At 70.4% G+C, this 56,207-nt stretch carries 48 protein-coding genes, 1 other RNA gene and 3 pseudogenes (2 of these 52 running past the window's edge); 26 read left to right on the top strand and 26 right to left on the bottom strand.

Annotation, left to right across the window (positions count from 1 at the left end):
- Positions 1-645: the 5' portion of a 3-dehydroquinate synthase gene (aroB, locus tag EZH22_RS26930; RefSeq protein WP_203196792.1), read on the bottom strand. It extends 1,062 nt beyond the left edge of the window; 645 of the gene's 1,707 nt are visible here — the first part of the coding sequence; it begins with the start codon at positions 643-645; the stop codon falls past the left edge of the window.
- Positions 646-977: 332 nt separating this feature from the next.
- Here aroB and EZH22_RS26925 point away from each other — a divergent pair, with 332 nt between their 5' ends.
- The 6 genes from EZH22_RS26925 (at position 978) to EZH22_RS26900 (ending at position 5,214) form a co-directional block, all read left to right on the top strand.
- Positions 978-1,121, top strand: coding sequence for a histidine kinase (locus EZH22_RS26925; protein ID WP_203193420.1), 144 nt, complete (start codon positions 978-980; stop codon positions 1,119-1,121).
- Positions 1,118-2,110 carry a site-specific tyrosine recombinase XerD gene (locus EZH22_RS26920; protein ID WP_203193419.1) on the top strand — a complete coding sequence of 331 codons (993 nt, stop codon included), beginning with the start codon at positions 1,118-1,120 and terminating at the stop codon, positions 2,108-2,110. Before EZH22_RS26925 ends, EZH22_RS26920 begins: the two co-directional genes overlap by 4 nt.
- A 114-nt stretch (positions 2,111-2,224) precedes the next feature.
- Positions 2,225-2,601, top strand: a transfer-messenger RNA (tmRNA) gene (ssrA, locus tag EZH22_RS26915).
- Between the two features lie 153 nt (positions 2,602-2,754).
- Positions 2,755-3,402, top strand: a complete 648-nt coding sequence (locus tag EZH22_RS26910) for an SspB family protein (RefSeq protein ID WP_203193418.1) — start codon at positions 2,755-2,757, stop codon at positions 3,400-3,402.
- A gap of 25 nt (positions 3,403-3,427) precedes the next feature.
- Positions 3,428-4,690 carry a flavin monoamine oxidase family protein gene (locus tag EZH22_RS26905; RefSeq protein ID WP_231711169.1) on the top strand — a complete coding sequence of 421 codons (1,263 nt, stop codon included), beginning with the start codon at positions 3,428-3,430 and terminating at the stop codon, positions 4,688-4,690.
- Positions 4,687-5,214, top strand: coding sequence for a dihydrofolate reductase (locus tag EZH22_RS26900; RefSeq protein ID WP_203196790.1), 528 nt, complete (start codon positions 4,687-4,689; stop codon positions 5,212-5,214). The genes EZH22_RS26905 and EZH22_RS26900 overlap by 4 nt, the downstream gene beginning before the upstream one ends.
- Before the next feature lie 3,648 nt (positions 5,215-8,862).
- On the opposite strand, the pseudogene EZH22_RS33170 reads toward EZH22_RS26900, so the two are convergent.
- A pseudogene (locus EZH22_RS33170) lies at positions 8,863-9,096 on the bottom strand (hypothetical protein); the annotation flags it as partial.
- Between the two features lie 164 nt (positions 9,097-9,260).
- On the bottom strand, positions 9,261-10,673 hold the full coding sequence (locus EZH22_RS26885) for an FAD-linked oxidase C-terminal domain-containing protein (protein WP_203193417.1): 1,413 nt from the start codon (positions 10,671-10,673) through the stop codon (positions 9,261-9,263).
- A 214-nt stretch (positions 10,674-10,887) separates the two neighbouring features.
- Here EZH22_RS26885 and EZH22_RS26880 point away from each other — a divergent pair, with 214 nt between their 5' ends.
- Together EZH22_RS26880 and EZH22_RS26875 are read left to right on the top strand one after the other, a co-directional pair.
- Positions 10,888-11,397 carry a thioesterase family protein gene (locus EZH22_RS26880; protein WP_203193416.1) on the top strand — a complete coding sequence of 170 codons (510 nt, stop codon included), beginning with the start codon at positions 10,888-10,890 and terminating at the stop codon, positions 11,395-11,397.
- A 162-nt stretch (positions 11,398-11,559) separates the two neighbouring features.
- Complete coding sequence (locus EZH22_RS26875; RefSeq protein WP_203193415.1) at positions 11,560-11,736, top strand: hypothetical protein; 177 nt, start codon at positions 11,560-11,562, stop codon at positions 11,734-11,736.
- Positions 11,737-11,837: 101 nt separating this feature from the next.
- On the opposite strand, the gene EZH22_RS26870 is transcribed toward EZH22_RS26875, so the two are convergent.
- The 3 genes from EZH22_RS26870 to acs all read right to left on the bottom strand — a co-directional run bounded on the left by EZH22_RS26870 (position 11,838) and on the right by acs (position 16,496).
- Positions 11,838-12,761: a 50S ribosomal protein L11 methyltransferase gene (locus tag EZH22_RS26870; RefSeq protein ID WP_203196789.1), complete on the bottom strand. Its 924-nt coding sequence runs from the start codon at positions 12,759-12,761 to the stop codon at positions 11,838-11,840.
- 64 nt (positions 12,762-12,825) lie between these two features.
- Entirely contained in the window at positions 12,826-14,079 is a 1,254-nt protein-coding gene (locus EZH22_RS26865) for a GGDEF domain-containing protein (protein WP_203193414.1), read from the bottom strand.
- Positions 14,080-14,540: 461 nt separating this feature from the next.
- Positions 14,541-16,496, bottom strand: a complete 1,956-nt coding sequence (gene acs / locus EZH22_RS26860; protein ID WP_203193413.1) for an acetate--CoA ligase — start codon at positions 16,494-16,496, stop codon at positions 14,541-14,543.
- Between the two features lie 254 nt (positions 16,497-16,750).
- Here acs and EZH22_RS26855 point away from each other — a divergent pair, with 254 nt between their 5' ends.
- Positions 16,751-17,122, top strand: coding sequence for a DUF423 domain-containing protein (locus tag EZH22_RS26855; protein ID WP_203193412.1), 372 nt, complete (start codon positions 16,751-16,753; stop codon positions 17,120-17,122).
- Positions 17,123-17,260: 138 nt separating this feature from the next.
- Here EZH22_RS26855 and EZH22_RS26850 read toward each other — a convergent pair whose 3' ends face one another.
- The 3 genes from EZH22_RS26850 to EZH22_RS26840 all read right to left on the bottom strand — a co-directional run bounded on the left by EZH22_RS26850 (position 17,261) and on the right by EZH22_RS26840 (position 18,869).
- Positions 17,261-17,731, bottom strand: a complete 471-nt coding sequence (locus EZH22_RS26850) for a pyridoxamine 5'-phosphate oxidase family protein (RefSeq protein ID WP_203193411.1) — start codon at positions 17,729-17,731, stop codon at positions 17,261-17,263.
- A gap of 74 nt (positions 17,732-17,805) precedes the next feature.
- Complete coding sequence (locus tag EZH22_RS26845) at positions 17,806-18,489, bottom strand: class I SAM-dependent methyltransferase (protein WP_203193410.1); 684 nt, start codon at positions 18,487-18,489, stop codon at positions 17,806-17,808.
- Positions 18,456-18,869, bottom strand: a complete 414-nt coding sequence (locus EZH22_RS26840) for an EVE domain-containing protein (RefSeq protein ID WP_203193409.1) — start codon at positions 18,867-18,869, stop codon at positions 18,456-18,458. The genes EZH22_RS26845 and EZH22_RS26840 overlap by 34 nt, the downstream gene beginning before the upstream one ends.
- 195 nt (positions 18,870-19,064) lie before the next feature.
- Here EZH22_RS26840 and EZH22_RS26835 point away from each other — a divergent pair, with 195 nt between their 5' ends.
- Together EZH22_RS26835 and EZH22_RS26830 are read left to right on the top strand one after the other, a co-directional pair.
- Complete coding sequence (locus EZH22_RS26835; RefSeq protein WP_203193408.1) at positions 19,065-19,364, top strand: antibiotic biosynthesis monooxygenase family protein; 300 nt, start codon at positions 19,065-19,067, stop codon at positions 19,362-19,364.
- 279 nt (positions 19,365-19,643) lie between these two features.
- Positions 19,644-20,396 (top strand): YkgJ family cysteine cluster protein, encoded by a 753-nt coding sequence (locus EZH22_RS26830; protein ID WP_203193407.1) that lies wholly within the window; start codon positions 19,644-19,646, stop codon positions 20,394-20,396.
- 13 nt (positions 20,397-20,409) lie between these two features.
- On the opposite strand, the gene EZH22_RS26825 is transcribed toward EZH22_RS26830, so the two are convergent.
- Positions 20,410-21,363: an NAD(P)H-dependent glycerol-3-phosphate dehydrogenase gene (locus EZH22_RS26825; protein WP_203196788.1), complete on the bottom strand. Its 954-nt coding sequence runs from the start codon at positions 21,361-21,363 to the stop codon at positions 20,410-20,412.
- 36 nt (positions 21,364-21,399) lie between these two features.
- Entirely contained in the window at positions 21,400-22,470 is a 1,071-nt protein-coding gene (tsaD, locus tag EZH22_RS26820; protein ID WP_203193406.1) for a tRNA (adenosine(37)-N6)-threonylcarbamoyltransferase complex transferase subunit TsaD, read from the bottom strand.
- A 98-nt stretch (positions 22,471-22,568) separates the two neighbouring features.
- Between tsaD and hemC the strand changes: the two genes are divergently transcribed.
- The 5 genes and pseudogenes from hemC to lepA all read left to right on the top strand — a co-directional run bounded on the left by hemC (position 22,569) and on the right by lepA (position 29,585).
- Positions 22,569-23,522 carry a hydroxymethylbilane synthase gene (hemC, locus tag EZH22_RS26815; protein WP_203193405.1) on the top strand — a complete coding sequence of 318 codons (954 nt, stop codon included), beginning with the start codon at positions 22,569-22,571 and terminating at the stop codon, positions 23,520-23,522.
- A 111-nt stretch (positions 23,523-23,633) separates the two neighbouring features.
- Positions 23,634-24,332: a uroporphyrinogen-III synthase gene (locus tag EZH22_RS26810; RefSeq protein ID WP_203193404.1), complete on the top strand. Its 699-nt coding sequence runs from the start codon at positions 23,634-23,636 to the stop codon at positions 24,330-24,332.
- 110 nt (positions 24,333-24,442) lie between these two features.
- Entirely contained in the window at positions 24,443-25,879 is a 1,437-nt protein-coding gene (locus EZH22_RS26805) for a COG4223 family protein (RefSeq protein WP_203193403.1), read from the top strand.
- Complete coding sequence (locus tag EZH22_RS26800; protein ID WP_203193402.1) at positions 25,876-27,609, top strand: heme biosynthesis protein HemY; 1,734 nt, start codon at positions 25,876-25,878, stop codon at positions 27,607-27,609. Before EZH22_RS26805 ends, EZH22_RS26800 begins: the two co-directional genes overlap by 4 nt.
- Positions 27,610-27,780: 171 nt before the next feature.
- A pseudogene (gene lepA / locus EZH22_RS26795) lies at positions 27,781-29,585 on the top strand (translation elongation factor 4).
- 12 nt (positions 29,586-29,597) lie between these two features.
- On the opposite strand, the gene EZH22_RS26790 reads toward lepA, so the two are convergent.
- Entirely contained in the window at positions 29,598-30,863 is a 1,266-nt protein-coding gene (locus tag EZH22_RS26790) for a PepSY-associated TM helix domain-containing protein (RefSeq protein ID WP_203193401.1), read from the bottom strand.
- Between the two features lie 488 nt (positions 30,864-31,351).
- Between EZH22_RS26790 and glsA the strand changes: the two genes are divergently transcribed.
- A complete protein-coding gene (gene glsA / locus EZH22_RS26785; protein WP_203193400.1) occupies positions 31,352-32,338 on the top strand; it encodes a glutaminase A in 987 nt (328 codons plus the stop codon).
- 199 nt (positions 32,339-32,537) lie between these two features.
- On the opposite strand, the gene EZH22_RS26780 is transcribed toward glsA, so the two are convergent.
- On the bottom strand, positions 32,538-32,948 hold the full coding sequence (locus EZH22_RS26780; protein WP_231711168.1) for a hypothetical protein: 411 nt from the start codon (positions 32,946-32,948) through the stop codon (positions 32,538-32,540).
- Between the two features lie 405 nt (positions 32,949-33,353).
- On the opposite strand from EZH22_RS26780, the gene groES reads away from it, so the two are divergent.
- Together groES and groL are read left to right on the top strand one after the other, a co-directional pair.
- Positions 33,354-33,644 carry a co-chaperone GroES gene (gene groES, locus EZH22_RS26775; RefSeq protein ID WP_203193399.1) on the top strand — a complete coding sequence of 97 codons (291 nt, stop codon included), beginning with the start codon at positions 33,354-33,356 and terminating at the stop codon, positions 33,642-33,644.
- Between the two features lie 65 nt (positions 33,645-33,709).
- Entirely contained in the window at positions 33,710-35,359 is a 1,650-nt protein-coding gene (gene groL, locus EZH22_RS26770; protein WP_203193398.1) for a chaperonin GroEL, read from the top strand.
- A gap of 177 nt (positions 35,360-35,536) precedes the next feature.
- Here groL and EZH22_RS26765 read toward each other — a convergent pair whose 3' ends face one another.
- From EZH22_RS26765 to EZH22_RS26750, 4 genes are all read right to left on the bottom strand, one after another.
- Positions 35,537-37,039 (bottom strand): protein adenylyltransferase SelO, encoded by a 1,503-nt coding sequence (locus EZH22_RS26765; RefSeq protein ID WP_203193397.1) that lies wholly within the window; start codon positions 37,037-37,039, stop codon positions 35,537-35,539.
- 160 nt (positions 37,040-37,199) lie between these two features.
- Positions 37,200-37,943 carry a bifunctional 2-polyprenyl-6-hydroxyphenol methylase/3-demethylubiquinol 3-O-methyltransferase UbiG gene (ubiG, locus tag EZH22_RS26760; protein ID WP_408647650.1) on the bottom strand — a complete coding sequence of 248 codons (744 nt, stop codon included), beginning with the start codon at positions 37,941-37,943 and terminating at the stop codon, positions 37,200-37,202.
- 59 nt (positions 37,944-38,002) lie between these two features.
- Positions 38,003-38,554, bottom strand: coding sequence for a 16S rRNA (guanine(966)-N(2))-methyltransferase RsmD (gene rsmD, locus EZH22_RS26755; protein ID WP_203193396.1), 552 nt, complete (start codon positions 38,552-38,554; stop codon positions 38,003-38,005).
- A gap of 18 nt (positions 38,555-38,572) precedes the next feature.
- Positions 38,573-40,603, bottom strand: a complete 2,031-nt coding sequence (locus EZH22_RS26750) for a pseudouridine synthase (RefSeq protein WP_203193395.1) — start codon at positions 40,601-40,603, stop codon at positions 38,573-38,575.
- Positions 40,604-40,660: 57 nt separating this feature from the next.
- Between EZH22_RS26750 and EZH22_RS26745 the strand changes: the two genes are divergently transcribed.
- Positions 40,661-41,104 carry a nucleoside deaminase gene (locus EZH22_RS26745; protein ID WP_203193394.1) on the top strand — a complete coding sequence of 148 codons (444 nt, stop codon included), beginning with the start codon at positions 40,661-40,663 and terminating at the stop codon, positions 41,102-41,104.
- A gap of 12 nt (positions 41,105-41,116) precedes the next feature.
- Here EZH22_RS26745 and EZH22_RS26740 read toward each other — a convergent pair whose 3' ends face one another.
- The 7 genes and pseudogenes from EZH22_RS26740 to EZH22_RS26710 all read right to left on the bottom strand — a co-directional run bounded on the left by EZH22_RS26740 (position 41,117) and on the right by EZH22_RS26710 (position 46,528).
- The gene (locus EZH22_RS26740; RefSeq protein ID WP_203193393.1) at positions 41,117-41,479 is read right to left on the bottom strand and encodes a hypothetical protein; all 363 of its coding nucleotides are present in this window, start codon (positions 41,477-41,479) and stop codon (positions 41,117-41,119) included.
- Positions 41,480-41,560: 81 nt separating this feature from the next.
- Complete coding sequence (locus EZH22_RS26735) at positions 41,561-41,974, bottom strand: hypothetical protein (RefSeq protein WP_231711167.1); 414 nt, start codon at positions 41,972-41,974, stop codon at positions 41,561-41,563.
- A gap of 291 nt (positions 41,975-42,265) precedes the next feature.
- Positions 42,266-43,171 (bottom strand): alpha/beta fold hydrolase, encoded by a 906-nt coding sequence (locus EZH22_RS26730; RefSeq protein WP_203193392.1) that lies wholly within the window; start codon positions 43,169-43,171, stop codon positions 42,266-42,268.
- 71 nt (positions 43,172-43,242) lie between these two features.
- Positions 43,243-44,162 (bottom strand): annotated as a pseudogene (gene mepA, locus EZH22_RS26725) (penicillin-insensitive murein endopeptidase).
- On the bottom strand, positions 44,162-45,166 hold the full coding sequence (locus EZH22_RS26720; RefSeq protein WP_203193391.1) for a L,D-transpeptidase: 1,005 nt from the start codon (positions 45,164-45,166) through the stop codon (positions 44,162-44,164). Before EZH22_RS26720 ends, mepA begins: the two are co-directional and overlap by 1 nt.
- Before the next feature lie 136 nt (positions 45,167-45,302).
- A complete protein-coding gene (sfsA, locus tag EZH22_RS26715) occupies positions 45,303-46,016 on the bottom strand; it encodes a DNA/RNA nuclease SfsA (RefSeq protein WP_203193390.1) in 714 nt (237 codons plus the stop codon).
- Complete coding sequence (locus tag EZH22_RS26710) at positions 46,016-46,528, bottom strand: PaaI family thioesterase (RefSeq protein WP_203193389.1); 513 nt, start codon at positions 46,526-46,528, stop codon at positions 46,016-46,018. Before EZH22_RS26710 ends, sfsA begins: the two co-directional genes overlap by 1 nt.
- 162 nt (positions 46,529-46,690) lie before the next feature.
- Here EZH22_RS26710 and EZH22_RS26705 point away from each other — a divergent pair, with 162 nt between their 5' ends.
- The 5 genes from EZH22_RS26705 (at position 46,691) to EZH22_RS26690 (ending at position 53,056) form a co-directional block, all read left to right on the top strand.
- The gene (locus EZH22_RS26705; RefSeq protein ID WP_203193388.1) at positions 46,691-47,578 is read left to right on the top strand and encodes an ImuA family protein; all 888 of its coding nucleotides are present in this window, start codon (positions 46,691-46,693) and stop codon (positions 47,576-47,578) included.
- A complete protein-coding gene (locus EZH22_RS26700; protein ID WP_408647649.1) occupies positions 47,472-48,962 on the top strand; it encodes a Y-family DNA polymerase in 1,491 nt (496 codons plus the stop codon). The genes EZH22_RS26705 and EZH22_RS26700 overlap by 107 nt, the downstream gene beginning before the upstream one ends.
- A complete protein-coding gene (locus tag EZH22_RS33010) occupies positions 48,890-49,153 on the top strand; it encodes a DUF6504 family protein (protein WP_408647648.1) in 264 nt (87 codons plus the stop codon). The genes EZH22_RS26700 and EZH22_RS33010 overlap by 73 nt, the downstream gene beginning before the upstream one ends.
- A gap of 8 nt (positions 49,154-49,161) precedes the next feature.
- The gene (locus EZH22_RS26695; RefSeq protein ID WP_203193387.1) at positions 49,162-52,593 is read left to right on the top strand and encodes an error-prone DNA polymerase; all 3,432 of its coding nucleotides are present in this window, start codon (positions 49,162-49,164) and stop codon (positions 52,591-52,593) included.
- A 133-nt stretch (positions 52,594-52,726) separates the two neighbouring features.
- Positions 52,727-53,056, top strand: coding sequence for an SMR family transporter (locus tag EZH22_RS26690; RefSeq protein ID WP_203193386.1), 330 nt, complete (start codon positions 52,727-52,729; stop codon positions 53,054-53,056).
- 77 nt (positions 53,057-53,133) lie between these two features.
- On the opposite strand, the gene EZH22_RS26685 is transcribed toward EZH22_RS26690, so the two are convergent.
- The gene (locus tag EZH22_RS26685; protein ID WP_203193385.1) at positions 53,134-53,760 is read right to left on the bottom strand and encodes a GNAT family N-acetyltransferase; all 627 of its coding nucleotides are present in this window, start codon (positions 53,758-53,760) and stop codon (positions 53,134-53,136) included.
- 249 nt (positions 53,761-54,009) lie between these two features.
- Complete coding sequence (locus tag EZH22_RS26680; RefSeq protein ID WP_203193384.1) at positions 54,010-55,266, bottom strand: glycerate kinase type-2 family protein; 1,257 nt, start codon at positions 55,264-55,266, stop codon at positions 54,010-54,012.
- A 191-nt stretch (positions 55,267-55,457) separates the two neighbouring features.
- Between EZH22_RS26680 and EZH22_RS26675 the strand changes: the two genes are divergently transcribed.
- Positions 55,458-56,207, top strand: partial view of a methyltransferase domain-containing protein gene (locus EZH22_RS26675; RefSeq protein ID WP_203196785.1) — the 5' portion only. The gene runs 150 nt beyond the window's last position; 750 of the gene's 900 nt are visible here — the first part of the coding sequence; the start codon lies at positions 55,458-55,460; its stop codon lies off the right edge, out of view.

The following is a 56,207-nucleotide window of genomic DNA, read 5'->3' as shown; positions in this document are numbered from 1 at the left end:
GGGGCGCCCCGCCACGTCCACGTGCACGGTGCTGCGCGTGACGTCGCCGACGGGGAGGGGAGCGGGCTCGGCCGGCATGGGGGGTCTTGCCTCGGGATATTGCTGGAGATGGCGGTGGACGGCGCCGATCACCTCCTCCACCACGGTCTCGTGCACCACGTCGCGGGAATCGACGATCACGTCGGCGAGGGCGTAGGTGTCGCCGCGCTGGCGCAGCAGGGCGGCGAGCTTCTGTGCCGGGTCGCCCTGGGCGAGGAGGGGGCGGTCGGTGCGCTTCTTCACGCGCCGGAGCAGCGTGTTGAGGTCGGCGCGCAGCCAGACGGAGACGCCCAGCGCGGCGATGCCGGCGCGGGTCTCCGCATTCATGAAGGCGCCGCCGCCGGTGGCCAGCACCGAGGGGCCGGCCTGCAGCAGGCGGCTGACCACGCGCTTCTCGCCCTCCCGGAACTCGGTCTCGCCGCGCCGGGCGAAGATTTCCGGGATGCTCATGCAGGCGGCGCGCTCGATCTCCTCGTCGGCATCGACGAAATCGAGGCCGAGGCGCTTGGCCAGCCGCCGGCCCACCGAGGACTTGCCGGCCCCCGGCATGCCGACCAGCACGATGGAGCGCCGGCCGAGCCGCCGCACCAGCTCCGAAGGGCTCATGCCGTCCGCGCGCCTGGGCGGCGGCACGCCGGCTTCGTCCGCATCGGCCTCTTTGCGAGGCTGGGGGATCTTTTGAGTCTGCACCCGCGCCTTCCTTGAACCCGCGTCCGTCCCGTCGCGCCTGTCCCGGCCTCGGTCTTCCGCCCACCGCGATCGTGCGCCCACTACATCGTGCGCCACTGCCGGGCGGGCGCGCCCGCATCGGGGGCTCGTGCGGCTCTAGCACTGGCAAGGCGAGCCGGCAATGCGGTTGAATACGGGCCGAAGCCATGGCACCAGTCGCCGCGAAGGAGCGCCCGAGGCGATTCGCCTTGGGACGGAAGGAGGCCCGGGTGCCGACGCTCATCCGCTTGCTGGCCATTCTCGGCATCCTGTTCGGCCTTGCATATGCGGGCGTCTGGGCGCTCGCCACCAAGGTGGAGCCGCAGGAGCGCGAGCTGAGCTTCACCGTTCCGCAGGAGCGGATCGGCAAATGAACGCGCCGGGCGCACCGAACGCGTCCGGCCCACCGAGCGCGTCCGGCCCACCGAGCGCGTCCGGCCCGCTCGCGCTGTTCCTGGACATGCAGGCGGTGGAACGGGGCGCCGGCCGCAACACCCTCGACGCCTATCGCCGCGACCTGACCGATTTCGCCGGCTTCCTCGCCGACCGGGGCGGCCGGCTGATCGATGCGGACACGGCGGCCATCCGCGCCTTCCTGGCGGAGCTGTCCAAGCGCGGGCTGAAATCCACCACGGTCGCCCGCCGGCTGTCCGCCGTGCGCCAGTTCTACCGCTTCCTGTTCGCCGAGGGCCACCGGCCCGACGACCCCGCCGCCGTGCTGGAGGGGCCGAAGCGTGGGCGGCCGCTGCCCAAGGTGCTGTCCGTGGAGGACGTCACCCGCCTGATCGAGACGGCCCATCGCCTTGCGGGGGAGGCCGCCGGAGCGGAGGCGCCGTCCCGCGGGGAGGTGTTGCGCCGCCACCGGGTGGCGGTGATCGTGGAACTGCTCTACGCGACCGGGCTGCGCGTGTCCGAGCTGGTCGGCCTGCCGGCGGGTGCGGCCCGTGCGCGGGGCGACACCATTCTCGTCACCGGCAAGGGGCGCAAGGAGCGCCTCGTGCCCCTGTCCGAGCCGGCCAAGGCGGCCATGGCCGCCTTCCTCGATGCGCGGCGCGCGGCCGGGCTCGACGCCTCGCGCTGGCTCTTTCCCTCTTCCGGCGAGAGCGGCCACGTGACCCGCCAGCAGGCGGCGCGGGACCTGAAGGACCTTGCCGCCGCCGCCGGCATCGATTCGAAGGCCCTGTCGCCGCATGTGCTGCGCCATGCCTTCGCAAGCCATCTTCTCGCCTTCGGCGCGGACCTGCGGGTGGTGCAGACCCTGCTCGGCCATGCGGACGTGAGCACCACGCAGATCTACACCCATATCCTCGACGAGCGCCTGAAGAGCATGGTGCGCGACCTGCATCCGCTGGCGGACGAATAAGCCGGGCTTCCGGCGCCGCGCGCCTGCGCGGGCCGATGGTCGTGGCCGCGGCGCCATGACCGCGGATGGAAACCGCGGATGGAACCGGGGATGAGTGGACTTTGTCGCCAACGGCCCCTTTCATCGGGACGGCGGCACGCTTATATTCCTTGAGCCGGCGCAAGCCGGATATGGCGATAAATGGTTGTCGTAATAAGCCTTTCGGACCCGGGGGCGGTACCCGGCGCCTCCACCTGAGTCCATCGCGCGTGTTGTTTCCGGACGGCGCGGGTTGGGCTTCGGCGGGGGCGAAATAGGATCGACGAGGGTGTAAAGGGCATTCTTTCGCTCGGCATTGTTCCGCCGTTATCGGGCTAAACTTATAGTTGCCAACGACAACTATGCTCCGGTTGCTCAGGCCGCGTGAGCGGTTTGACGATCGAAATCAAAGTCCTACCGGGTAGCACTGGATAGGCGGGGTTCGGAGGCACCTGGCAACAGAAGCCTCCACTTCCCCTTCGCCCGGCCTGAAGTGGGGAGGATCCGCGCTTCTTCGTCCTGCCGTCCGGATACGGTGTTTGCCGTATGGCCCCCCGGAAGGTGCCCGGAGCGAAGGTGTCCGAGCGATCAGGGGTCCGTGGCCGGACTGGAAATGCTGCGCCCTCATGTCGGTCGATCACATCCGCTACGATCTTCTCGCCCAGGAGGCGCTGCGCTCGGTCGTGCGCCGCGTTCTGATGGACGTCGCCCGAGGCGGCCTGCCCGGCGAGCACCACTTCTACATCTCCTTCGACACGCATGCGCCCGGCGTGCGGATCTCCCCGCGGATGCTTGAGAAGTATCCGGAGGAGATGACCATCGTTCTCCAGCACCAGTTCTGGGACCTCATCGTCTCCGACGCCTCGTTCGAGGTGGGCCTGTCCTTCGGCGGCATTCCGGAGCGTCTGGTGGTGCCGTTCTCGGCGCTCAAGGGCTTCTTCGACCCGTCGGTGAAGTTCGGCCTCCAGTTCGAGCTCGCGGCGCAGGACGGTGAGGCGAGCGAGCTGGACGAGCTGCCCGCCGAGCCGCCGCGCTCGGCCAATGCGCCCGCTGCGCTCAAGCCCGCGCGCGGGGCGGCGTCCGAGCCGGCTCTCGCCAGCGCCCAGACGAGCGTGCCCGGCGCGGCCAAGCCTGGCGCCGTCAAGCCCACCACAGCCAAGCCCGCCCTCGCCAAGGCGACGGAGGCCGAGACGTCCGCGCCCGACGACGCGGCCGATCGTCCGGCGAGCGGCGCGCAGGTGGTGCAGCTGGACGTCTTCCGCAACAAGAAATAGGGCCCGTGCCCGCGGGATCCCGTCCGTGACAGCCGAGACCGACGTGGCGGTGATCGGGGCCGGTGCCGCCGGCCTCGCCGCCGGTGCCCGCCTGCGGGATGCTGGCGCCGACTTCCGCATCCTCGAGGCCGCGTCCGCGGTCGGTGGACGTGCAGCGACGGACACCACCACCCTCGGCGTGCCGTTCGACCTCGGCTGCCACTGGCTGCACGACGCCCGCGAAAACCCCTTCACCGCTTTCGCCGAGCGCCTCGGCTTCCGCCTGGGCCGCGCCAATCCGCCGCCGCGCCGGATGCTGCATCTGGGCGACCGCTTCGCCAGCCCCGAGGAGAAGGCGGATGCGGATGCCGAGGTGGACGCGGCGTTCGACGCCATCTACGCGGCGGGACATGCGGGGCGCGACATCCCCGCCCGCGTCGCCATGGGCCGCGGCGGGCGCTACGATGCGCTGGCGCGCCACTGGCTGGAGCTCATGTCGGCGGCGGGGCCGGATGCCATCTCCAGCGTGGATTTCGCCGCCTATCGCGACACGGACGACAACTGGCCGGTGCTCGACGGTTACGGCGCCCTGGTGCGGGCGGTGGCGGGCGATCTCGACGTGACGCTGGATTGCCCGGTCGCCCGCATCGACCATTCGGGGGCGATGATCCGCCTCGAAACCGCGCGGGGCACCTTGGCCTGCCGCAAGGTCGTGGTCACGGTCTCCACCGCCGTCGTCGCGTCGGGACGGCTCTCGTTCGCGCCGGCGCTGCCGGAGGACCTCGCCGAAGCGTTCGCGGCCCTGCCCCTGGGCTTTGCCGAAAAGGTGGCGATCCTGTTCTCCGCAGACATGTTCGGCGTGCCCGAGCGCACCGCCCTGGATGCCATCGACCTTGCCGATTGCGCCCGCGCCGGCGCCTCCGCCGTGCTGCGGCCGAGCGGTGCGCCGGCGGCCCTCGTCCACGTGGCGGGGCCGGAGGCCCGGGCTCTGGCGCAGGAGGGAGAGCGGGCGCTCGTCGACTTTGCGTTGCGCGTGCTCTCGTCCGCCTTCGGAGCGGGGCTGAAGGACAAGGTGCTGCGCACGCGCGTCACGCACTGGGCCGACATGCCCTATATCGGCGGCGCCTATTCCTGCGCCCTGCCGGGCCTGGCGTCCCTGCGGGCGCGGCTGCATGCGGGGCTGGACGCGCGCATCTTCTTCGCCGGGGAGGCGCTGGGCCGGGAAGCGTTCTCCACCTGCCACGGTGCCCACCGTTCCGGTATCGAAGCGGCCGAGGCCGCCCTTGCCGCTTTGGAGACTGCGCGATGACCGGCTCCCGCCACCCCCTCAGCCTCGTCGTCGCCGTGTCCCAGAACGGCGTCATCGGGGCCGGCGGGGGCTTGCCCTGGCGGCTGCCGTCCGATCTCAAGCGGTTCCGCGCCATCACCTGGGGCAAGCCGCTGCTGATGGGCCGGAGGACCTTCGATTCCATCGGCCGTCCGCTGCCGGGGCGCACTTCGGTCGTGGTGAGCGCCGATCCGGCCTTCGTGCCGCCCGAGGGCGTGCTGAAGGGCGAAAGCCTCGCCGAAGCGCTGCGCCTCGCCGACGCCGCCGCCGATGAAATGGGCGCGGACGAGATCATGGTGATCGGCGGCGAGCGGGTGTTCCGCGAGACGCTGCCGCTGGCCCGCACCGTCCATCTCACCGAGGTGCACGCCGCGCCCGAGGGCGACGTGCACTTTCCCGCCTTCGACCGCGCGCAATGGCGCGAGGCGGTGCGTGAGGGACCCCTGCGCGGCGAGAAGGACGAGGCGTCCTTCAGCTACGTGACGCTGGTGCGCGCCCCCGCCTGAGCGGCGGCCTCCCTCACTGTCCGCCGACGAGGCCGGGGGGCGGGGCAGGTCGCCGAAGCCACGGGTCGGCGGCAGGGTGGTTTCCGAAGGCGTGGGGATGAAGATCCGCGGCGGCGGCACGTCCGCCGGCACGCGCTCGGTGCGGTGGGGGGTGGTCGGCGATGTCGGCCGCGCGGCGGGCGCCCGGCGGACCGCGTCCGATTGCGCCGGTGCGGGCGTCGCGGGCCGGCTGTCCTGACCCCGGCTGTCCTGACCCCGGCTGTCCTGACTTCGGCTGTCCTGGCGCGGCGCATCGGTCCGCCCTGTCGGGCTCGCGCCCGCCCCGGTCCCGGCACCGGCGGAACCGGGTGCGGCGGGAGCGCCGAACCCCTGTCCGCGCGTTTCCCCGCCCTGCGGCGCCGCAGGGGGCGTCGCCGGAGCCGCCGGCTTGGGCGCGGCGGGCGCCGGAGGCGTCGCCGCCACGGCTGGAGCCGGCGGCGGGATCTGCGGTTGCGCCTGAGGAGGCGGGGGAGCGGCGACGGGCGGTGGCGCCGGCCGCGGCGGCTCCGGTGGTGTGGCCGGCGCGGTGGCGGATGGCTGCGCCGGCGGCGTCACCACCGGAGTGGCGGCTGGCGGTGCGGCGGGCGCCGTGGGAGCTGCGGGACGGGCCTGCTGGCGCTCTTCGAGGCGGCGGGTCTCCCGATCGATGGCCCGCAGGGCCACCACGCTGGTGAGGGCGGGCGCGTTGACGCGGCGCTCGGGATTCGCCAGCGGCCCGCGCCAGACGACGCTGCCGCCGGGCACGCCGCCGCCGACTTCCGGACCCTCCAGTTCGACACCGGCGTCCATGGTCAGGCGTGTCAGGTCGAGGGTCCCCGAAAGCCCTACGCGCACATTGCCGGTGGTGGTGGCGCGCGCCGGCGACAAACGGGCGACACCATTGACGACGCCCAGTGTCGATTCGACAGTGGCGAGGCGCAGCGGCCCCTTCAGCAGGGCGCGGTCGAGCATCTGCGCCGTACGCCGCTCATCCGGCGGCGGCGCCAGTGCCTGCGTTTCCGCCAGCACGGCGTCGAGGGCGGCGGGGCTCGCCCCCTCGATCGCGAGCTCGCGCACCGAGAGCGTGCCCTGGCCGGACAGGGTCTGCATCACGCCGAGCACCGTGCGGCCGGAGCCGCCGAGATCGAGCATGAGATTGACCTTGCCACGCGGCGGCGTGCGGGCGGCGGCGGGGGACAGCAGGGCGTCGGCCTCTACCTGCTCCAGGACGATGCGGCCGTCCGCGGCGATGACCTCGCCCTGCCGGCGCAGGCGGAGCGCCGCGGCCGCGCGGCCACCGCCGATGCTGCCGGAAATGTCACGCACATCAAGGTCGGTGCCGTCGCTGGTGATGACGAGGCGCGCGTTGCCGAGGGCATAGGGCCCGAGCACGGCGAGGCGCCCGGCGGAGAGATCGAGCGACAAAGCGAGGTTGGCGACCGCCGGCGGGCCGAGCCGGCCGCTGCTCCAGAAGGCGCTTGCGGCGGTCGGGGACTCCGCGCCGGCCCGGGCTCCGAACATGGCGAGGCTGCGCGGCAGCGAGAGGGTGTCGAGGGCGAGCTTGCCGGACAGGCGTGGCACCGGTCCCGGCTCGATGTCCAGGGTGCCGGTAAGCGGGGCGGCGGCGAGCGATCCGGCGAGGTTGTCGAGCCGCCATGTGGCGCCGTTGCGCGTGAGCAGGAAAGCCAGCGCCGTCGGCACCGCACCATCCACCGCCGCGGCCGCCTGTGGCAGGATACGGCCGAGGTCCGGGCCGTCGAGGCGCATGGCGAGGCTCGGCACGAGACTGCCGCCGGAGATCCGGGCGCTGCCCTCGCCCTGGGCGATCATGTCGGCCATGACGAGGCGGCCGCGCACGTTGGCCTCGCCCTGGGCCAGGGGCTCGATGGACAATTCCACACGCGCCGGCCCGACGCGGGGGTTGATGATGTCGACGCCGAAGGCCGCGAACGCGCGCGCCGCGTCGGTCGCATCCGCCTTCAGGGCGACGCGCAGGGGCACCCCCGCATTGCTGCGGGCGAAGGAGATGTCGCCGGAGATCTGGCCGAGGGTGCCGGCGACGGTCACGTCGCGGGCACCCGCCTCGCCCCAGACCACGGTGCCGGAGAGTTTGACCGGCGCGGCGATGGGCAGGAGACTGGACAGCGCCTGCGCCGTCTGGTCCCCGGCGAGGAGGCGGGCGACCGGAACCAGCCCGTCCGCCTTCGCGCCCGAAGCGCTGATGTTGAAGGTGCCCCGCGGCGTGGTGGAGAAGTTCTCCATGCGGCCGGCGCCTTCGAGCCTGAGGCCGGCGAGGTCGTCCAGGACGATGCGGTTGAGGCGCCAGCTGCCGCCGGTTGCGGCGGCATCCAGTGTCAGGGCGCGCAAGGGCAGCCCGGCGACGGAGAGGTTGCGTCCGTCGAGGCTCACCGACCCGTCGGCGCCGCCGCCGACGGAGGCCGCCGCCTGCTGGAGCGCCGCGATGAGCGGGTCGAGGTCGAACCCGTCGAGGGAAAGCTTGAGGCCGATCTTCGGCGCCTGGCCCGGTTCGAGGGCGGCGGTCGCCTGCCCACGCATCCGGCTCGCCGCGAAGGTGGCGTCGAGACCGTCCACGGCGATGCGCGCTGGCGCGGCGGTCACTCGGCCGGACAGCCGCACGGGTCCCTTCACTGCGCTGACATATTCCCGCGGCGCGGAGGGGGCCGCCCAGCGCAGGAAAGCCGCCGGATCGTCGGCCGAGAAAGTCACCGTGCCGTCGAACCCGTCGCCGGCACGGGTGGGGGTGCCGGACAGCCGGATCGATGCCTTGCCGGGCAGCTGGGCCTCGCCGTTGTCGAGCCGCCAGCCGGCGCTGGAACCGGAAATGTCCGCCCGCACGTCGCGCAGCAGCGTGCCGCCGAGCATCATCTGGTCCACGGCGAGGCCGATCTTGGAGGCGATGTCGGGGGCCGGCAGGGCGGCCACGCCGGCAAGGAAGCGCGGCAGCGCCGTGCCGGGATTGGGCGCGGATGCGGCCGCATCGCCGGTGGCGGTCGAGGCGCGCAGCGCATCGATGTCGAGGCTGCGGGCGTTCAGCACCGCATCGAGGCCGATGGCCCGCCCCAGCGAAAGGCGCGCGGATCCGGTGAGCTGGGCCGGCGTCGCCGCCCCGCCGATGGACAGGTCGAGGCTCTCCGCCAGAACCGCCTCGGGGCTCGCCTTCAGCGCCCCGGACAACTGCCAGGCCTCGCCCTCGTTGCCGTGGCGGGAGAGGGTGGCGCGCCCGTCGAAACGGGGCTTGGCCTCCTTCAGGTCGAGGGTGCCGTCGAGGTCGAGGCCGAACGGCCGGTTGCGCCCGTCGAGGACGACGCGCAGGCGCCCCGTGCCGTCGTCGCCGATCTTGCCGAGCGTCGAACGCAGGGCGAATCGGGCACCGGACGACTCCACCTCGCCATCGAGGCGGAAGGGACCCGAGAGGGTGCGTGCCTCGCCCTTAAGGTCGAGGTCGGTGAAGGTGAAGGTGTGGTCGGAGGCGCGGTCGAGCACGTCGAGGGCGCCGTCCTGGATGTCGAAGCGGGCGATGGAGAGGTCGGCGGCACGGCCGGTGCCGGTCGGCAGGGACAGGCGCCCGGCGCTGTCGAGCACGAGGCGGATCTGTGGCCGATCGAGGCTGACGCCGGTGGCCTGCACCTCGCCCCGCAGTAGCGCGCCAAGGGAGAGTTCGGCGCTCAGCTCCCGCACCGTGCCGCCGGTGGACACCACGTCGCCCAGCGTGACGTCGCGCAGGCGGATGCGCGGGGCGGGCAGGATCTCCGCGTCGATGGAGCCGCGGATGACCACGGGCAGGCCCAGCGCGCGGCCCATCTCGGTCTCGAACGTGCCGCGCCAGGCGTTCCAGTCAACCACGTACGGGGCAGCGAACGCCCCGCCGATGGCCAGGATCACCGCCGTGGCGAGACTGATGAGTATGCCCTGCACGCCCGTCTCCCCGAGACCTTCTCACCGAGGCCCGCCCCCCGAGGCCCAGCCCCTCACATGGGGACCGCTTTTCCTATGCGCAGGGATTGCGATCAGATCGCGACGATCTTCCCCGGATTCATGATGTTTTTGGGATCGAGGGCACGCTTGATGGCACGCATGGCCTCGAGCGCTTCCCCGCCGTGCTCGGCCGCCATGTACTTCATCTTGCCCTGGCCGATGCCGTGCTCGCCGGTGCAGGTGCCGCCCATGGCGAGGGCCCGCTCGATGAGGCGCGCCATATAGAGCTTCGCCTTGGCGAAATCGTCCGGATCGGCCACGTCCACCATGAGGGTGGTGTGGAAATTGCCGTCGCCCACATGCCCGACGATGGGGGCGACAAGGCCCATCTCGACGATGTCCCGCTTCGTCTCCATCACGCATTCGGCGAGGCGGGAGATGGGCACGCACACGTCGGTCGCCACCGCCTTGGCGCCGGGGCGCAGGGGCAGGGCCGACCAGTAGGCGTCATGCCGCGCCTGCCAGAGCTTCGAGCGCTCCTCGGGCTTCACCGCGAACACCGAGGGGCCGCCGCCATATTCCGCCGCCAGCGCGCCGAAGCGCTGCGCCTGCTCGTGGACATTGGCCTCGGTGCCATGAAATTCGAGGAACAGGGTGGGGGTTTCGGCAAGATCGAGCTTGGCGTAGGCGTTGGAGGCCTTCACCTGTACCTCGTCCAGAAGCTCGATGCGCGCCACCGGGATGCCGCTCTGGATGGTGGCGATCACCGTGTTGCAGGCCGCCTCCACGGTCGGGAACGGGCAGACCGCGGCGGAGATGGCCTCCGGGATGCCGTGGAGCTTGAGGGTGATCTCGGTGATGATGCCGAGCGTGCCCTCCGCCCCTACATAGAGGCGGGTGAGGTCGTAGCCGGCGGAGGATTTGCGGGCGCGCGTGGCGGTGGTGAGCACCTCGCCGGCGGGGGTCACCACCTTCAGGGACAGGACGTTGTCCTTCATGGTGCCGTAGCGCACGGCATTGGTGCCCGAGCAGCGGGTGGAGGCCATGCCACCGAGGGAGGCGTCGGCGCCGGGGTCGAGGGGAAAGAACAGGCCCTGGTCGCGCAGCTCCTCATTGAGCCGCTTGCGGGTGACGCCGGGCTCGATGACGCAGTCGAGGTCGTCCGTGTTCACCGCGAGGATGCGGTTCATGCGCGAGAGATCCACGCAGATGCCGCCGAGCGGCGCGTTCACATGGCCTTCCAGCGAGGTGCCGGCGCCCCAGGGGATGACCGGCACGTCGAGATCCGCGCAAATCCGCACGATCGCCTGCACATCTTCTGTGCATTCAGCGAAAACCACCGCATCTGCCGGCTCGTTGGGCAGGTAGGTGGTGATGTTGGCGTGTTGTTCCCGGACCGCGAGGTTGGTCACGAGCTTGTGATCAAGGAGGGATCGCAAGCTCTCGATGGCCTCGACGATTCGCTCTTGAAGCGCGGGCTCGGATTTAGCGGCTGCAACAACCATTTACGAATCCTTAACTTTGCCTTCCCCTTCAGGCCGCGTGGGAACGGGCCGGCGGGCGCGGTGCGGTATGGTTGGGCCGAAAAAGAACAGATTTACCTTGACAGTGACTTTTTTGATTCGCTCTTCGCGCCGATTTTCCAGGGTGACGGATGCCTCGTATCACGGCAGAGTGCTTTCACAAGCGGCAAATTCAGGCAGACGAGGCGAGGCGGCCATGCTGGACCGGATCGACTTTGAACCATTGTTCTTCGCTCCCTTCGTCTCCTCCTCGATGAGGGTCGAAGAAGAGTGGACCGATTATAACGGCCATCTGAACATGGCCTATTATTCACTCATCTTCGATCGGGCGATGGACGAGGCGCTGAGCCTTCTCGGCCTTGGTCCCGATTATGCCGGACGGCGCGGCGCCTCCTTCTTCACGGCGGAGTCCCATGTGCGCTACCTGAGGGAGCTGCCAGCCGATTCACCCGTGCGGGTGGCGCTCCGGCTGGTGGACTATGACGAGAAGCGCCTTCACCTGTTCCAGTCGCTGCATCATGCCACCGAAGGCTGGGTGTCCGCCACGTCGGAGCAGATGGCCCTCCACGTGAACCTCAAGACGCGTCATGTGATGCCCTTCCCCGACGATGTGCTCGAGCGCATCGCCACCATGCGCGCCTCCCATGCCGCCTTGCCGACGCCCGAGGGAATCGGCCGGCACGTGGGCATGTCGCCGCGCTTGTGACCTGCACCGGCCCGGCGGGCGGACGTGCCCCAGGGGCATTTTCCGGGGGCACTTGCGCGGAATGCAGGGCAGGCATGAGATAGCGGCGCTTCTGCTGCAGTGCGGCGCATCGTATATTGCGCTGCATCAAGGGTCCGCAGGACCATATGCAGGAGGCCTCTCATGAGCGCCGTCACTTATACCACCAAGACTTTCGCGTCCGCGCCGAAGGCTGCCGTCGCCCCGAAGAAGGGCTTTTTTGCCCGCTTGATGGAAGCCATCGTCGCTGCTCGCATGGAGCAGGCCGAGCGTGAACTTGCCCGCTACGTGCAGCTTAACGGCCGCGATCCCATCGCCTGAATTCACGATCGAAGCCGGATGCGCCCGGGCCGTCATGGGCCGGGCGGATCGGCGGCAGGTGCGCGACTGTCGCGTGACGAGTTCTCCGTCCGCAGCGGCGATCAGGATGCGACGTGACGGTGCGGCCGTTGTGCCCGCACCGCGAGGGTGAGCGTCGTCCACCCCTCGATGTTCCGCCGCGAGACCAGCCGCAGGCCCTGCGCCCGGTAGGCGGCCAGCGCCGCGGGCGCCTGCGACGTCAGCAATCCTGACAAGACGATGCGGCCGCCGGGCGCAAGCAGCGCCCGCAGCGGCCGTGCCAGCCGCTTCAGCGGCGGCAGCAGGATATTGGCGAGGATGAGGTCGTAGGGCCCGTTGTCGCGCAGCGCCCGCGCCTCGGCTCCGGCGGCATGGAGCATCAGCACGCCAGGCGCCCTGTTGGCCCGCGCATTGGCCCGCGCCGTGCGGACTGCCACCACATCGATATCGCTGCCCACCACCTTCGTGTGAAAGCGCCGCTCCGCCGCGATGGCGAGCACGCCGGTACCCGTGCCCACATCCAGCACATGCCTTGGCCGGCCGCGCCGGGCGGCATCGACGATGGCGTGCAGACAGCCCTGCGTGGTGCCGTGATGACCGGTGCCGAAGGCGAGGGCGGCCTCGATCTCGATGCCGACGCGGTTCGGCCCGACCTTTGCGCGGTCGTGGGCGCCGTGCACCACGAACGGGCCCACCGTCACCGGGACGAGCCCCTCGAGGCTGGCCGCCACCCAGTCCTTCTCCTCCACATCGCCAAAGGTGACCGTCGCGGCGATGGCGGGCCCCGCGGCCGCCTCCACCAGTTCGCGGAGCATCTCGGCATCGAAGGCGGCGCCGGCGAACACCTCCACCACCCAGTCATCCTCGGCCTGCTCGAAATTGGCCACCGCCACCTCGGCGGGATCGAAGGATTCCGAGATGAGGTCGGCGATGCGCTGGGCCGGGATCCGCGGGGCGGCGACCCGCATCACATGGGTGGCATCGTTCGGGGGCAGGCCTTCGAGCATGGGCGGCGGATCATCCGTGAGAGGCATTGGTCGTCGGCGCGGTCATGGACGCAGGCCAGGCCGGTCATACGGCCTGTATGCCGATGACCCGGTCGCGCCCGGCCGCCTTGGCCACATAAAGGCGCTTGTCGGCCGCGTCGAGCAGTTCCGTCAAGCTCTCTCCATCCCGGGGCGAGGTGGCGACCCCGATGGAGAGGGTCTGCTGCGGCACGCCGGCCGGCAGCGCCGCATCCTTGATGCGCTGCGACAGCATGGTGGCGACCTGGAGCGCGTTCGCATGGGACACGCCGGGGGCGAACACCGCGAATTCGTCGCCGCCGTAGCGCACCACGTAGTCCCCCTGGCGCAGGCCATCGGTGAGGGTCTCCGCCAGGATGCGCAGCACCTCGTCGCCGGTGGGGTGTCCGTGCTGGTCGTTCACGTCCTTGAAATCGTCCACGTCAATCAGCAGCAGGCTCACCGGGCGCCCGGTGGTCTTCGCGACGGCGAGCAGGTCGCGCCCCAGCGGTTCGAGCTGGCCACGGTGCAGCACCTTCGTAAGGGCGTCGCGGCGGGAGATGGCCTCCAGCTGCTCGTAGCGCTGGCGGTAGGTGAGCGCGTCGAAGATGTCCGAGAGGCGCCGGACCGGTCCCGTTCCCACATTCTCGAAGCGGCTGAGATAGTGGGTCAGCATCAGCGCATAGAAGCCGGCGGCGACGATCTTGCCCGCCCAACCCCCGAAGCCCGCGGTGAAAGGAACGCCCATGGCAAGGTGGAGCGCTGCGAAGAAGCCCGCCTGGTCGAAGGTGAGCACGATGGCGAACGTGGTCCATATGGTGAGGATGGGCCAGCGGCGGAGCCGGGGCGTCAGGTGCTCGTAGATCAGGATCATGGCGATGCAGTCGATGAACAGCAGCACCGTGCTCCACACCATCAGCGCGCCCAGCTGGTCCATGAACGACAGGTCCCCGGGCGTGCCCGGCGCCGGCACGACCCCATGCTGGCGCAGCAGGGCGACGAGGGCGATCAGCAGCAGGTTGCCGAGGAGGAGGCCGTAGATCGGCTGGCGTGCGACCCGCGCGTCTTCGCGGATATAGACCAGCAGCAGGAGGGCGAGCTTGCCGGAGAAAAGGACCACCGAGCCGGGAGAGAGCGAGATGCCGAACGGCATCTGCACGTAATAGGCGGCGGCGAGGTAGGTCTCCATGAAATGGAGCGTGCCCAGGGCGCAGAAGAAAACGCCGATTCCCAGCGTCTGGCGCAGCCGGAACAGCGCGAGCATGGCTCCGAAATAGACCAGCATCTCGGCGAGAAGCAGGATGATGTTGGAGGCGGCCATGGGGATTGAAATTGCCCGTGTGCCGGGTGTCCTCCGGCTGTCGGATGGTTGGATCTGACGCAATGTGCGACGCGCGCACGCTGCATCCACATGGTATCCGGGGTGCGGCGCAATTGGGACCATGTAAATGCGCCGGGGCTCGCGAACCTCGATGCGAGGAGCATGATACCTCGGTACGCGGCCGTTTGCGAGAGGATGAGGATGCGCTGCGGAGCTTTTGCGCGCGCGGTGCTCGGGTGGTTGTGACGGATGGGGACACGCCGGCGGGGGCGGTCGGGGAATGAAATAAGCCGGGGATGTCGGGGGAGGGAAGGCGCCGCGACCGTGCCAGGTGGGATCTTTGTCTCCCCCTCATCGGGTCCTGGTCGAACCGATCCGCAATCCGTTCGCGTTCCCTTGAATGGACCGGCGAGTGTGCTGCTCGGGTTGATCCAACCCGAGCGGCTTTCCGCTTCCGGCCGTCAGGCGGCGGCGTCGCGCTTGTTCTGGCGGTTGCTGATCAGATCCTCCACCACGCCGGGATCGGCGAGGGTCGAGGTGTCGCCGAGGCTCTCGAACTGGTCCTCGGCGATCTTGCGCAGGATGCGGCGCATGATCTTGCCCGAACGCGTCTTGGGCAGGCCGGGCGCGAACTGGATCAGGTCCGGGGAGGCGATGGGGCCGATCTCGCGGCGGACCCAGCCCACCAGTTCCTTGCGCAATTCCTCGGTGGGCTCCACGCCCTCCATCAGGGTGACATAGGCGTAGATGCCCTGTCCCTTGATGTCGTGCGGGAAGCCCACGACCGCCGCTTCCGACACCTTCGGATGGGCGACGAGGGCGCTCTCCACTTCGGCCGTGCCCATGCGGTGGCCCGACACGTTGATCACGTCGTCCACGCGGCCGGTGATCCAGTAGAAGCCATCCGCGTCGCGGCGGCAGCCGTCGCCGGTGAAGTACTTGCCGGGATAGGTGGAGAAATAGGTCTGTTCGAAGCGCTCGTGGTCGCCGTAGACCGTGCGCATCTGGCCGGGCCAGCTGTCGGCGATCACGAGGTTGCCCTCGCAGGGGCCCTCCAGCACCTTGCCTTCCGCGTCCACCACTTCCGGCAGCACGCCGAAGAAGGGCAGGGTCGCCGAGCCGGGCTTCAGCTTCGTGGCGCCCGGCAGCGGGGTGATGAGGATGCCGCCCGTCTCCGTCTGCCACCAGGTGTCGACGATGGGGCAGCGCTCCTCGCCCACCACGCGGTAGTACCACTCCCAGGCTTCAGGATTGATCGGCTCGCCCACCGAGCCGAGCAGGCGCAGGGAGGCGCGCGACGTCCGCTTCACCGGTTCCTCGCCCGCCTGCATCAGCGAGCGGATGGCGGTGGGCGCGGTGTAGAAGATGTTCACCTTGTGCTTGTCGACCACGTCCCAGAAGCGGGACACGGTGGGATAGTTGGGGATGCCCTCGAACATCAGGGTGGTGGCGCCGTTCGCGAGCGGGCCGTAGACGATGTAGGAATGGCCCGTCACCCAGCCCACGTCGGCCGTGCACCAGTAGATGTCGCCGGGGTGATAGTCGAAGATGTACTGGTGCGTCATGGACGCATAGACGAGATAGCCCGCGGTGGTGTGCAGCACGCCCTTCGGCTTGCCGGTGGAGCCGGAGGTGTAGAGGATGAACAGCGGATCCTCCGCATTCATCGGCTCGGCCGGGCATTCGTCCGTCACCATGGCGACGGCTTCGTCGTAGTAGACGTCGCGGCCGGGGGTCATGTCCACCTTGCCGCCGGTGCGGCGCACCACGATCACGTGGTCCACGCCGCCGTCGATCTGGTCGATGGCCGCATCCACATTGGCCTTCAGCGGCACCTTGCGGCCGCCGCGCAGGCCCTCGTCGGCGGTGATGAGGCACTTGGAGCCGCAGTCGGAGACGCGGCCGGCGAGGCTGTCCGGGGAGAAGCCGCCGAACACGATGGAATGGATGGCGCCGAGCCGCGCGCAGGCCAGCATGGCGAAGGCCGCCTCGGGGATCATCGGCAGGTAGATGGTGACGCGGTCGCCCTTCTCCACGCCGCGGTTGCGCAGCACGTTGGCAAGCTTGTTCACCTCGCCGTAGAGCTCGCGGTAGGTGATGTTGCGGCTCTCGTCCGGGCTGTCGCCTTCCCAGATGATGGCGACCTGGTCGCCGCGTTCGTCCAGATGACGGTCGACGCAGTTGTAGGCGACGTTGGTGACCCCGTCCTCGAACCACTTGATGGATACGTGGCCCGGATCGAACGAGGTGTTCTTCACCTTGGTGAAGGGATCGAACCAGTCGATGCGCTTGCCGTGCTCGCCCCAGAAGGCATCGGGGTCGTTCACGGAGGCGGCGTACATGGACTGATAGTGCGCGTCGTCCACGTATGCCTTCTGAGCCCAGGCGGACGGAACGTCATAGACCTTGTCGGACATGCTCTTGCCTCCCTCGCGCGGGCGCGTCCCCGCCATCCTTAATTCGTAGCGGAATTTCCCGCTTTGATTGGGCCGGATTATGGGGAGAGGGATGACGCTCCACAAGGCACCGTCCGGGCAGACTTTGGGCGCATAACCCTTCGTCGCGCCGCGGTGCCCGGATGCTCCCCCATGCCGCACGTCTCCGGCCTGTCGCCCGCCGTCGCGCGGCCCTATAGACGGCTCTCGATCCGCTCTGCGTTCGAGGCGCCGCCATGGACCCCTGGACCCGTATCCTGCTTTTCCTCGCCGGCCTCATGGGAGCGGCGGGCGTCGCAGTTGCCGCCGCTGCCGCCCATATGGGCGGCGGGGACAATCTCGTCACCTCCGCCCACTTCCTTCTGTTTCACGCCACGGCCCTTGCCGGCCTTCTCGCCGTGGGCCTCCAGCTCGGCCGGGGGCGGATCGCGCTCCAAGCGGGCGCGAGCGCCATCGCCCTCGGCGCAGTGTTGTTTTCAGGCGATCTGGCGATGCGCGCCTTGATGGAGGTCAAGCTCCTGGGCGGAAGCGCGCCTTTCGGCGGCACCCTGATGATGGCCGGGTGGCTCATCGTGGCCGGCGCGGCGCTGTTTGCACGGAAGGCGTGAGGCGGACGTCCGCCCTGGTCTTGCGGCCGGCGGGATGGGTGGTGCCGCCAGGGCGGGTTTTCGCGGCCGACGTGTAGGGGGAACGACGCCCTCCGGTCGAGCCGAAGGGCGAGATGGGGCGCGCCGCCGCCATCGGGCTCAGAGCTGGACCTTCTGGTTGTCTCCGAGGTTCGGCGTCCTTTCGCCGAGGATGCCGGCGGCGAGCTTGAACGCGCTCACGATATCACCGTCGCCGTCCCAGTATTCCGCCTGATCGGGCTCCACCTTCACCAGGATGGCATTGGGATCATCCGGCCCTCCGGGGAAGAAGGCCTCCATGTAGGAGGTCCATATCTCCTTCAGCTTGGCGGTGTCGCGCACCACCTCGGCCCGGCCCGAAACCGACAGGTGGAAGCGGTCGGAATGGTCGACGAAGGTAAGGCACACGTGCGGCTCGCGGGCGATCTCGTCGTCCTTGGCGCCGCGCCGGTCCGTTACGAACCAGATGGCCCTTTCCGCCTGCTGCACCACCGGCGCCATGGGCCGGGCGCGCAGGCGCGGGCCGTCGTGGTCGACGAACATGCAGTCGCGCTGCTGCGCCATCTTTTTCCAGATCTCGTGGATTTCCATTGCCGCGCCTCCTTTTGGCCTCGGCAGGGCAACGGTTGGCGCTGGCGAAGGTTCCCCCCGCGCGCCGGGCGCCCTCAGCGCGGGCGCCAGACGCAGGTGCGCTTGATCTCCATGTCCTCCAGTTCCCGCGTCACCGGCACCGCGTATTCGGCGAGGCGTTCCAGGCGGTCCCTCGGCAGGTAGGTGCGGCCCGGATCGCCCACGAGCACGCCGGCGCCGCGCGCGGCGAGGGCGAACAGCCAGGCGAAGACGCGCTCCGACAGGTCGCGCTCATAGGCGATGTCGCCGGCCAGCACGGTCTCCCAGCCGTCGTCGCGGCCGATGAGGTCGGTGTCCGCCGCGGCGACGGCGACGCCGTTCTCCGCTCCGTTGAGGGCGATGGCGGCCCGGGCGAAGGGGTCTATGTCGGCGCAGGTTACCTGCGCCGCGCCCGCCTTCATGGCGGCGATGCCCACGAGCCCGGAGCCGGAGGCGAAGTCCAGCACGCGCTTGCCCTTCACCGCGTCCGGATGGTCCAGCACATGCCGCGCCAGCGCCTGCCCGCCGGCCCAGGCGAAGGCCCAGAAGGGCGGGGGCAGGCCCATCTCGCCCAGTTCCTCCTCGGTGCGGTGCCAGATGGGCACCGCCTCGTCGGCCACGTGAAGGCGGATTTCGGGGACCAGCGGCACGGGCCGCAGCCGGGTTTCGGTGCGGATGAAGGCGATGGGATCGTGTATGGGGCGGCTCACACGCCGCCCAGCCCGCAGATGAGGTCCCATTCCGCGTCGGTGACCGGCTGCACCGAGAGGCGGGAGAACCTGATCAGCGCCATCTCCTGCAACCGCGGATCCGCCTTGATGGCGGCCAGCGTCACCGGCGTCTTGAGCGGCTTCACCGCCTTGATGTCCACCATCACGAACTTGCCGCTCTCGTCGGAGGGGTCGGGGTAGGCCTCTTTGATCACCTCCACGATGCCGACGATCTCCTTACCCTCGTTGGAATGGTAGAAGAAGCCCTTGTCGCCGGTCCTCATGGCCAGAAGCTGTTGCTTGGCGAGGTGGTTGCGCACGCCATCCCAATGGGTGCCCTTGGCACCGGCCTTCACCTGCATCTCCCAGGACCATTTGAAGGGTTCGGACTTGTAGAGCCAATGGGCCATGACAAAGCTCGCGTCGCAAAAGAACAATGTGTCCGGGTTTGCCCATTCCGGCGGAGCTTGGCAAGGAGACTCGGCGCGGCGCGCCTTTGCTGCCGGGCCTGTGCGCGATGGCCGAGGGTGTCTTGCCTGACGGGGGCGAAGCCTTAATGTCCCGGCCGGCGGCGCGGACGGGCCGCCGGAGGAGAGGAACGCACCATGGTCTATGAGATCGCCACGCTCGACATCAAGGAAGGCTCGGAAGCCGCCTTCGAGGCCGCCGTGAAGGAAGCCGCGCCGCATTTCCAGAAATCGCGTGGCTGCCGCGGCCTGTCGCTCGAGCGCTCTGTCGAGACGCCGTCACGTTATTATCTCGTGGTCACCTGGGACACGGTGGAAGACCACATGGTCCACTTCCGCAATTCTCCCGAATTCCAGGAATGGCGCCGCCTCGTCGGCCCGCATTTCGCCAGCCCGCCGTCGGTGGAGCACACGAGCGTGGTCGGCGACTTCTTCTGACCAGAAGTGCCGTCATGCCCGGCTTGTCAAGCAAGCTGGGCATGACGGCAGTCACCTGTCTGCCTTCGTGTCCCCGGCTCTCCTTCCGCTGCGCTGCATGCGTCCGCGGCACGAGGCCAGGCGCGTGCCGCGCCCTTTCCCGTGCCTACGCAGTTTCCCCATGTTGAATGCTATGTCTGTATGGACATAGCTTGTTCCATCTCAATGTGCCGGCTCACGACGTTGGTCAGCATGCCGGCGCGCCCGTTGCGGGGCGGTTGGAATATTTGGAGGCTTGCGGTGGCGGTCGCTTCACAAACCCGCGCGGAGACCGGCGAGGGTCCCGCCGCCTTCTTTCGTGCCCAGCATGCCGCCTTCGGCCTCACCCTCGATGCCCACAAGGGCGCGGCGGATTTCCTCGACCGCATCTGGATGCAGGCCTTTTCCAGCTACGAGCACAATGTGGCCGAGCAGACGAAGGACCTGCCGCCACTGGCCTGCCGCAAGGGCTGCGGCACCTGTTGCCGCATCCAGGTTGTCGCCACCGCGCCGGAGGTGCTGATGGTGGCGCGCTACGTGCGGGCCATGGCGGGCGGATTCCGCAAGGTGGGCATCGACCTGCCCGCGCGCCTCGCCGCCACCGCCGACGCCACGGCCGAGACCGCCGGCACCATGTTCCTCGGCCGCGAATGCCCGTTCCTCGCCGAGGGCATCTGCGTGATCTACCCGGTGCGCCCGCTCGCCTGCCGCGGCCATGTCTCCTTCAACGAGGAGGCCTGCGTCTCCGCGCTCGAGGACGAGGCGGACGAGGTGCCGGTCTCCGAATCACACCGCACGGTCCGCGCCCTGGTGCAGGGTGCCCTGCAATCGGCCCTGCGCGATGCGGGGCACGCTTGGTCGCTTTACGACCTGGTCGGTGCCCTGAAGATTGCCCTCGCCCGCGTCGATGCCGAGGCGGCATTCCGCGCCGGAGAGGACGTGCTGCATCCCGCCATCATCGACCATGTGAGCCGCGAGGAGATGGCGCGCACCTTTGACAAGCTGAAGGCGTAGGGCGCTGGGCGCCCTACGCCTCGGCTCTCTGCGGGCGGGCCATGAGCGCCTCTATGGCGTCGTCGATGGAGATCCGCCCGCCGAGCACCGCATCCACCGCGGCGCTCACCGGCACGTCCACGCCCTTTGCCGCGGCCATCTCCACCAGAACGCCGGCGGTGAAGGCGCCCTCCGCCAGCTTGTCCCCCGCCGCCTCACCGGCCCCCAGGGCGCGGCCGAAGGCGAAGTTGCGCGATTGCGGGCCGGACGTGGTGAGGATGAGGTCGCCGAGGCCGGAAAGCCCGGTGATGGTCTCCGCCTTCGCCCCGTACGCCCGCCCGAAGCGCATCAGCTCGGCGAAGCCGCGCGCCACCAGCGCCGCCGCCGCGCTCGCTCCGAGCCTGCGGCCGGCGACGATGCCCGCGGCGATGGCCAGCACGTTCTTCGCCGCCCCGCCGATTTCCACCCCGCGCACGTCGGTGGAGTGATAGAGCCGCAGCGTCGGGGAGCCGAGCGCCCGGGTGACGGCCACGGCCAGCGCCGCGTCGCGGGCGGCAAGGGTGACGGCGGTGGGCAGTCCCGCCGCCACGTCGGAAGCGAAGCTCGGCCCCGAGAGCACGGCCGGCGACGCCTTCGGCATCACCTCGGCGATCACCTCGCTCATGAAAGCGCGGCTGCCGCGCTCGATGCCCTTGGCACACGAGATCACCGGCAGGCCGGGACGCGCCAGCGGCGCGAGGCGCTCGAGGGCCTCGCGGCAGGCCTGCGCCGGCACCACCAGCAGCAGCGCATCGCAAGCGGCGACGGCGGCAAGGTCACCGGTGGGCGTGACCGCCGGATCAAGGGCGATGCCGGGCAGGTCCGCGCGGTTCTCCCGCAGCCGCGCCATCTCGGCCATGGCGACGCCGTCGCGGCCCCAGAGCACCACATCGCGTCCGGCGCGGGCGGCGGCGTTGGCCAGCGCCGTACCCCACGCGCCCGCGCCCATGACGCCGATGCGCCGAAAGACCGAAGACGGCACCGGTCAGGCCCGGGCGTTGGCGGATGCGGCGGCGGCCGGATCCAGCGGCCAGCGGGCGCGTGGGCTCACGTCCAGCTTGTCGCGGAGGCCGCGGGCGAGGCGTTCCGCCCCCGCCCAGGCGATCATGGCGCCGTTGTCGGTGCACAGGGCCGGCGTCGGCATGGCGTAGCGGACATTGAGCTCGGCGGCGACCTTCGCCAGTGTCTCGCGGATCATGCCGTTGGCCGCCACGCCGCCCGCCGCCACGAGGGCCGTGGGCCCGCGCCCGAGCCGGTCGCGGAAGGCGCGGGCGCCGGCGCGCACCCGGTCGGCGATCAGGTCCACCACCGCCGCCTGGAAGCCGGCGCACAGGTCGGCCACGTCGTCGTCGGTGAGCGGGGCAAGGCGGTCGGCTTCCAGCCGCACGGCGGTCTTCAGGCCGGAGAGGGAGAAGTCCGGCTCGCGCCGGCCCAGCATGGGGCGGGGGAAGGCGAAGCGCCCCGCATAGCCGAGCTTGGCCTGCGCCTCCACCTGCGGCCCGCCGGGATAGGGCAGGCTCAGCATCTTCGCCACCTTGTCGAAGGCTTCGCCCACCGCGTCGTCCAGCGTGGTGCCGAGGCGGGTGTAGCGGCCGACATCCTCCACCGCGAGCAACTGTGTGTGCCCGCCGGAGACGAGCAGCAGCAGATAGGGGAAGGCGACGCCGTCGGTGAGGCGGGCGGTGAGCGCGTGGGCCTCCAGATGGTTCACCGCCACCAGCGGCTTCTTGGCCGCGAGCGCGATGGCCTTGGCGGTGGTGAGGCCGACGATGACCCCGCCGATGAGCCCCGGGCCCGCCGCCGCTGCGACGCCCGAGAGCTCGGAATAGTCCACGTTCGCCTGCCGCATGGCCTCGGCGATCACATGATCGAGGATTTCCACATGGGCGCGCGCGGCGATCTCCGGCACCACGCCGCCATAGGGCGAGTGGATTTCCACCTGCGAGCGGATGACGTTGGAGCGGATGTCGGACGCTCCCGAAGGCGAGCGCGCCACCACGGCCGCAGAGGTCTCGTCGCAGGTGGTCTCGATGCCGAGAACCAGAAGATCGGCCAAACCCTGTCCCTCCAGAACGTCCCGCGCTGCGCCGGAACGCCGCTCTATCCCATTTCGATTCCCTCGCGCATTGTACGCGGCCCCGCGCGAGATTACGAATGAGCGACACACCGAAATCCGAACCCGCGTCCGTGAGGCCGCGCCTCACCATCGGCACGCGCGGCAGTCCGCTGGCACTGTGGCAGGCCCATGCCGTGCAGGCCGCCCTTTCGGCGGCGCTGAAGGTGCCGGCGGAGGCGATCGCCATCTCTGTCATCCGCACCTCCGGCGACCAGATCCAGGACCGCGCGCTGTCGGAGGCGGGGGGCAAGGGCCTGTTCACCAAGGAGATCGAGGAAGCGCTGCTGGACGGCCGGGTGGACCTGGCCGTGCATTCGGCGAAGGACGTGGCGACTTTCCTGCCGGAGGGCCTGCACCTTGCCGGCTATCTGCCACGGGCGGACGTGCGCGACGCCCTCATCCTGAAGGAGGGGGCGGGGCTCGATGATCTTCCCGCCGGCGCGCGCATCGGCACCGCCTCGCTCCGGCGCGAGGCGCAATTGCGGCGCCTGCGGCCGGATCTCAAGGTGGAATTGCTGCGCGGCAACGTCCACACCCGCCTCGCCAAGGTGAAGGATGGCGAGTTCGACGCCACCCTGCTGGCGCTGGCCGGCCTGACCCGCCTTGGCCTCGCCGAAGCCGCGAGCGCGCTGCTCGATCCGGCGGATTTCCTGCCGGCGGTGGGGCAGGGGGCGGTGGCGATCGAATGCCGCATCGACGATCCGGACACCAACGCGGCCATCGCCGCCATCGCCTGCCGGGATACCGGCATCGCCCTCGATGCCGAGCGCGCCTTCCTGTCCGCCCTCGACGGCTCGTGTCGCACCCCCATCGCGGGCCTTGCCACGGTGGAGGGGCGGGAGGTGCGCCTGCGCGGCCTCGTGCTGGTGCCCGACGGCTCCGATGCGGCGGAGATCGAGGCGCGGGCGCCCATCGTCGATGCCGCCCGCCTCGGAACGGAATGTGGCGCCACGCTGCGGGCGAGCGCGCCGGCCCGGCTGCTGGGCCTGTGAGGGGAACGCGGCGCGGCAAGGGATCTGGTTGCGCGCCGCCGGCAGGTCATTTCGATCTGCCCACAAAAGCCATGTTCTGCCCCGTTTCTTGAAGCGGATTGAGAGTGACCCATGCATGTTCTCGTCACCCGGCCGGAGCCCGCCGCCTCCCAGACGGCCCAGCGCCTGCGCGCGCTCGGGCATGGGGTGACGGTCGATCCCATGCTGCGCATCGCGCCGACCCGGACGCCGTTGCCCGAAGGCCCGTTCGATGCGGTGGCCTTCACCTCCATCAACGGGGTGAAGGCGTTCGCCACCCATCCGGAAGGGCAGCGCTTCTTTCATCTGCCGGCGTTCGCGGTGGGGCCGCGCACCGCCAAGGAAGCCCGCGCGGCCGGCTTCACCCAGGTGGCGGACTGCGATGGCGACGCCTCGGCCCTGGCCGGACGCATCGCCGCCGCGCTCCCATCCGGCGCGCGGGTGCTGAACCCCGCCGGCGAGGACCGGGCGGCGGACCTTCAGGCCCTGTTGGCGGCACCGGGCATCACCCTGGACCTCGCCATCATCTATGCGGCCGAGCCCGCCGACGCATTGTCCGAGGAGGCCCGCGCCGCGCTCGCCGCAGGAACCGTCACGGCGGCGCTGCACTTGTCCCAAAGGACGGTCAAGACCCTGCTGCGGTGCGTCGCCGCGGCGGGCCTCACCGGCGAACTGGCCCGCGTGCGCGAACTGTGCCTGTCCGAGCAGGTGGCCGAGCCGCTGGTGAAGGCGGGGCTGAAGGTGGAGGTGGCCGCCGCCCCCAACGAGGATGCGCTTTTCGCCCTGCTGTGACGGGGCTGTGACGGGCGTCGGCACGCCGGGCTGTTGCGGCGTGACGCGGGGCGGTCTATCCCGGACCGGAACGCGGATCAGATCTCACGAGGGAGGCACGAGGGACGCCCATGGTGCGCGACGATCCGGCGAGCGACCATCCAAAGGCGGAGGACTTCGTCTCCCGCCCGGCCCGCACCCCACCCACGCTCGACCTGAAGGCCGAGGCCGTCGCGGACACGCCCCCGGCCGATGCTGCGCCGGCGGCGCCCGAAACTTCGGCATCCAGCGGCGACGCCGCACCGTTCGAGACCGACACCGCGGTGGCGAGTCCCTCCGGCCTGGAGGCGGCCGAGGCCCCGTTCGAGACGAAGAGCGCCGAGCAGGTGGCCGAAGAGGCGCTTGCGCCCGCCGCCGCACCCGTCCCGCCGGCCCGCTCGGGCGCCGGAGCGTTCGTCGCGGCCCTTCTCGCTGGTGCCGTCGCCGGTGGCGGCGTGGCCGGCGGCCTGTGGTATGCGCTGCCGGAAAAGGCGCCTGCGGCGCTGCCGCCGACGGTGTCGGCGCCCGCGCCGTCACCCATGGATGTGTCTCCGCTCCAGAGCCGCATCGCCGCCCTCGAGGCGCGCCCCGCCGCCGATCCGAAGGCGCTCGCGGCACTTTCCGAGCGGCTGGAACGCAGTGAGGCGGCGCTGAAGAGCCTTGAAGCCACGGTCGCCGGCCTCAAGGCCGCGCCGGCGCCCGTGCCGGCTCCTGCCGCCCCGACCGCGCCGGCTGTGCCGCCCGGATTGGTGAAAACGGTGGACGAGCTGAAGGCTGCATCCGAGGCCGCCCGGGCCACCCTCGCCGCCGCAACCCGCGAGATCGAGGCGCTGCGCACGGCGCAGGCGGGCCTCCAGACCGCTGCCGCCACGGCCGCTTCCGGCGCCCAGCAGGCCGGCGCGCAGGTTCTGGCGCTTGGTGCCCGCATCGACGCCGTCGGGCCACGCCTCGATGCCCTGAAGACGCAGATCGAGGACGCCGCCGCCACCGCCACCGCCTTCAACCGCGCCGCGGCCGGGCTGGTGGTGCTCGCCACCTTCCGCGACGCGGTCGTCTCCGGCCGGCCCTTCGCGGCGGAGCTCGCCGCCGCGCGCACCACGCTCGGCGCCGGCGCCGGCCAGCTCGCCCCCTTTTCCGCCGCCGCTGCGGAGGGCTTCGCCCCGCCGGCGAAGCTCGCCGCACGCCTGGCGCAGGAAGGCGCCACCGCATTCGGCGCGCTGGCCCCCGCGCCGGCGACGCCCTCCGCCTCCCTGCTCGATCGGCTGATGGCCTCTGCCGAGAGCCTGGTGAAGGTGCGCCCCGCCGCCGGCCCCGGCGCGATCGATGCGGAAGCGCTCCTCAAAGCCGCCGTCGCCCAGGTGAAGGCCGGCCAGCTGGAGGAGGCCCTGCGCACGTTGAGGCAACTGCCGGAAGGCGTGCTGGCGCGCCTGTCCGTCGTTCGCGACATCGAGGCGCGGGCCCAGGCGGTGCGTGTCGCCGGCACACTCTACCAGCAGCAGCTCGCCGCCATTTCGGGGAAGGTGCCGTGATCCGCCTCGTATTGTTCCTTCTCGTCCTCGTCGCCATCGCCTTCGGCGCGTCCTGGCTCGCCGATCGGCCGGGCGAGATCGCCGTCGTCTGGCAGGGCTGGCGGGTGGAGACCACCGTGCCGGTGGCCCTCGCGGTGTTCGCGGTGATCACCGGGCTGCTGCTCCTTTTGTGGCGGCTTCTGTCCGTCCTCGTGCGCTCGCCGAAGCTCCTCGCCGCCTTCTCGCGCCGCCGGCGGCGCGAGAAGGGCTGGAACGCGGTGTCGCGCGGCCTGCTGGCGGTGGGCATCGGCGACCATGCCGCCGTCCGCCACGCGCGGGCGGAGGCGGTGAAGTTCTTGCCCCATGAGCCGCTGACCCACCTGCTGACGGCCCAGGCGGCGCAGCTCGACAACAACCACGAGGTGGCCGTGGCCGCCTTCCGCGCCATGGTGGACGACCCGGCGACACGCCTGCTCGGCCTGCGCGGGCTCCACATGGAAGCCCGCAAGGCCGGGGACAAGGTGGCGGCCTACGCCATCGCCGAGGAGGCCGCAGCGTCGGCCCCTGCGCTCGGCTGGGCGGCGGAGGCGGTGATCGAGGCGCGCTGCGCCGGCGGCGATTACGCCGGCGCGCGGGCCATCCTCGAACGCCAGATGGCGCACAAGGGCATCGACAAGGCGCAATATCGCCGCCGCAAGGCCGTGCTGCTGGCGGCGGAAGCCATCGCCCTGGAGCAGAGCGATCCACCGGTGGCGCGTGAGCGGGCAGTGGAGGCGGTGCGCCTTGCTCCCACCCTGGTGCCCGCCGCAGCCTGCGCCGGCCGCTTGCTCGGCGCTGACGGGGAGTTGCGCAAGGCGGCGAGAATCGTGGAGACCGCGTTTGCCGCCAGTCCCCATCCGGAACTCGCGGATGTGGAGGCCTATCTGCGCCCGGGCGATGCCGCGCAGGACCGCCTGAAACGCATCCGTGCGCTGGTGAACCGGGCGCCGGCCCATCGTGAGAGCGCGATCGCGCTCGCCCGCGCCGCCATCGACGCGCAGGAGTTCAAGCAGGCGCGCATGGTGCTGGAGCCGCTGCTCGCCGAGCCGAGCCAGCGCATCTGCCTGCTGATGGCGGAGCTGGAAGCCGCCGAGCACGCCGATATCGGCAAGGCGCGGGAATGGACGGCGCGGGCGGTGCGGGCCAACCGCGATCCGGCCTGGATCGCCGATGGCGTCGTCTCCGACCGTTGGGCCGCCATCTCTCCGGTCACCGGCCGCCTCGACGTCTTCGTGTGGGACGTGCCGCCGGGTGTTTCCGCCACGCCGATCCTGGAGCATGAGGCGGAGCGGGTGAAGGCTGCCATCGCCGCCGTGCGGGCCAGCGAGGAGGCGAAGGCGGCCGAGCAGGCCGCGGCCCTCTCCCTCGCGGCGGAGCGGGCGGCCGCCCGCACGCTCGCCGCCGGGCAGGCGGAGGCCATCGCCGAGGCGGAGGAAGCGGGCATCACGGCACCCGAGATGCCGAAGCCGCCCATGGCGCAGAAGGCGGCGGAGGCCGCGCCGGTGGTCGTCGAGATCGTCCCTCCGGCATCGCCGCCCGCCGCGCCGGTGTCTGCCGCGTCGCCGGCTCCGGCTGCATTCGCCGATCGCAGCCGGTCGCCGCGGCCGGATCCCATCGTGGCGCTGCCGCCGCTCCCCGACGATCCCGGCCCGGAGCCGGAGGAGCCCGACGCCGCCGGCAACGGCAAGAAACGGCGCCTGATGGGGTTGTGAGGCGAAGACCGCTGCCCTTCGAGCCAGGGCGGCGGCCGAAGTTGACCCGTTGGTCCACAGGCGGAAAAGGGCCGCGGCCGCTCCCCGCCGCAGCCGGGCGCGTTCAGGTGGAGGAGCTCCCTGCGCCCGCTCCGCCTTGTGGCCGCCCCGCGCCGGTGCTATGCGGCCCGGATGACCGCCACCGCCCAGAAGAACATCCGCAACTTCTCCATCGTCGCCCATATCGACCATGGGAAATCGACCCTCGCCGACCGCCTGATTCAGCTCACCGGCGGCCTCTCCGAGCGGGAGATGACGGAGCAGGTGCTCGATAACATGGATATCGAGCGCGAGCGCGGCATCACCATCAAGGCCCAGACCGTGCGCCTGTCCTACAAGGCGAAGGACGGCGAGACCTACACCCTCAACCTCATCGACACCCCCGGCCACGTGGACTTCGCCTATGAGGTGAACCGCTCGCTGGCCGCCGTGGAGGGCTCGCTGCTGGTGGTGGACGCCTCCCAGGGCGTCGAGGCGCAGACGCTCGCCAACGTCTACCAGGCCATCGACAACAACCACGACATCATTCCCGTCCTCAACAAGATCGACCTGCCCGCCGCCGAGCCGGAGAAGGTGAAGGCGCAGATCGAGGACGTGATCGGCCTCGACGCCTCCGATGCCATCGGCATTTCCGCCAAGACCGGCCTCAACGTGGACCAGGTGCTGGAGGCCATCGTCACCCGCCTGCCGCCGCCCATGGGCGACCGCGAGGCGCCGCTGAAGGCGCTGCTGGTCGACAGCTGGTACGACACCTATCTCGGCGTCGTGGTGCTGGTGCGGGTGGTGGACGGCGTGCTGAAGAAGGGCCAGCGCATCAAGATGCTGGGCTCAGGCGCCGTCAACGACGTGGACCGGGTGGGCGTGTTCACCCCAAGATGGTGGTCATGGCCGAGCTTGGCCCGGGGGAGATCGGCTTCCTCACCGGCTCCATCAAGGAAGTGGCGGACACCCGCGTCGGCGATACCATCACCGAGGAGAAGCGCCCCTGCGCCGACATGCTGCCGGGCTTCAAGCCGGCCCAGCCGGTGGTGTTCTGCGGCCTGTTCCCGGTGGATGCGGCCCAGTTCGAGGACCTGCGCGCCGCCATGGGCAAGCTGCGCCTCAACGACGCCAGCTTCTCCTATGAGATGGAGACCTCGGCGGCGCTAGGCTTCGGCTTCCGCTGCGGCTTCCTCGGGCTTTTGCATCTGGAGATCATCCAGGAGCGGCTGGAGCGCGAGTTCAACCTCGACCTCATCGCCACCGCCCCCTCGGTCATCTACGAGATCCAGATGACGGACGGCTCGGTGATCGACCTGCACAACCCGGCCGACATGCCGGACGTGGTGAAGATCGAGGAGATCCGCGAGCCGTGGATCCGCGCCACCATCCTCACCCCGGACGACTATCTCGGCTCGGTTCTCAAGCTCTGCCAGGACCGGCGCGGCAACCAGATCGAGCTCACCTACGTGGGCGCGCGTGCCATGGTCACCTATGACCTGCCGCTGAACGAGGTGGTGTTCGACTTCTACGACCGGCTGAAGTCCATCTCCAAGGGCTACGCCTCCTTCGATTACCAGATTACCGAGTATCGCCCCGGCGACCTGGTGAAGATGTCGATCCTGGTGAATGCCGAGCCGGTGGATGCGCTCTCCATGCTGGTGCATCGCGCGCGCGCCGACGCGCGGGGCCGGGTGATGTGCGAGAAGCTGAAGGACCTGATCCCCCAGCATCTGTTCAACATCCCGATCCAGGCCGCCATCGGCGCCAAGATCATCGCCCGCGAGACCATCAAGGCGCTGCGCAAGGACGTGACCGCCAAGTGTTATGGCGGTGATATCTCGAGAAAGCGCAAGCTTCTGGACAAGCAGAAGGAAGGCAAGAAGAAGATGCGCCAGTTCGGCAAGGTGGAGATTCCGCAGGAAGCTTTCATCGCCGCGCTGAAGATGGACGAATAGGCCCGGCGCGCCCTATTCCGCCGGCGCCGCCTTCGCCCGTGCGGACTTCGCCGCACGACCCTTGCGCCCCGCGCGCTTCTTCCACCACACGACGACGCCGGTGACGGACAGCATCGCCACCGCGAGCCCGGTCACGCAGATGAGGATGCGCCCCGGCAGGCCGAGGATGCGGCCACTGTGGATGGGGAACTGCACCTGCAGGAAAATGTCCCCCGCCGTGCCGACGCCGGGCAGGGAGGCGCCCTTGTACGCCGCCGTCTCGCCGTCGAAATAGAGCCAGCGTGTGTCCATCGGCTCGTCGGGCTCGCCAAAGGCGACGCCGAAGATGCCGTAGTGCGGCGAGTAGAAGATCTGGCGCGCGGGGGTGTCCCAGCCGCGCGCGCGGGCCTGCCCGACCCCAGCCTCCAGAGCCACGTCGTAGGAGAGGGTGCGCTCGCGCGGCTTCTCCAGCGCAGCACCGGACAAGGGCGTGGGTGTGAGCTTCGAGAGCAGGCCGACCACCGGCTCCACCACTTCCGCCCGCAGGTTCATGGCGACGGACGAGAGCGCCACGGCGATCAGCATTGCGAAGAGCCACAACCCCGCGGCGCGGTGCAGGTCGAGGCTGAGGCGGAAGGTGCTGCCCCCCTTGATGGCGAAGGCAGGCCGCCACTTGGCGAAGAAGGGCCGCCCGCGCGGGAAGGTGAGGGCGAGGCCGACGAAGCCGTCGAGCAGCCACAGGACCCCGACGCCGCCCATCAGCAGGATGCCATAGGTGCCCGGCAGGCTCAGATTGTGGTGGAACTCGTAGAGGAAGGGAACGAGGTTGAGGCGGGAGAAACAGCATTCGCCCCACAGGCGCTCGGCGAGGATCGTCCCGCTCACCGGGTCGACGTGGAGGCGGTCGGCCTGAAGGTCGAACGGCCGGCCTGTGGCGGGATCGGTCCGTCCGGAGATGAGCGCCTGCGCCGAGCGGCCCGGCTCGCGTTCGAGGCTCATGAACCAGACGACCCGCTTCGGATCGCCGGCCTCGATGCGCGCGGCGAGGGCTTCCGGCGAGAGCGGGGCACCCATGGCCACCGCCGTGTAGGCATCAGGATTGAGCCAGCGGTCGATTTCCGTGTGGAAGGCGAGCAGGCTGCCCGTCAATCCGGCAACGGCGAGGAAGAGGGCGGTGGTGAGGCCCAGGACGCGGTGGACCACCACCAGCAGCGGACGCAGCTGGAATCGTCCGCTGCTGCGCGGGGCAGCAATTGCCGGGTCCCGGATGTCCGTCCTTCCGCCACCGTCCGCGGTCATGCGATCTCGACCATGCGAACGACCGTAGCCAGTATCAGGACGGGAAAGGCATTCGGATGTCGCCGATGCTGGCGGCAGGGCATCAATGCACACCCCATATCTGAACTCGCAATTTAATTTAATATATGCAGATCGGTATGATTGAATTTTTGAGTGATCAAGTCGAAAGTATCTTTCATTCATAAATTTATAAGTTTTAAAATTCCAAATTATCTCATTTTTGTATTTGTATGAATTTTAGATTGGGGGACTTTTCATCCCGGTCTCCGGATTGCAGCAGCCTTCCTCGTCATTGATTGTCTCCCCTGGGATCTTGGCACGTCTTGTGCTTGCTGAATTGACGCGAGCCCTGCTTGTCGTTCGCTTGGCGCCTGTTCGTCCGCTGTCCGTTCGGGCAGGATCGCATCGTGATCCCCGCCGGGGTGAGGTTTGGCCGGGCAGGCTTTCTGGCGGCAGGCCGCGCGGCGTGGGACGTTAAAGGAGCGATCATGGCAGTGAGCCAGAGTGCGGGCGGCGCCTATGGACTCGAATCGGTCGTCCGCCACACCTACGAGCGCGCGCGGCACGATATTTCGGGCGAACTCGCGGCCTATATCCCGGAGCTGGCGCGCGTCGATCCGGAGCGGTTCGGCATTGCCGCGATCTCGGTCGAGGGCGAGCTCGTGGGGGTGGGCGACGTGGAGGTGCCTTTCACCATCCAGTCCATCTCGAAGGCGCTTGCCTATTGTCTCGCACTTGAGGCGCTGGGCCGGGAAAAGGTGCTCGCCCACGTGGGGGTCGAACCCTCGGGTGACGCTTTCAACGCCATCGTTTTCGACCCGACCACCAACCGTCCCTACAATCCGATGGTGAATGCGGGTGCCATCACCGTCAGCGGCCTCATCGCCGGCGCGTATGGCGGCGAGGCTTTCGAGATGCTGATGGACCGCTTCTCGGCCGCGGCGGGGCGCCGGCTCGACATCGACGAGACGGTCTATCGCTCCGAGGCGGAGACCGGTCACCGCAACCGCGGCATCGCCCATCTGCTCAAGAGCGCCGGCGCGCTCGATGCGGACGTGGATGCCACGGTCGATCTCTATTTCCGCCAGTGCTCCATCCTCGTCACCGCCTCCGACCTCGCCCGGATGGGCGCGACGCTGGCCAATATCGGGGAAAACCCGCTGACCCGGGCGACCGTGTTCGGGGTGGAAGCGGTCCGCAACACGCTCTCCGTCATGTTCACGTCGGGCATGTACGATTTCGCCGGCAACTGGGCGTTCGATGTGGGCGTGCCGGCAAAGAGCGGGGTAGGCGGGGGCATTCTCGGGGTGGTGAATCGGCAGCTGGGCATCGGCACCTATTCGCCGCGCCTCGACGCCAAGGGCAATTCGGTCCGCGGCATCGCCGCCTTCCGCGAGCTCACGGAGGAGCTCGGGCTGCACATCTTCGATCCCACCAATCGCGGCTCGGCGATGCTTGGGGCGTTCAGCCGCTGAAAGCGAGCCCCGAAAGCGATCTCCGCAGGGGCGCGTGAACGCAGCCGTCTCGCGGCCGGGAGGAAGGGGGCCGGCCGTTCACCCCGCCGCATCACGCAGGAATGCGGCGGCAGGAGACGGGCGGCCCAGATCCATGGGGCCAGAGCGCTTTTGCCGTTCGAGCAAAGGCGAAAGCCGGCGCCGCAGCGCCGGCAACCGCTCAGGAGCAGCGCACGTAGACCATGGTGCCGTAGCGCTTGGCCACCTCGGGGTCCACGAACTTCAGCACCAGCACGTTGCCGTCGAAACGGACCACCTGGCGGTCGCGCTCGCCGCCGGCGGGGTCGTCGGGCGGGCCGATGAACACCGGGCCGCCGCCCGACTGCTTGGAGACCAGCTCCGTCAGCTTGTTGTCGTCGGCGAGATACATCATCACGCCGCCACTGGAGCCGGCGGTGATGACGTAGGGATTGTTGCCGCACGAGGCCCGGGCCTGGTTCTCGGTGCGGGTGGCGTCGTCCGGACGGTGGTAAGCGGCAAGGCCCCAGCGGCCGACGAGGCGATCGGGGGAATCGGGCTCGTATATTGCGGCCTGGAGGGGGGCGGCGCCTCGGTGGGGCTGGTGGTGCACGCGGCGAGCGACAGCGCCATGGCCATCACGGCGACACCCGCGAGGCCGGCGCGGCGCGCGGTGCCGGCCTCCGACTTCGACCACGCAAACATCTTGTTCATGAGCTTTCCGAGGCCTCCCGCCCGCCTGGGGCCAGTTTCCAATCGCCCGCCACACCAGCCGGTGCCGCCGACCATAATGGCTGGCACCGTCCACGTCGATTCCATGGCTTGGCTTGAACCATAGGCTGGCAGGGTTACCGCTTTGCTAGTTTTACGTCCGCCACCCGCCGCCATGCCATATGTTGCACCGCGCCTTGACGGGGCGGGATGGCCCGCTTATCTCCGCAACGAGCTTGGCACTCTCCCCGCATGAGTGCCAGAACCGGCGAGCCCTCGGGCTCGCGCCCCTCGGAGAGGTATATACATGTCCTTCCGTCCCCTGCACGACCGTGTGGTCGTCAAGCGCATCGAAGCCGAGCAGAAGACCGCTGGCGGCATCATCATCCCCGACACCGTCAAGGAAAAGCCCCAGGAGGGCGAGGTGATCGCGGTTGGCGCTGGCGCGCGCGACGAGGCGGGCAAGCTCGTCCCCCTCGACGTGAAGGCCGGTGACCGCGTGCTGTTCGGCAAGTGGTCGGGCACCGAAGTGAAGATCGACGGCGCCGACCTGCTCATCATGAAGGAGAGCGACATCCTCGGCGTGATCACCAAGTGATCTGCCGGCGAGTGATCGCCCTCCGGTCCAGCCGGAACTGAAGAAACCCCATTCAGGAGGCCGAAATGGCTGCCAAAGAAGTCAAGTTTTCCGGCGATGCGCGCGAGAAGCTGCTGCGCGGCGTCGATATCCTCGCCAACGCGGTGAAGGTCACCCTCGGCCCCAAGGGCCGCAACGTGGTGATTGAGAAGTCCTTCGGCGCCCCCCGCATCACCAAGGACGGCGTCACCGTCGCCAAGGAGATCGAGCTCGAGGACAAGTTCGAGAACCTCGGCGCCCAGCTGGTGCGTGAGGTCGCCTCCAAGACCAACGACCTGGCCGGCGACGGCACCACCACCGCCACCGTTCTGGCCCAGGCCATCGTCAAGGAAGGCGCCAAGGCGGTTGCCGCCGGCATGAACCCGATGGACCTGAAGCGCGGCATCGATCTCGCCGTCGCCGCCGCCATCGCCGACATCAAGGGCCGCGCCAAGAAGGTCTCCTCCTCCGCGGAAGTCGCGCAGGTCGGCACCATCTCCGCCAACGGCGATGCCTCCATCGGCGAGATGATCGCCGGCGCCATGCAGCGCGTGGGCAACGAGGGCGTCATCACCGTCGAGGAAGCCAAGACCGCCGAGACCGAGCTCGAAGTGGTCGAAGGCATGCAGTTCGACCGCGGCTATCTCTCTCCGTACTTCATCACCAATGCGGAGAAGATGATCGCCGACCTGGAAGAGCCCTACCTCCTCATCTTCGAGAAGAAGCTCTCCGGCCTCCAGCCGATCCTGCCGGTCCTCGAGGCCGTGGTGCAGACCGGCCGTCCCCTGGTCATCGTGGCCGAGGACGTGGAAGGCGAGGCGCTCGCCACCCTGGTGGTGAACAAGCTGCGCGGCGGCCTGAAGGTTGCGGCGGTGAAGGCCCCGGGCTTCGGCGACCGTCGCAAGGCCATGCTGGAGGATATCGCCATCCTCACCGGCGGTACCGTGATCTCGGAAGATCTCGGCATCAAGCTTGAGAATGTGACCCTCGCCCAGCTCGGCCGCGCCAAGAAGGTGATTCTCGAGAAGGAGAAGACCACCATCGTGGACGGCGTCGGCGAGAAGGCCGACATCGAGGCCCGCGTCAACCAGATCAAGGCGCAGATCGAGGAGACCTCCTCGGACTACGACCGCGAGAAGCTCCAGGAGCGCCTGGCCAAGCTCGCGGGCGGCGTCGCGGTGATCCGCGTCGGCGGCTCCACGGAAGTGGAAGTCAAGGAGAAGAAGGACCGCGTTGACGACGCCCTGAACGCCACCCGCGCTGCGGTGGAAGAAGGCATCGTTCCCGGCGGCGGCGTGGCCCTGCTGCGCGCCAAGAAGGCGGTGGAGACGGTCACCTCCGACAACGCCGACATCAAGGCTGGCATCAAGATCGTCCTGCGCGCCCTCGAGGCCCCCATCCGCCAGATCGCCGAGAATTCCGGCGTGGAAGGCTCCATCGTGGTGGGCAAGGTGCAGGAGTCCAACGATCCGAACTTCGGCTTCAACGCGCAGACCGAAGAATACGTGGACATGATCTCTGCCGGTATCGTCGATCCGGCGAAGGTGGTGCGCACCGCCCTGCAGGATGCGGCCTCCATCGCCGCCCTGATCGTCACCACCGAAGCACTGGTGGCCGAGGCCCCCAAGCGTGACGGCGGCGGCGCCCCCTCCATGCCCGGCGGCGGCATGGGCGGTATGGGCGGCATGGACTTCTGAGGAAGTCCAGGCCAACCAAGGTCTTAGGCCCCAAAGCCGGCGATGCCGGCTTTGGGGGGCGGCATGGACTTCTGATCCATCGCCTCATCTGAGGTATGCGAGAGGGCGCGGCTTCGGCCGCGCCCTTTTCGTTTGGATTTCCGGTTTCTCAGGCAGCGCTGCGCCGCCCGATGAGGTTCACGTCCCGCAGAACGTCTGGTAGCCCTCCATCTGCGGGGGGAGTTCGGCGTAGGCGGCAAAGGCCGGCTGGTCCTCGTACGGCCGCGCCAGGACCTTGTTGAGCTCCTCGAAGGGAGAGAAATCGCCACGCTCGATGGCCGCGGTAATCACCGCTTCCACCAGATGGTTGCGCGGAATGAAGGCCGGGTTCACCCGGTCCATGGCCGCGCGCACCGCGGCGCCGTCGCGTCCCCTTGCGTCCAGCCGCTCCCGCCAGCGCATCGCCCAGGCGTCGAAGGCCTCCCGGTCGAGGAACAGGTCGCGCACGGAACCTTCCGCCTCCGGATCGGCGGCGAAGGCGCCGAGCCGCCGGAAGGTGAGGGTGAAATCCGCCTTCGACGCCGCCATCACCGCCAAGAGGTCGAGGGCGAGAGCCAGATCCGCCTCGGCCACGGCCTCATCCGGCGCGCCATCGAGCCCGATCTTGGCGATGAGGCCGGCGTGGTGCGCGGCCTTGAAGCGCGTCGGGAAGCGGCCCAGCGCGTCGTTGGCGGCGGCGATGGCCGCGTCCTTGTCCTCGTCCAGCAGCGGAATGAGGCATTCAGCGAAGCGGGCGAGGTTCCAATGGGCGATGTCCGGCTGGTTGCCATAGGCATAGCGGCCCATCTGGTCGATGGATGAGAACACCGTCGACGGGTCGTAGGCGTCCAGGAAGGCGCAGGGGCCGTAATCGATGGTCTCGCCGGAGACGGACATGTTGTCCGTGTTCATGACGCCATGGATGAAGCCCACCAGAAGCCAGCGCGCCACCAGCGCCGCTTGTCGGTCGATCACCGCGTCGAGCAGCGCGTGATAGGGCCGCGGCGCGCCGGCGATGTCCGGATAGTGGCGGGCGATGGTGTAGTCGGCGAGCTGGCGCACGGCGTCGGTCGCCTTGCGGGCGGCGAAGAACTGGAAGGTGCCGATGCGGATGTGGCTCGCCGCCACCCGGGTCAGCACCGCGCCGGGCAGCGCCCGTTCGCGCACGATGGGCTCGCCGGTGGTCACCGCCGCCAGCGCCCGCGTGGTGGGGATGCCCAGCGCCGCCATGGCCTCGCTCACGGTGTATTCGCGCAGCACCGGGCCGAGCGCGGCGCGTCCGTCGCCGCGGCGGGAGAAGGGGGTGGGGCCGGAGCCCTTGAGCTGGATGTCGCGGCGGCGCCCGTCGCGCCCCACCACCTCGCCCAGCAGGATCGCGCGGCCGTCGCCGAGCTGGGGCGAGAAATGGCCGAACTGGTGCCCGGCATAGGCGAGGGCGATGGGCTCGGCGCCCTCCGGCACCCGCTGGCCGGCGAAGACTGCGACGCCTTCAGGGGTGGCGAGGGTCATCGGGTCGAGGCCGAGCTCCTCGGCAAGGCCGGTGTTCACCTTCACCAGCGCCGGCGCCGTCACGGGGGTCGGCTGCGCGGGCGCGTAGAAGCCGGGAAGGTCCCGCGCGTAGGAATTGTCGAATGGAAAGGGGGCAGAAGAGGGGGCAGTCATGGCACGGCAATCTCCCCCGGGCCGCAATGGGGTCGCCCAGGATCTCAAGGATGCAAAAGGGTGAGCGCTTTGGCGGGCCGTGTCCAGCTTTCGCGCCGGCCGGCATCGCGCGGTTCCGCGCGGCGGGGATCCGGAATGCTTCAGGCGCGGGGCCGCCCGCCTACGCGGCCCGCTCGGCCACCATGAAGTAGTTTACCGACAGGTCCTCGGTCAGCCGGAAGTCGCCGGAGATCGGCCCGTAGGCCATCCCCACCTTCTCGTGCGCGCAGAAGCCGGCGGCGGCCAGCGTCGCCTCCAGTTCCTCGGGCGTGATGAACTTCTCCCAGCGATGGGTCCCGGGGGGCAGCCAGCGCAGCACGTATTCGGCCCCGACGATGGCGAGGGCGAAGCTCTTCGCCGTGCGGTTCAGGGTGGACAGGACCAGCACGCCTCCCTCCGCCACGAGTTGCCCGGCGGTGCGGACAAAGAGGCCCACGTCGGCCACGTGCTCCACCACCTCCAGCGCCACCACCACGTCGAAGCGGGCGCCGCGCGCGGCGAGTTCCTCGGCGGTGACCGGCAGATAGTCGATGGCGAGGCCAGATGCATCCGCGTGGGCGCGGGCGATGTCGATATTGCCGGGCGCGGGGTCGATGCCGGTCACATGCGCGCCCATGCGGGCGAGGGGCTCGCAGAGCAGGCCGCCGCCGCAGCCGATGTCGAGGAGGGTGAGGCCCTTGAGGGGGCGCAGCGCCCGGCCGTCGCGGCCGAGCCGGCGCACCAGCGCATCGCGCAGGAAAGCGAGCCGCGCCGGGTTCATGGCGTGGAGCGGGGCCATCTTGCCCTTCTCGTCCCACCATTGGGCGCCCAGCGCGTCGAAGCGGGCGACCTCGGCGGGATCGACGGTGGCGTTCATCTGCGGCATGGCGGCCTCCTCGTTGCGTCCAGCATTAAGCGGGCACCGGCCGCCCGGCAAGGCGGGCATCAGGCACGTTCGAGAAACGTGAGCTCGCTCTCGTCATAGGCGCGGCGCTCCAGTTCCCGGAAGCCTTCCGGTACGGCAAAGGCCCCGGTGCGCTCCTCCACCACGAGCAGCGCATCCGGGGTGAGCCAGCCACCCGCCAGGGCGCTCGCCACCGCCTGCTCGGCGAGGCCCTTGCCGTAGGGCGGATCGCAGAAGGCGAGGCCATGGGGCTCGCCCGGCCCCATCTCGCCGAGGCGCGTGGCGTCGCGGCGGAAGATCCGGGCGACGCCGGTGAGGCGAAGCGCCTCCATATTGTCGCGGATGAGGCCGCGCGCTTCCGCCGCGTCCTCCACGAACACGGCGAAGCGCGCGCCGCGCGAGAGCGCCTCGATGCCCAACGCCCCCGTGCCGGCGAAGAGATCCAGCACGCGGGCGCCGTCGCATGGGTCGCCATAGGCGTGGGCCAGCACGTTGAACAGGCTTTCCCGCAGCCGGTCCGAGGTGGGACGCGTGGCACTGGAGGAGGGGCCTTTCAGCGTCCGCCCCTTGAGGCTGCCGCCGACGATGCGCATGGCGGGCCGCGCGTCCGGTCAGCGCTTTCCGCGCGGGGCGGCGGGTTTTCCGCCGGGCCGGCCGCCGGGCTTGCCGCCTGCCGGCCTGCCGCCGGAGGGCTTGCCGCCCGGCTTGCCACCGAACCCGCCGGGCCGCCCGCCCGCCTTGCCGGCGGGCTTGTCGCCGAAGCTGCGGCCACGCGGCTTGTCACCATAGTCTCCGCCGCTGCGGCCTTCCGGCCGGTCGCTGCGGGCACGGACCGGGCGGTCGCCCTGGGGCCGCTCGCTGCGGAACGGCTTGTCGCCGGACCGCTCGGCGCGGCCGGCGGGCTTGTCGCCGAAGCTGCGGGCGCGCGGCTTGTCACCATAGTCCCCGCCGCTGCGGCCTTCCGGCCGGTCGCTGCGGAACGGCTTCTCGCCCGACCGCTCGGCGCGTCCGGCGGGCTTGTCGCCGAAGCTGCGGGCGCGCGGCTTGTCACCATAGTCCCCACCGCTGCGGCCCTCGGGCCGGTCGCTGCGGGTACGGATCGGGCGGTCGCCCTGGGGGCGGTCGGCACGGAACGGCTTGTCGCCCTCGGCGCGGCGCGGGCCGCTGCGCTTGACGCCGCCCTCATCCTCGTAGCGGCGCGGACGCTCGGCGCCGCGCTCGTGGCGCGGGCCTGACGGACGGACCTCGTCCCGCTCGCGGGAACGGGGCGGGCCGTCGGGCCGGGGACGGCGGGGCCGCTCCTCGCCCTCGGGACCGGAGCGGGTGGGGCGGCGGCGGAAATCTTCCTTGCCTTCGGCATCGCGGCGCGGACCGCGCTCGTCGGATCGGAAGGACGGCCGGCCCGATGGGCGCCCCTTGGCTCCGGCGGTCCCGCGCTGCGGCCGCTCGAAGCCGGCCTCGTCGCGGCCGCGCCGGGGCGGGCGGGCGTCGTCGCCCTTGCGGACGCCGGGCCGCGCGCCGCGCGCCGGAGCATCCGATTTCGAGGCCACCACGCGCTCCACCTTCACCGTGCGGCCCTTGCGGTCGGCCACCGAGCCGCGGCTTTCCACGGCATTGTCGTCGCTCATCCGGCGCCGCGCGCGGGGTTCCGCGGGGCGGATCACATCCGCCTCGGGCGCATCGAAGCCGGCATCGCGCGGCGCGCGGCGGCCCGGCACCTTCAGGCCGCCGGTCTTCTCCGCCGCCGCCTGCTTCTTGCCGGCGGGGCGGTAGGCCGGGCGCACCGGGACCTCTTCCACCTCGCGCTCAACGAGGAGGCCGGTGAAATCCGCGCCGGCAGCGGCGGCGAGGTCGGCGCCGATCTGGTCGCGCAGCACGCGGGTGCGCACCTCCTCGATGCCGCCCTCGGCGATCTCGCCGAGCTGGAACGGGCCGTAGGACACGCGGATGAGCCGGTTCACCTGGAGGCCGAGGGCGCCCAGCACGTTGCGGATCTCGCGGTTCTTGCCCTCGCGCAGGGACACGGTGATCCAGGCATTGGCGCCCTGCACCCGGTCAAGCTCGGCCTCGATGGGGCCGTATTCCACGCCGTCCACGGTGACGCCCCTGAGGAGGGCATCGAGCTTGGCCTGGTCCACCTCGCCGTTGGCGCGCACGCGGTAGCGGCGCAGCCAGCCGGTCTCGGGCAATTCCAGCACGCGGGCGAGGCCGCCGTCGTTGGTGAGCAGCAGCAGGCCTTCTGAATTGAGGTCGAGCCGCCCCACGCTGACGAGGCGCGGCAGACCCTTCGGCAGGATCTCGAACAGGGTGGTGCGCCCTTCCGGGTCGCGGTTCGTGGTCACCACGCCCTTGGGCTTGTGGTAAAGGAAGAGTCGGGTGCGCTCGCGCTCCGGCAGCGGTTCGCCGTCGATGGTGATGGCGTCGGCGGCGGTGACGGTGACGCCGGGTGCCGTGAGCACCTCGCCGTTCACCGCGACGCGGCCGGCCTCGATCCACTCCTCGATCTCGCGGCGCGAGCCGAGGCCGGCGCGGGCGACGACCTTGGCGACGCGTTCGCCCTCCTTGGGCGTGGCTGCGGGAAGTTCGCGCTTCTGGCGCGGAACGCGGTTCTTGTCCTTGCGGGGCGGTGATGTGCGCGGCATGAGGGGCAGTTAGCACAGGCGAGCCGGCGCGGCGAGCGCGGCGATGACAGGGGCACCATGTCCGGAACCTTCATGCAGATGGCGCTCAACGAGGCGCGGGCCGCCGCCGAGCGCGGCGAGGTGCCGGTGGGAGCCGTGCTGGTGCGCGGCGTCGAGGTGATCGCCCGCGACGGCAACCGCACCCGGGAATTCAATGATGCCACCGCCCACGCGGAGATTCTGGTGCTGCGCGCGGCGGGCGCGCGGCTGAAATCCGAGCGGCTTTTGAACTGCGACCTGTACGTGACGCTGGAGCCCTGCGCCATGTGCGCGGCGGCGATCTCCTTCGCGCGCATCCGCCGGCTTTATTTCGGCGCGTCCGATCCCAAGGGGGGCGGAGTGGAACACGGGCCGCGCTTTTTCTCTCAGGGCACCTGCCATCACGCGCCGGAAGTCTATGGCGGCATCGCCGAGCGGCAGGCGGCGGAGGTGCTGAAGGCGTTCTTTCAGGAGCGGCGGTAACCGATGGCCGATCTACTCGGGGCAGCGCTGGAGCGGGCCGTTCCAGCCGTCCTTGTTCATGCGGTAGCTGAGCATGCCCTTGGCGAGGCGGACGGTGACGGCGGTCTTCTCCGGGTCTGCCGCGTCGAACGAGCAGGCGCCGCGCCAGCGCACGGTATTGCCGGCGCGCGAGACGGCGGTGAAGTCGCAGGAGAAGTCCTCTCCCGAAAACCCCATGGGATAGACGATCACGGTCGACAGGGGCCGCCCGCAGCGACCCGGCGTCGCCCAGGTCCCGACGACGCTTTCGGCGGCGAAAGCCGGGATGATCCACCCCGCGCCGGCCAGGGCCGCGAGCAGGGCGGCGCAGAGAAAGACGGCACGGAACCCGGGCACGGTGACTCCTGACGACGGAACAGCTTTGAGACTAGCACGACCGGAGGCCGGCGGCGCGGATCGCGCGGCAGGCCGCCGATTTCATTTGCAGGCGCACACGGCCTCGGACGCCTGATCGTTCCACGAGCTGCCCACATAGCGGTAGCTGCGGTTGGAGCGGAAATGGGCGCCGCTTTCGTTGACATGCTGCCAGAGGGTCAGGGTGCATCCGCGGGTGACCTTGAAGGAGGAGACCTGATCGTTCCAGGAGGGATCGTAGATCACGCTCTCACAGCCGGGGCCGTGGCCGTTGGTGGTGCAGCCGAGGCTTTCGCCCCGCACCATCTTCATGCGCTCCAGGTTGTGCAGCGTGTAGCCGGAGCCGCCATAGTCGCGGTGCTGGAAGATGCGGCAGCCGGCCTTGGCGGCCATGGGCGCAAGGCAGACGCCGGCGGCGATCAGGGAGCCCAGGGCGATGCCCGGCAGGCTTTTTGGCAGGTTCATGCATGTGGTCATGGCGGCCCCTCCGTCCTCATCAACGGATTGAGATGGATGTTTGAAGGTGCGACGTCGTCCCGCCACGCGGGCTGTTCGCGCGGCGCGAGTGGATCCGTTGCTCCGCAGCGGAGCGGCCCGGATCCAAAATCAGCCCGAAGACGTGCGTGACGCGAAGAACAGGGGCGCACGAAACCTTGCGGGCTTCTTGTTCAGCTAGACATGTTGTTCAGTATAGACATGGCGTCGCGCCCCGCATCCACCGTTTGAGGGATGCAAGTCCAAACCGCATTTAAAAGGTGTCGCGCGCCTTCAGCCGGCCGAGAGGAACGGTCCCGCTGCCGCCAGCAGGTCTTGCGGCGCCTCCTCGGCGACGAAATGGCCGCTGTCCACCGCCTTGCCGTCGAGCTTGGGCGCCAGCGCCTTCCAGGCGTCCAGCGGGCTGACGCCGCGGGTCGGAATGCCCGCCGAGCCCCACACGGCGAAGGTCGGGCAGGAAAGGGTGCGTCCGGCAGCGAGGTCCGCCTCGTCGTGGGCGAGGTCGATGGTCGCGCCGGCGCGGTAGTCCTCGCACATGGCGTGGAGCCGGTCGGGAGAGGCGATGGCCGCGCGGTAATAGGCCATGGCGCGGGCATCGAAGGCGGTGAGGTCCTTGGCCGCCGTCCAGCTGGCCATGGTCCAGTCGAGGAACCAGCGCGGATGGTCGCCGATGAGCTTCTCCGGCAGCGGCTTCGGCTGGGCCAGCATGGACCAGTGATAGACCTGCAGCGCCCGCGCCCGGTCCATCTTGTGCCACATGACGTAGGTGGGAACGATGTCCAGCACCACCAGCCGGTCGAGCCGGCCGGGATGGTCGAGGCCGAGCCGGTAGCCTACCCGGGCACCGCGATCGTGGCCCATCAGCGCGAAATGGGCGAAGCCAAGATGCTCCATCACCTCCACCATGGCGGCGGCCATGGCGCGCTTGGAATAGGGGAAGTGGTCGTTCCCCTCCTCCGGCGCGGCGCTCCAGCCGTAGCCGGGCAGGTCCGGAATGACAAGCGTGTGATGCTCCGCGAGCTTTTCCGCCACCTTGTGCCACATCACGTGGCTCTGCGGGAAGCCGTGCAGGAGGAGGAGCGGGGATCCGGTGCCGCCCTGTCGCAGGAAGATGCGGCCGGCCTTCGTGTCCACATAGTGCGAGGCGAAGCCGGGGAAGAGGTCGGCGAGATCGGTCATGGTTTCCTCCGTGTCGTCGCATCCGGGCGCCGCGGGTTTTTGCGCGGTCTTCGCTCAAGTGCCGCGCCGGCTTATTTGGCGCCGAGCACCGCCGTGCAGGCCTCGGGCAGGTCGGCAAGGGTTAAAGGCGGCTTGGGCTTCGCCGGTTCCTTCTCGGGCTTGGGATGGAGCACCTCGTCGGTGAACCACCAGTCCAGCTCCGCCCCGCAACCCTCGCCCGAGGGCGCGGCCTCCTGCAGCCGGCACTGGGGGCTGTCGGGGGACAGGCGAGGCGCACATGCATGTGATAGTCGTGGCCCCAGTAGGGACGCACCTTGGCGAGGAAGCCGCGGTCGCCGGTCGCTTCCCGGCACAGGGCCTTCTTGATGGCCGCGTTGACGAAGATGCGCTCGACGCGCGGCTCGAGGGCCGCCGCGCGGATCACCTTCCAGGTGTCGGGCCGCCAGTTGGCGGCGTCGATGTCGCGCCGGTCGGCCCGCACCATCATGGTGGCGGAGAGCTTCTCGCGCTCGTCCCGCGACAGCTCGCGGCCGGGGCTCGGGGTCAGCCAGATGTCGGCGTCGATGCCGATCTGGTGGGAGGCATGGCCGGTGAGCATGGGTCCGCCGCGGGGCTGGGACATGTCGCCCACCAGGATGCCCTGCCAGCCCGAGACCTTCGGCACCTGCGCGGAGAAGCGCTCGAGGAAGGCGACAAGGTCGGGATGGCCCCAGTTGCGGTTGCGCGACAGCCGCATGACCTGCCAGTTGGGGCCATTCACCGGCAGCGCCGAAGCCCCCGCGAGGCAGCCCTTGGAATAGAAGCCGATGGACCGGGCGGCGAGCGGCGCCGGGCCGGCGGCGCGGCCGAACAGCTCCTTGGCCGGCACGGCCGCGCCCACGGGCTTCGCGGCTGGCGGCGCCACCTGCTGCGCCTGCGCCGGCGGCAGGAACGGCGTCAGGCCGAGCAACGCGGCGGCAAGGCGCGCGCGGCCGGGGCGGGGAAAGCCCATCAGCTCGTCGCCTTGTGGGTCATGATGACGAAGCCGCCTTCGCTGCGCGTGCCGGGATGGGCCGGCAGGTCGGTGACGAAGAGCGTTGCGCCGGGCACCACCAGCGCCGCCACCTGCTTGTTGATGGAAGGGCCCACCGTGATGCGGGCGAGGGCTTCCTGCGCCATCCCGGCGGGCTGCTGGCCGCCTTCGTAGGAGATGGCGCTCCAGCGCGGGGCGGTGCCGTCCTTGGTCACCAGCACGTAGACCACGTTGCCGAGGGGCTCTTCGGGGGCGGTGATGACCACCGGCCCCTGCACCACTGTCTGCGCCCCGCGCAGCACGGTGATGCTGCGGTCGGCGCCGCTCACCACCATGGAGACGGGCTCCGGCGTCGCGGCGGCGTCTTGTGGCGCGCCCTGGCCGGTGGCGGAGACGGCAAGCTCCTCGTCCAGCCCCTCGCTCATGACGATGCCGGGGTGGATCACGTCCTCGGGGGCGCTGTGGGCATCGGCGATGATCACCGGCGTGCCCACATGGGTGATGCCGAACAGGAGCTTGGAGAAGGCGAGCGGCAAGTGCACGCAGCCGTGGGAGGAGGGATAGCCGGGCAGCCCGCCCGCATGCAGCGCCACCCCCGACCAGGTGAGGCGCTCCGTGTAGGGCATGGAGGCGTCGTTATAAAGCGAGGAGTGGTGGTCCACGTCCTTGCCGAGGATGGTGAAGACGCCGGTGGGGGTGTCGTGCCCCTCCTTGCCGGTGGAGACGGTGGCGACGCCGATGCGCACGCCGTTGCGGTAGACGAAGCACAATTGGTCGGTGAGGTTCACCACGACGGCGACGAAGCCGTCCGGCGCCCGCTCGGGATACCAGACCCATTGGCCGGGCTTCAGCGCCTTGATGGCCTCCACGTCCGGGTCCTCCTCGGCGCGGGCCGGCAGGAATGCGTCGGCGACGAGCGCGCCCGCGAGCGTCGCGGCCAGCCTGAAGGTGCCGCGCCGGGTGAGGTGGAGGGTGAAGGGCATGCCGGATCCCCAACGTGCGAATCGATGAATGTTCTATGTGTGGCGCGGCCCGGCGGGCCTGTCCATGCGCGCATGCGAGGAGATGCGCGCGCTGACGGAGGGGGAGGTGCGGCGGCCGATCTGTCTCACCTCGTCCTCACCCCGTCATGGGAACGAGGCCCGCCACCTCGATGCCCTCGGGATCGATGCGGCAGACGAGGCCGATGGCCTCGATGCCGGCGGCGCGCGCCCGGTCGAAGGCGCGGCCATAGGCGGGGTCGAGGTCGCGGGCGAGGCCGATGGTGCGGGCCGAGCCGATCTGGCTCAGATAGACCATGACCGAGCGGTTGCCCTTTTCCGCTTCGGCCGCCAGCTCCTCGAGGTGCTTGGCACCGCGCGCGGTGACGCAGTCCGGAAACTCGGCGCGGCCCGGCGCGCGCATGAGGTGCACGTTCTTCACCTCCACGAGGCAGAGGGGTTTTGCCTCGTCCTCCAGCTGGATGTCGATGCGGCTCGATTTGCCGTACTTCACCTCGCGCCGCATGCGGGCATAGCCGGAAAGCGCCGGCACGTGGCCGGCCGCGATGGCCTCGGCCACCAGCAGATTGGGGTGCATGGTGTTCACCCCCACCAATTCCGGCCCTGCCCCGAAGTCGGCTTCCACCAGCTCCCAGCTCAGGGCCAGCTTGCGGGCGGGATTGGGCGAGCGGGAGAGCCACACCCGGCTGCCGGGGGCGCCAAGCCCCAGCATGGCGCCGGAATTGGCCACGTGCGCGGTGGTTTCCGTGCCGTCCGCCAGTACCACGTCGGCGAGGAAGCGCTTGTAGCGCCTGAGCAGACGGCCGGGAATGAGAGGGGTGGCGAAGCGCATCAGCCGGCGGCCGGCCCGTCGCTTTTGCCGTGCAGGCAGATGAGGGTCTGCGTGGCGGTGGCGCAATGGGTGCGCGCGCCGTCCGCATCGGCATAGACGTCCACGCGCACGATGGTGAGGGTGCGCCCGGCGCGCGTCACCTCGCCTACCGCCACCAGCCGCTCGCCCTTGCCGGGGGACATGATGTTGATCTTGTATTCCACGGTCAGCACCGTGGAGCCGGGCGGGAACAGGGTGAAGGCGGCATAGCCGCCCGCCGTGTCGGCGATGGCGCCGATGGAGCCGCCATGGAAGAAGCCATGCTGCTGGGTAACGCCCTCCGCATAGGGCAGCACCACCTCGACCCGCCCCGGCACCACCGCGCCCAGGACGGCGCCGAGGGTGGCCATGAAGGGCTGGCGCGCGAAGCTCTCGCGCACCTTGGTCTCGAAGGCGGGATCCCGGGGGGTGAAGGCTTCGGAAACGGAGCCTTGGGGCGTGGTGTTCTGGGGGGTGAGGTCGGGCTGTGTCATCTCGGCGGGGGGATCGGGACGGGGGAGGCGACCATAGCCGATCGCGGGCGGTTCGCATCCATTGCCTTTGGGGGCATGGCGGGGAGGAGGAGCGCGGCTGCCTTGACTCAGCCCCAGGCTTCCGGAATCTATAGGAACAAATAGAGAACGAAAGAGGCGGTCGTGCCGTCATGTTCCACGGAAGCATCCCGCTCCGCGGCCGATGTCGCGCGTCTGCGCCGGACGATCGCGGCCATCGAGCGGGGCGAGGCATCACCCGACCCGTCCGGGACTTTCCCCGCGTCGGAAGGCGGGGCGCCTGCGCGCCTGTTGCTGGGGGTGCCGCAGGTGGATGGCGTCCTTGGCGGCGGCCTCCTGTGGGGCGGCCTCCACGAGGCGTCGGCGGCGGCGGAGCATGCGGGCGTGCTCGGCGCCTTCGCTTTGGGGCTCGCCGCCCGCGCGGTGGCACAGCGCCGCCGGCCGCTGCTGGTGGTGCAGCAGGATCTGGTGCCGTGGGAGGCCGGCACCTTCTACGCGCCGGGGCTTGCCGCCTTCGGCCTGTCCCCCGGTGCGCTCATCGTGGTGCGCGTGCGCCGGCCGCAGGACGTCCTGTTCGTGATGGAGGAGGGTTTGAAATGCGCCGGCCTTGCCGCGGTCCTGGGAGAAGTGTGCGCGCCTCTGCCGGAAGCGCTCACAGCCACGCGGCGCCTTTCGCTCGCAGCGCGGGGGCGGGGTGTCCTCGGCCTCCTCGTGCGCTACGCGGCGGCCCCCGAGCCCTGCGCGGCGGCGAGCCGCTGGGTGGTCTCGCCCTTGCCCAGCCCGGCCCGAGACGGCTTCGGCGGCCTTGGCCTGCCCCGCGCCAATGCCCGCCTGGTGCGCAACCGCTTCGGGCCGCCCGGGGCCTGGCCGCTGGCCTTCGCCGGCGGTCATTTCCGCCTTGCGCCGGACGAGAGGGAGGCGCGGCATGACCCCCGGGACACTGGATCTCCCAGCCTCGGACGGCCGGCGCTATCTCGCCCTCAACCTGCCGAGCCTTTCGACGGACCGCCTCGAACGGCGGATGTCGCCTGAGGCGCGCGCCGCGCCCCGTGCCACCGTGGTGGCGGACAAGGGCGCGGTGCGCCTCCTGTCGCTGAATGCGGCCGCCGTGTCGCTCGGCTTGGCGCCGGGCCTGGCGCTGGCCGATGCCCGCGCCCGCTTTCCCGGCCTCGCGGTGAGCGAGGCTACGCCGGACGCGGATGCGCATGTGCTCATGCGCTTCGCCGACGCCTGCGAGCGCTACACCCCGCTCCTCGCCCTCGACGGGCGCGCGGGGCTGCTGCTCGATGTCACCGGCTGCGCCCACCTGTTCGGCGGCGAAGAGGGACTGGTGCGCGACCTGCTCCGGCGGGTGGGCGCCCAGGGCTTTGCCGCCCGCGCGGCCCTTGCCGCCACCTCCGGGGCGGCCTTCGCCTTGGCCCGGTTCTCGGCGAGGGGGGAGCGGCGGGCCGGCGCCGGCGTGGTGGTGCCGCAGGAGGAGGACCTCGTACCGCTCCTGTCCCCCCTGTCGCTCGCCGCCTTGCGGCTGGAGGAGGGAGCGCTCGGCGCCCTGGCGCGGCTCGGCTTCCGCCGGGTGGGAGACCTCGTCGGCAAGCCCCGCGCCCCGCTCGCCGCCCGCTTCGGCGCCGGGCTCCTCGATCGCCTCGACGCGGCGCTGGGAACGGCTCCGGCGGCGGTGGACTATCGCTTTTCCCCGCCGGTCTTCTGCGCCGAGCGCAATCTGTTCGAGCCGGTGGAGCGGGTGGAGGACGTGCTGGGCCTCACGCTGAAGCTCGCCGCCTCCCTCGTCCCCGCTCTGGAGCGCCAGGGGGTGGGGACGCGGCGGCTCGAACTTTCCCTGTTCCGGGTGGACGGCAAGGTGACGCGCCTTGTCGTCGGCACCGGCCGGCCGCTGCGCGATCCGCAGGCCATTCGCCGCCTGTTCGCGGAGAAGCTGGCCGCGGTCTCCTGTCTCGATGCGGGCTTCGGCTTCGACCTCCTGCGCCTCGCCGTGCGGGAGGCGGCCCCCATGGCCGAGCGCCAGTCGGGGTTTGCCGCCGATACGGACGGGGCGGAGGCGCTCGACGGCCTCATCGACCGCCTTTCCATCCGCTTCGGGACGCGGCAGGTGCAGGTGCTGGTGGCGGAGGATCGCCATTGGCCCGACGCCAGCAGCCGTGCCGTGCCGGCCCAGGCGATCGGCGCGGCGGCCCTGCTCGCCGGGGCGGCAGGGGGGCTGGCGGGGGACGAGGGATGGGAGGGGCCCGTTGCCTTGCCGGCGGAGGACCGGAGGGGGGCGTTGCGACCATCCCGGACCTCTGCGGGCCCGATCGCCCCCTGCGCCTGTTCGACAGGCCCGAGCCGGTGGAGGCGGTGGCCGAGGTGCCCGACGGGCCGCCCTTGCACTTCCGCTGGCGTCGGCGCCGCCATGAGGTGAGCCGTGCCGAGGGGCCGGAGCGCATCGCCGCCGAATGGTGGCGAAAGGGACCACAGGAGACGGCGGTCCCCACGCGCGACTATTTCCGCGTGGAGACCCGGGAGGGACACCGCTTCTGGCTGTTCCGCGCCGGCCTCTACGGGCGGGAGACGAGCGAGCCGCGCTGGTTCATCCACGGCCTGTTCGGGTGAGGGGCGCCATGACCTCGCCTTCCGAATCCTCACCTTCCGGATCCTCGCCTTCGCCTTCCGGGGCCTCGCTCCTCCCATTCCCGGCGGAGCCACCCGCGCGCCGGCCTGCGCCGCCGGCTCCAGCCCAGCCCTTCGTCGAGCTGGCCGTCACCACCAATTTCTCCTTCCTGCGCGGGGGCTCGCATCCGGAGGAGTATGTGGCGGCGGCCGCGGCCCTCGGCCATCGCGGCATCGGGATTGCCGACCGCAACACGCTGGCCGGCGTGGTGCGCGCCCATGCCATGGCGAAGGTCCAGGGCGTGCGGCTCGCGGTGGGCGCGCGCCTCGTCTTTGCCGACGGCACGCCCGACATCCTCGCCTACCCGCAGGACCGCGCCGCCTATGGCCGGCTCTGCCGCCTCCTCACCGCCGGCAACATGCGGGCGCAGAAGGGGGACTGCCATCTCGGCCTCGCCGATCTCCTGGAATGGCAGGAGGGGATGTGTCTTGCCGTGCTCCCGCCGCGCCGCCTGCCGGAGGCGTTCGCGCCCTTCCTGTCGCGCCTGAAGGAGGCCGCCCCCGGCCGGGTCTGGCTCGTCGCCCCCCTGTTCGGGCGTGGCGACGATGCCCGCCGCCTCGCGCGGCTGTCCGAGATGGCGTGTGCGGCAGGCGTGCCGCTCCTCGCCTCGGGGGACGTGCTCTATCACGACCCCGACCGGCGCCCGCTGCAGGACGTGCTCACCGCCATCCGCCACCACCTGCCGCTGGACGCCGCCGGCCGCCGGCTGGAGGCGAATGCCGAGCGGCACCTGAAATCTCCCGCCGAGATGGCGCGCCTCTACCGCGCCGTGCCCGGGGCGGTGGCGGAGACCTTCTCCTTCTTCTCCCGGCTCGCCTTCTGCCTCGATGACCTGAAGCCCACCTATCCGCGCGAGGCGCGCGCGGGCTTCGAGAGCCCGCAGGCGGCCCTGGAGGCGCTCGCCTGGGCGGGGGCGCGGAACCATTATCCCGACGGCGTGCCGCAGAAGGTGCGCGATGCGCTCGTTCACGAGCTCGGCCTCATCGCCAAGCTGGGCTACGCCCCCTATTTCCTCACCGTGCACGAGATCGTCGGCTTCGCCCGGGGCAAGGGCATCCTGTGCCAGGGGCGCGGCTCGGCGGCCAATTCCGCGGTGTGCTTCTGCATGGGCATCACCGACGTCGATCCCATGAAGACCAACCTCCTGTTCGAGCGGTTCATCTCGGAGGAGCGGGGCGAGCCGCCGGACATCGATATCGATTTCGAGCATGAGCGCCGGGGCGAGGTGCTCGCCTTCGTCTATGCGCGCTACGGCGCCGCCCATGCGGGGCTCGCCGCCACCACCATCACCTACCGCACCCGCTCGGCGGTGCGCGAGGTGGGCAAGGCCTTCGGCCTCTCCGACGATACGGTGGGGGTGCTCGCAGGCTCCATCTGGGGCTGGTCCTCGGAGGGGGTGAAGGCGGAGGAGGCCCGCCGCCTCGGCCTCGACCCCGCCGACCCGCGCCTTGGGCATGTGCTGGGCCTGACGAAGGCACTCATCGGCTTTCCGCGCCATCTCTCCCAGCATGTGGGCGGCATGGTGGTGACCCACGACCGGCTCGACGAGACCGTGCCGCTCACGCGGTCGGCCATGGACGAGCGGCCCATCATCGAATGGAACAAGGACGACCTGGAGACGGTGGGCCTGCTCAAGGTGGACGTGCTCGCCCTCGGCATGCTCACCGCGCTGCGCAAGTGCTTCGACCTGCTGAAGGCCCATTACGGACTGGAGATGGGGCGCATCGGCGATACCCCGTTCGCCGATGCGCGGGTCTACGCCATGTTGCAGCGGGCGGATTCCATCGGCGTGTTTCAGGTGGAGAGCCGGGCGCAGCAGACCATGCTGCCGCGCCTCAGGCCGGAGGAGTTCAAGGACCTGGTGGTGGAGGTGGCCATCGTGCGGCCCGGCCCCATCCAGGGCGGCATGGTGCACCCCTATCTGCGGCGCCGGCAGGGGCTGGATCCGGTGGACTATCCTTCCGAAGAGCTGAAGGATGTGCTTTCGCCTACCCTCGGCGTCCCCCTGTTCCAGGAGCAGGCCATGCAGATCGCCATCGTCGGGGCGGGCTTCTCCCCCGGCGAGGCGGACCAATTGCGCCGGGCCATGGCCACCTTCAAGCGGGTCGGCACCATCGGTTCCTTCCACGACAAGCTCATCGCGGGAATGCTGAAGAACGGCTACCAGCGCCCCTTCGCCGAGAGCCTGTGGAAGCAGATCGAAGGCTTCGGCTCCTACGGCTTCCCGCAATCCCACGCGGAGAGCTTCGCCCTCATCGTCTACTGCTCGGCCTGGCTGAAATGCCATTATCCGGACGTGTTCGCCGCCGGGCTCCTGAATGCATGGCCCATGGGCTTCTACGCCCCGGCCCAGCTGGTGCGCGATGCGCAGGAACACGGGGTGGAGGTGCGGCCCGTGGACGTGAACGCCTCGGCCTTCGACCACACCCTGGAGCGGGAGGAGGGTGCTCCCTTCCCCGCCGCGCGGCGCCTGCACCCGCGCCATGCCGACATGGCCGGCGACGTGGAGACCACCCATGCCCTGCGCCTCGGTTTGCGCCAGGTCGAGGGGCTGAAGGCGGCGGAGGCGCAGCGCCTCACCGACTTCAGGGGCGAGGGCTACGATTCCATCCGCGATCTGTGGCTGCGCACCGGCCTTGCGCCATTGACACTGGAGCGCCTTGCCGATGCGGACGCCTTCCGCTCCCTCGGGCTCGACCGTCGCGCGGCGCTCTGGGCCATCAAGGGCCTGCGCCGGGCGGGCGACAAGGACGACCTGCCCCTGTTCCGCGCCGTCGCCACCGCCCGCGAGCCCGACATGGACCTTCAGGCGCTGCCTCCCGGCGCTCAGGTCATCGCCGACTACCGGCACCTCAAGCTGTCCCTGAAGGCCCACCCGCTCGCCTTCCTGCGCCCCGAGCTGGCGCGGCGCGGGGTGACGCCGGCCGGCCGCCTGCCGCCGATGAAGAGCGGCCGCCGCCTGACCTTGGCCGGCCTCGTGCTGGTGCGCCAGCGGCCGGGTACGGCGAGCGGCGTCATCTTCATGACCATTGAGGACGAGGAGGCCTGGGCCAACGTCATCGTCTGGCCGCGCGTGTTCGAGGCCTTCCGCCCGCAGGTCCTGGGCGCGCGCCTCGTGGCGGTGACGGGGCGGCTGCAGAACGAGCAGAGCGTCATCCACCTCGTGGCGGACAGGGTGGAGGACTGGAGCTACCTTGTCTCCACCCTCGATGCCCCCGGCGATCTCGCCAAGCCGATCGATCCCGCCATGCCCGCCGACGAGGGCCGGCGCGGACCGCCGGGACGCGACACGCGCGACAAGGCCGGGCGGCTGCCGCCCCCGCTGTCGCAAGCCGCCACGGACCCCCGCGCGGCCATGCCGAAGGGGCGGAACTTCCATTGAGCCGGCGTCAGGGCCCGCGACGGGGGCGGATCAAGTCCGCCGCATCGGCCGCATTGACAGGGGCCGCCGGCACCGCCTCTCCTCGGCACCGGCGCGCCGGTGCCCGCCGGCTGCGCGAAACCCCCGGGGTCCCATGAGCTATCTCTATCTCGCCATCGCCATCGTCGCCGAAGTGGTGGCGACTTCGGCCCTCAAGTCGACCGAGAGCTTTACGCGGCTTCTGCCGTCGGTGGTGGTGGTCGTGGGCTACGCCACGGCGTTCTTCTGCCTCTCCCTCACCCTCCGGGTGCTGCCGGTGGGCATCTCCTATGCCATCTGGTCGGGCGTGGGCATCGTGCTCGTCACCGCGATCGCCTGGTTCCATCACGGCCAGCGGCTCGACCTGCCGGCGCTGATCGGCCTGATCCTGATCATCGCCGGGGTGGCGGTGATCAACCTGTTCTCGAAGTCCGTCGCCCACTGAAGCGCGGCGGCGCGGCAAAGAAAAAGGCGGCACCTTGCGGTGCCGCCTTCCGTGCGTCCGGGGCAGACGGGAAAAGATCAGTGGGCCTCGAGCTCCACTTCCGAAATGGGCTGTCCCGGCATGAACCAGTCGAACAGGCGGCCGGTGGCGAGGCGCTGGGCCTGCAGCACGGCTCCCGCCACGCCCTGGGCATCAGCCGCCGCCTCCTGCGCCAGCGAGAGCGCGGTGGGGAAGGGGGCGGTGAGCTCGGCCACCACCTCGTCGGTGTCGAAGCTGAGCTCGGCGTCGAATTTGCGCGCAATCTGCTGCATGCGCCGATTGTGGGCGAGGCAGTTCATGCAGAGCGTGCGGATGCCGCGATTGCGCGCGGTCAGGATCACACGCTCCAGAAGCAGCGTGCCGAGCCCATGGTTCTGGAACTCATGCTCCACGCTGAAGGCGGCTTCCGCTTCCCCGGGCAGGACATCGCCCATGGGATAGAGCTCGGCGGCGGCGCGCAGTTCCCCGTCGACGAAGCAGCCGTGCACGATGGCGCCGGTGCGGAACACCCGCGACGCATAGCGCTCGATGAATTCGGCAGATACCGCAGAGCCGAATCTGAACCGGCGGCTCTCCGTATCGAGCCTCAGGAGGTGGTCCCGGAATAATCCGGTCTCCCCGGTCCACAGCTTGCGGATGATCCCCGGTGCGACCTGTTCGGTCATTGGTGGTCTCCAGACTGGCGTCTTGGAAAGCCCCCCGGTTCCTCCGCGATGGAAATTAGGTGCAATGCAGCAAAGGTCAATGGGGCTGACCTTAACGAATACGGCAGGAGTCTGCCCAAAATCCGGGCGCCTCCATTCAGTCAGTTGATATTTAAAGAAAAAATTGCGGTATGCGCTGCACGCAGCGCCGCTGCGCCGCAGCAGGAGGCCTCGGCCACGCGTCCGCCGCAATGGATTCCGTCCGGTCCACTACCGTACCAGTATGGCTCGGAAATCATTGACGTTGGTCAAAGTGGGCCCGGTGATGACCAGGCGGTCGAGGGCGGCGAAGAAGCTGTAGCCGTCATTGTTGGCGAGGAAGTCCTCCGGCTTCAGCCCGAGCCCCGCCGCCGCTTCCAGCAGGCCCGAATCGAACCAGGCGCCGGCATTGTCCTCGGTCCCGTCCACCCCGTCCGTGTCGCAGGAGACGGCGCAGACGCCGGGCCGTCCCTTCAGCGCCACGGCGAGCGCCAGCAGGAACTCCACGCTGCGCCCGCCGCGCCCCTTGCCGCGCACCGTCACCGTGGTCTCGCCGCCGGACAGAAGAACGCAGGGCGCCGCCGCGGGGAGCCCGTGCGAGGCGACCGAGTTGGCGATGCCGGCGAACACGATGGCCGCCTCCCGCGCTTCCCCCTCGATGGCGTCGCCGAGGATGAGGGGGGTGAGGCCGAAATCGCGGGCCTTCGCCTCCGCCGCCTTCAGCGCCATGAGGGGCGTGGCGATCATGTGCACCTCCTGCCCAGCGATGGCATCACCCGAGACGGTGTTGGCGCGGATGACGCCCTCGAGCTTTGCGGTGACCTCGATGCCCCAGGTGCGCATCAAGGCGAGCACCGCCTCCGGGTCCGAGGCCTCCGGGATGGTGGGGCCGGAGCCGATGGCCGCGGGATCGTCCCCCGGCACGTCGGAGATGAGATAGGTCACCGCCCGCGCCGGGGCGATGGCGGCGGCGAGGCGCCCGCCCTTGATGGCGGACACGGACTTGCGCACGCGGTTCATGACGCCGATGGGCGCGCCGGACTTCAGCAGGGCGGCGTTGAGCGCCTGCTTGTCGGCCAGCGACAGCCCCTCCGCCGGCAAGGTGAGCAGGGCCGAGGCGCCGCCCGACATGAGGCACACCACGAGGTCGTCGGGCCCGGCGCCACGCGCCAGCTCCAGGATGCGCCGCGCCGCGTCGAGCCCCGCCTGGTCGGGCACGGGGTGGGCGGCCTCCACGATCTCGATGTGGCGGGTCTCGCAGCCATGGCCGTAGCGGGTGACGATGAGGCCCTCGCAGGGGCGGCCCCATTCCTCCTCGAAGGCGCGGGCCATGCGCGCCGAGGCCTTGCCGGCCCCGATGACGATCGTCCGGCCTTTCGGCGGGGCGGGCAGGCGGTCCCTGAACTTGCCCTCCGGCAGCGCGGCGGCGAGCGCGGCATCGAACAGGCCGAGGAGGATGTCCCGGTCGGAGAGGGGCTCGGGCGGCATGGCGTTCTCCCGCGTCCCGCCGGCATCCGGCGGGGCTTTCTTGGCGTTTGTCCTCCGCCTGTAGCGAGCCCTCGCCCGGCGATCAATGGCGCCCCGGCGAAAGGCAGCTTTAATGCCGCGTGCAAGGTGCCCGCTGCGAACGCGGCCGGCGCGCGCGTGCATCCGGTGGTGCGAGGCCCTATATGCGCTCCATGACCGACGCCGCTCCCCTCGTCTTCGATCGTCCCCTCCTGCGCCGGCGCCTGGCGCGGGCCGCGCGCCTGGGCCCCGAGCCCTTCCTGCTGGAGCGGGCGGCCGAGGATGTGGCCGACCGCTTGGCGGCGGTGAAGCGGCGATTCGAGACGGCCGTGGACCTCGGCACGCCGACCGATGCGCTCGCCCGCGCGCTCGCCGGCCACGCCGCCGTCGGGCGCCTGTTCCGCGCGGCTCCGGGCCAGGGGGCGGCGCCGCCGGCCGTGGTGGCCGACGAGGAGGCGCTGCCGTTCGCCGATGGCGCGCTCGATCTCGTTGTTTCCGCCTTGTCCCTGCAGACGGTGAACGACCTGCCGGGCGTCCTTGCGCAGGTGCGGCGTGCGCTCAAGCCCGATGGGCTCTTCCTCGCCGCCCTGCTGGGCGGGAGCAGCCTCACCGAACTGCGGCAGGCCTTCGCCGTCGCCGAGAGCGAGACCACCGGAGGCCTCTCCCCGCGCGTCGCGCCGTTCGCCGACGTGCGGGATCTCGGCGCCCTGCTCCAGCGTGCCGGCTTCACCCTTCCGGTCACCGACGTGGACCGGGTGGTGGTGCGCTATGGCTCGCCCTTCTCCCTGTTCTCGGACCTGCGCCGCATGGGTGGCACCAACGCGCTCCTGGAGCGTCGGCGGGTGCCGATGCGCCGCGCCACGCTCCTGCGCGCAGCAGAGGTCTATGCAGAACGGTTCGCCGATGCCGACGGGCGGGTACGC

Source organism: Xanthobacter dioxanivorans (assembly GCF_016807805.1).
GTDB classification, from domain to species: domain Bacteria; phylum Pseudomonadota; class Alphaproteobacteria; order Rhizobiales; family Xanthobacteraceae; genus Xanthobacter; species Xanthobacter dioxanivorans.
The sequence above is the reverse complement of the archived record's forward strand: the minus strand, read 5'-3'. Positions and strand labels throughout refer to the sequence as shown.

Bases quoted from the DNA above. Each gene is read 5' to 3' on its own strand.
- acs (WP_203193413.1), bottom strand. From the start codon at position 16,496: ATGTCCGACAAGGTCTATGACGTTCCGTCCGCCTGGGCTCAGAAGGCA.
- ubiG (WP_408647650.1), bottom strand. From the start codon at position 37,943: ATGCCGCAGATGAACGCCACCGTCGATCCCGCCGAGGTCGCCCGCTTC.
- EZH22_RS26695 (WP_203193387.1), top strand. From the start codon at position 49,162: ATGACCTCGCCTTCCGAATCCTCACCTTCCGGATCCTCGCCTTCGCCT.
- glsA (WP_203193400.1), top strand. From the start codon at position 31,352: ATGGCAGTGAGCCAGAGTGCGGGCGGCGCCTATGGACTCGAATCGGTC.
- EZH22_RS26805 (WP_203193403.1), top strand. From the start codon at position 24,443: ATGGTGCGCGACGATCCGGCGAGCGACCATCCAAAGGCGGAGGACTTC.
- EZH22_RS26680 (WP_203193384.1), bottom strand. From the start codon at position 55,266: ATGCCGCCCGAGCCCCTCTCCGACCGGGACATCCTCCTCGGCCTGTTC.
- sfsA (WP_203193390.1), bottom strand. From the start codon at position 46,016: ATGCGCTTCGCCACCCCTCTCATTCCCGGCCGTCTGCTCAGGCGCTAC.
- EZH22_RS26710 (WP_203193389.1), bottom strand. From the start codon at position 46,528: ATGACACAGCCCGACCTCACCCCCCAGAACACCACGCCCCAAGGCTCC.
- EZH22_RS26920 (WP_203193419.1), top strand. From the start codon at position 1,118: ATGAACGCGCCGGGCGCACCGAACGCGTCCGGCCCACCGAGCGCGTCC.
- EZH22_RS26765 (WP_203193397.1), bottom strand. From the start codon at position 37,039: ATGACTGCCCCCTCTTCTGCCCCCTTTCCATTCGACAATTCCTACGCG.
- EZH22_RS26685 (WP_203193385.1), bottom strand. From the start codon at position 53,760: ATGACCGAACAGGTCGCACCGGGGATCATCCGCAAGCTGTGGACCGGG.
- EZH22_RS26875 (WP_203193415.1), top strand. From the start codon at position 11,560: ATGAGCGCCGTCACTTATACCACCAAGACTTTCGCGTCCGCGCCGAAG.
- EZH22_RS26880 (WP_203193416.1), top strand. From the start codon at position 10,888: ATGCTGGACCGGATCGACTTTGAACCATTGTTCTTCGCTCCCTTCGTC.
- EZH22_RS26855 (WP_203193412.1), top strand. From the start codon at position 16,751: ATGGACCCCTGGACCCGTATCCTGCTTTTCCTCGCCGGCCTCATGGGA.
- groL (WP_203193398.1), top strand. From the start codon at position 33,710: ATGGCTGCCAAAGAAGTCAAGTTTTCCGGCGATGCGCGCGAGAAGCTG.
- EZH22_RS26870 (WP_203196789.1), bottom strand. From the start codon at position 12,761: ATGCTCGAAGGCCTGCCCCCGAACGATGCCACCCATGTGATGCGGGTC.
- EZH22_RS26735 (WP_231711167.1), bottom strand. From the start codon at position 41,974: ATGACCACATGCATGAACCTGCCAAAAAGCCTGCCGGGCATCGCCCTG.
- EZH22_RS26845 (WP_203193410.1), bottom strand. From the start codon at position 18,489: ATGGGACCTCATCTGCGGGCTGGGCGGCGTGTGAGCCGCCCCATACAC.
- EZH22_RS26720 (WP_203193391.1), bottom strand. From the start codon at position 45,166: ATGCCCTTCACCCTCCACCTCACCCGGCGCGGCACCTTCAGGCTGGCC.
- EZH22_RS26745 (WP_203193394.1), top strand. From the start codon at position 40,661: ATGTCCGGAACCTTCATGCAGATGGCGCTCAACGAGGCGCGGGCCGCC.
- EZH22_RS26730 (WP_203193392.1), bottom strand. From the start codon at position 43,171: ATGACCGATCTCGCCGACCTCTTCCCCGGCTTCGCCTCGCACTATGTG.
- EZH22_RS26910 (WP_203193418.1), top strand. From the start codon at position 2,755: ATGTCGGTCGATCACATCCGCTACGATCTTCTCGCCCAGGAGGCGCTG.
- EZH22_RS26885 (WP_203193417.1), bottom strand. From the start codon at position 10,673: ATGGTTGTTGCAGCCGCTAAATCCGAGCCCGCGCTTCAAGAGCGAATC.
- hemC (WP_203193405.1), top strand. From the start codon at position 22,569: ATGAGCGACACACCGAAATCCGAACCCGCGTCCGTGAGGCCGCGCCTC.
- EZH22_RS26835 (WP_203193408.1), top strand. From the start codon at position 19,065: ATGGTCTATGAGATCGCCACGCTCGACATCAAGGAAGGCTCGGAAGCC.
- EZH22_RS26690 (WP_203193386.1), top strand. From the start codon at position 52,727: ATGAGCTATCTCTATCTCGCCATCGCCATCGTCGCCGAAGTGGTGGCG.
- EZH22_RS26900 (WP_203196790.1), top strand. From the start codon at position 4,687: ATGACCGGCTCCCGCCACCCCCTCAGCCTCGTCGTCGCCGTGTCCCAG.
- rsmD (WP_203193396.1), bottom strand. From the start codon at position 38,554: ATGCGCATCGTCGGCGGCAGCCTCAAGGGGCGGACGCTGAAAGGCCCC.
- EZH22_RS26840 (WP_203193409.1), bottom strand. From the start codon at position 18,869: ATGGCCCATTGGCTCTACAAGTCCGAACCCTTCAAATGGTCCTGGGAG.
- EZH22_RS26825 (WP_203196788.1), bottom strand. From the start codon at position 21,363: ATGGGCGCGGGCGCGTGGGGTACGGCGCTGGCCAACGCCGCCGCCCGC.
- EZH22_RS26700 (WP_408647649.1), top strand. From the start codon at position 47,472: ATGACCCCCGGGACACTGGATCTCCCAGCCTCGGACGGCCGGCGCTAT.
- EZH22_RS26865 (WP_203193414.1), bottom strand. From the start codon at position 14,079: ATGGCCGCCTCCAACATCATCCTGCTTCTCGCCGAGATGCTGGTCTAT.
- EZH22_RS26850 (WP_203193411.1), bottom strand. From the start codon at position 17,731: ATGGAAATCCACGAGATCTGGAAAAAGATGGCGCAGCAGCGCGACTGC.
- groES (WP_203193399.1), top strand. From the start codon at position 33,354: ATGTCCTTCCGTCCCCTGCACGACCGTGTGGTCGTCAAGCGCATCGAA.
- EZH22_RS26810 (WP_203193404.1), top strand. From the start codon at position 23,634: ATGCATGTTCTCGTCACCCGGCCGGAGCCCGCCGCCTCCCAGACGGCC.
- EZH22_RS26750 (WP_203193395.1), bottom strand. From the start codon at position 40,603: ATGCCGCGCACATCACCGCCCCGCAAGGACAAGAACCGCGTTCCGCGC.
- EZH22_RS26790 (WP_203193401.1), bottom strand. From the start codon at position 30,863: ATGACCGCGGACGGTGGCGGAAGGACGGACATCCGGGACCCGGCAATT.